The 45,364-nt window shown below is 69.4% G+C and carries 39 protein-coding genes and 3 tRNA genes (1 of these 42 cut by a window edge); 23 read left to right on the top strand and 19 right to left on the bottom strand.

Translation table 11 applies throughout. The features are described 5' to 3' along the window. Positions 1-655: 655 nt before the first annotated feature. The gene (locus ACZ6NZ_RS05320) at positions 656-907 is read right to left on the bottom strand and encodes an SCO4848 family membrane protein (protein ID WP_465855869.1); all 252 of its coding nucleotides are present in this window, start codon (positions 905-907) and stop codon (positions 656-658) included. A gap of 227 nt (positions 908-1,134) precedes the next feature. On the opposite strand from ACZ6NZ_RS05320, the gene ACZ6NZ_RS05315 reads away from it, so the two are divergent. The 6 genes from ACZ6NZ_RS05315 (at position 1,135) to ACZ6NZ_RS05290 (ending at position 6,510) form a co-directional block, all read left to right on the top strand. Then, positions 1,135-1,605 (top strand): PRC-barrel domain-containing protein, encoded by a 471-nt coding sequence (locus ACZ6NZ_RS05315; RefSeq protein ID WP_465855867.1) that lies wholly within the window; start codon positions 1,135-1,137, stop codon positions 1,603-1,605. Positions 1,606-1,874: 269 nt separating this feature from the next. Continuing rightward, positions 1,875-2,933: a tryptophan--tRNA ligase gene (gene trpS, locus ACZ6NZ_RS05310; RefSeq protein ID WP_465855865.1), complete on the top strand. Its 1,059-nt coding sequence runs from the start codon at positions 1,875-1,877 to the stop codon at positions 2,931-2,933. Between the two features lie 80 nt (positions 2,934-3,013). Continuing rightward, positions 3,014-4,210 carry a low temperature requirement protein A gene (locus tag ACZ6NZ_RS05305; protein WP_465855863.1) on the top strand — a complete coding sequence of 399 codons (1,197 nt, stop codon included), beginning with the start codon at positions 3,014-3,016 and terminating at the stop codon, positions 4,208-4,210. A gap of 86 nt (positions 4,211-4,296) precedes the next feature. Further along, positions 4,297-4,644, top strand: a complete 348-nt coding sequence (locus tag ACZ6NZ_RS05300) for a YciI family protein (RefSeq protein ID WP_465855958.1) — start codon at positions 4,297-4,299, stop codon at positions 4,642-4,644. A 2-nt stretch (positions 4,645-4,646) separates the two neighbouring features. Beyond that, complete coding sequence (locus tag ACZ6NZ_RS05295; protein WP_465855956.1) at positions 4,647-5,903, top strand: RNA polymerase sigma factor; 1,257 nt, start codon at positions 4,647-4,649, stop codon at positions 5,901-5,903. A gap of 16 nt (positions 5,904-5,919) precedes the next feature. Further along, entirely contained in the window at positions 5,920-6,510 is a 591-nt protein-coding gene (locus ACZ6NZ_RS05290) for an HAD family hydrolase (RefSeq protein ID WP_465855861.1), read from the top strand. A 4-nt stretch (positions 6,511-6,514) separates the two neighbouring features. Here the strand turns inward: ACZ6NZ_RS05290 and ACZ6NZ_RS05285 are convergent, their stop codons facing one another. From ACZ6NZ_RS05285 to ACZ6NZ_RS05270, 4 genes are all read right to left on the bottom strand, one after another. Continuing rightward, on the bottom strand, positions 6,515-7,486 hold the full coding sequence (locus ACZ6NZ_RS05285; protein WP_465855859.1) for a quinone oxidoreductase family protein: 972 nt from the start codon (positions 7,484-7,486) through the stop codon (positions 6,515-6,517). A 166-nt stretch (positions 7,487-7,652) separates the two neighbouring features. After that, the gene (locus ACZ6NZ_RS05280; RefSeq protein WP_465855857.1) at positions 7,653-8,720 is read right to left on the bottom strand and encodes a WxL protein peptidoglycan domain-containing protein; all 1,068 of its coding nucleotides are present in this window, start codon (positions 8,718-8,720) and stop codon (positions 7,653-7,655) included. Between the two features lie 88 nt (positions 8,721-8,808). Further along, positions 8,809-10,788 (bottom strand): purple acid phosphatase family protein, encoded by a 1,980-nt coding sequence (locus tag ACZ6NZ_RS05275; protein WP_465855855.1) that lies wholly within the window; start codon positions 10,786-10,788, stop codon positions 8,809-8,811. Between the two features lie 144 nt (positions 10,789-10,932). Beyond that, positions 10,933-12,201, bottom strand: coding sequence for a HupE/UreJ family protein (locus tag ACZ6NZ_RS05270; protein ID WP_465855853.1), 1,269 nt, complete (start codon positions 12,199-12,201; stop codon positions 10,933-10,935). 130 nt (positions 12,202-12,331) lie between these two features. Here ACZ6NZ_RS05270 and ACZ6NZ_RS05265 point away from each other — a divergent pair, with 130 nt between their 5' ends. Further along, positions 12,332-12,994: a type 1 periplasmic-binding domain-containing protein gene (locus ACZ6NZ_RS05265; RefSeq protein WP_465855851.1), complete on the top strand. Its 663-nt coding sequence runs from the start codon at positions 12,332-12,334 to the stop codon at positions 12,992-12,994. 293 nt (positions 12,995-13,287) lie between these two features. After that, positions 13,288-13,770 carry a class I SAM-dependent methyltransferase gene (locus ACZ6NZ_RS05260; protein ID WP_465855849.1) on the top strand — a complete coding sequence of 161 codons (483 nt, stop codon included), beginning with the start codon at positions 13,288-13,290 and terminating at the stop codon, positions 13,768-13,770. 94 nt (positions 13,771-13,864) lie between these two features. Here the strand turns inward: ACZ6NZ_RS05260 and ACZ6NZ_RS05255 are convergent, their stop codons facing one another. Both ACZ6NZ_RS05255 and ACZ6NZ_RS05250 read right to left on the bottom strand, forming a co-directional pair. Beyond that, positions 13,865-15,409, bottom strand: a complete 1,545-nt coding sequence (locus tag ACZ6NZ_RS05255) for a non-reducing end alpha-L-arabinofuranosidase family hydrolase (RefSeq protein WP_465855847.1) — start codon at positions 15,407-15,409, stop codon at positions 13,865-13,867. 516 nt (positions 15,410-15,925) lie between these two features. After that, entirely contained in the window at positions 15,926-17,542 is a 1,617-nt protein-coding gene (locus ACZ6NZ_RS05250; RefSeq protein WP_465855845.1) for a serine/threonine protein kinase, read from the bottom strand. A gap of 246 nt (positions 17,543-17,788) precedes the next feature. On the opposite strand from ACZ6NZ_RS05250, the gene ACZ6NZ_RS05245 reads away from it, so the two are divergent. After that, on the top strand, positions 17,789-18,949 hold the full coding sequence (locus tag ACZ6NZ_RS05245) for a low temperature requirement protein A (RefSeq protein ID WP_465855843.1): 1,161 nt from the start codon (positions 17,789-17,791) through the stop codon (positions 18,947-18,949). Between the two features lie 56 nt (positions 18,950-19,005). Here the strand turns inward: ACZ6NZ_RS05245 and ACZ6NZ_RS05240 are convergent, their stop codons facing one another. Then, positions 19,006-20,121, bottom strand: coding sequence for a ricin-type beta-trefoil lectin domain protein (locus ACZ6NZ_RS05240; RefSeq protein ID WP_465855841.1), 1,116 nt, complete (start codon positions 20,119-20,121; stop codon positions 19,006-19,008). A 541-nt stretch (positions 20,122-20,662) separates the two neighbouring features. On the opposite strand from ACZ6NZ_RS05240, the gene ACZ6NZ_RS05235 reads away from it, so the two are divergent. Next, positions 20,663-22,225, top strand: coding sequence for a hypothetical protein (locus ACZ6NZ_RS05235; RefSeq protein WP_465855839.1), 1,563 nt, complete (start codon positions 20,663-20,665; stop codon positions 22,223-22,225). Between the two features lie 168 nt (positions 22,226-22,393). Here ACZ6NZ_RS05235 and ACZ6NZ_RS05230 read toward each other — a convergent pair whose 3' ends face one another. Together ACZ6NZ_RS05230 and ACZ6NZ_RS05225 are read right to left on the bottom strand one after the other, a co-directional pair. Further along, a complete protein-coding gene (locus tag ACZ6NZ_RS05230; protein WP_465855837.1) occupies positions 22,394-22,675 on the bottom strand; it encodes an SCO0607 family lipoprotein in 282 nt (93 codons plus the stop codon). Positions 22,676-22,793: 118 nt separating this feature from the next. Next, the gene (locus tag ACZ6NZ_RS05225; RefSeq protein WP_465855835.1) at positions 22,794-23,678 is read right to left on the bottom strand and encodes a class I SAM-dependent methyltransferase; all 885 of its coding nucleotides are present in this window, start codon (positions 23,676-23,678) and stop codon (positions 22,794-22,796) included. 514 nt (positions 23,679-24,192) lie between these two features. Between ACZ6NZ_RS05225 and ACZ6NZ_RS05220 the strand changes: the two genes are divergently transcribed. Further along, entirely contained in the window at positions 24,193-24,720 is a 528-nt protein-coding gene (locus ACZ6NZ_RS05220) for an RICIN domain-containing protein (protein WP_465855833.1), read from the top strand. A 227-nt stretch (positions 24,721-24,947) separates the two neighbouring features. Then, on the top strand, positions 24,948-25,538 hold the full coding sequence (locus ACZ6NZ_RS05215; protein ID WP_366610222.1) for an RICIN domain-containing protein: 591 nt from the start codon (positions 24,948-24,950) through the stop codon (positions 25,536-25,538). A gap of 282 nt (positions 25,539-25,820) precedes the next feature. Here the strand turns inward: ACZ6NZ_RS05215 and ACZ6NZ_RS05210 are convergent. Both ACZ6NZ_RS05210 and ACZ6NZ_RS05205 read right to left on the bottom strand, forming a co-directional pair. Next, positions 25,821-25,893, bottom strand: a tRNA-Arg gene (locus tag ACZ6NZ_RS05210). Between the two features lie 35 nt (positions 25,894-25,928). Beyond that, a tRNA-Ser gene (locus ACZ6NZ_RS05205) sits at positions 25,929-26,019 on the bottom strand. A gap of 239 nt (positions 26,020-26,258) precedes the next feature. Between ACZ6NZ_RS05205 and ACZ6NZ_RS05200 the strand changes: the two genes are divergently transcribed. Next, entirely contained in the window at positions 26,259-27,689 is a 1,431-nt protein-coding gene (locus ACZ6NZ_RS05200; protein ID WP_465855830.1) for a hypothetical protein, read from the top strand. A gap of 4 nt (positions 27,690-27,693) precedes the next feature. Here ACZ6NZ_RS05200 and ACZ6NZ_RS05195 read toward each other — a convergent pair whose 3' ends face one another. Next, complete coding sequence (locus tag ACZ6NZ_RS05195; RefSeq protein ID WP_465855823.1) at positions 27,694-28,464, bottom strand: CPBP family intramembrane glutamic endopeptidase; 771 nt, start codon at positions 28,462-28,464, stop codon at positions 27,694-27,696. 144 nt (positions 28,465-28,608) lie between these two features. Between ACZ6NZ_RS05195 and ACZ6NZ_RS05190 the strand changes: the two genes are divergently transcribed. Next, positions 28,609-29,724: a globin domain-containing protein gene (locus tag ACZ6NZ_RS05190; protein WP_366610218.1), complete on the top strand. Its 1,116-nt coding sequence runs from the start codon at positions 28,609-28,611 to the stop codon at positions 29,722-29,724. Between the two features lie 68 nt (positions 29,725-29,792). Here the strand turns inward: ACZ6NZ_RS05190 and ACZ6NZ_RS05185 are convergent, their stop codons facing one another. Continuing rightward, positions 29,793-31,322, bottom strand: a complete 1,530-nt coding sequence (locus ACZ6NZ_RS05185) for a peptide deformylase (RefSeq protein ID WP_465855820.1) — start codon at positions 31,320-31,322, stop codon at positions 29,793-29,795. Between the two features lie 326 nt (positions 31,323-31,648). Here ACZ6NZ_RS05185 and ACZ6NZ_RS05180 point away from each other — a divergent pair, with 326 nt between their 5' ends. Further along, on the top strand, positions 31,649-32,425 hold the full coding sequence (locus ACZ6NZ_RS05180; protein ID WP_465855818.1) for a hypothetical protein: 777 nt from the start codon (positions 31,649-31,651) through the stop codon (positions 32,423-32,425). A gap of 17 nt (positions 32,426-32,442) precedes the next feature. On the opposite strand, the gene ACZ6NZ_RS05175 is transcribed toward ACZ6NZ_RS05180, so the two are convergent. Then, positions 32,443-34,278: a DUF6311 domain-containing protein gene (locus tag ACZ6NZ_RS05175; RefSeq protein ID WP_465855816.1), complete on the bottom strand. Its 1,836-nt coding sequence runs from the start codon at positions 34,276-34,278 to the stop codon at positions 32,443-32,445. A 212-nt stretch (positions 34,279-34,490) separates the two neighbouring features. Between ACZ6NZ_RS05175 and ACZ6NZ_RS05170 the strand changes: the two genes are divergently transcribed. Then, a complete protein-coding gene (locus tag ACZ6NZ_RS05170) occupies positions 34,491-35,201 on the top strand; it encodes a class I SAM-dependent methyltransferase (RefSeq protein WP_366610213.1) in 711 nt (236 codons plus the stop codon). Positions 35,202-35,363: 162 nt separating this feature from the next. On the opposite strand, the gene ACZ6NZ_RS05165 is transcribed toward ACZ6NZ_RS05170, so the two are convergent. Then, positions 35,364-35,906, bottom strand: a complete 543-nt coding sequence (locus ACZ6NZ_RS05165; protein ID WP_465855813.1) for a YbhB/YbcL family Raf kinase inhibitor-like protein — start codon at positions 35,904-35,906, stop codon at positions 35,364-35,366. A gap of 143 nt (positions 35,907-36,049) precedes the next feature. Between ACZ6NZ_RS05165 and ACZ6NZ_RS05160 the strand changes: the two genes are divergently transcribed. Next, a complete protein-coding gene (locus tag ACZ6NZ_RS05160; RefSeq protein WP_465855811.1) occupies positions 36,050-36,205 on the top strand; it encodes a hypothetical protein in 156 nt (51 codons plus the stop codon). A 51-nt stretch (positions 36,206-36,256) separates the two neighbouring features. Next, complete coding sequence (locus tag ACZ6NZ_RS05155; RefSeq protein WP_465855809.1) at positions 36,257-37,441, top strand: low temperature requirement protein A; 1,185 nt, start codon at positions 36,257-36,259, stop codon at positions 37,439-37,441. Positions 37,442-37,531: 90 nt separating this feature from the next. Here the strand turns inward: ACZ6NZ_RS05155 and ACZ6NZ_RS05150 are convergent. Next, positions 37,532-37,621: transfer RNA gene (locus ACZ6NZ_RS05150), tRNA-Ser, on the bottom strand. 161 nt (positions 37,622-37,782) lie between these two features. Between ACZ6NZ_RS05150 and ACZ6NZ_RS05145 the strand changes: the two genes are divergently transcribed. Next, the gene (locus tag ACZ6NZ_RS05145; protein WP_465855807.1) at positions 37,783-38,781 is read left to right on the top strand and encodes an NAD(P)H-quinone oxidoreductase; all 999 of its coding nucleotides are present in this window, start codon (positions 37,783-37,785) and stop codon (positions 38,779-38,781) included. Between the two features lie 79 nt (positions 38,782-38,860). Here the strand turns inward: ACZ6NZ_RS05145 and soxR are convergent, their stop codons facing one another. Further along, positions 38,861-39,334: a redox-sensitive transcriptional activator SoxR gene (gene soxR, locus ACZ6NZ_RS05140; RefSeq protein WP_366610206.1), complete on the bottom strand. Its 474-nt coding sequence runs from the start codon at positions 39,332-39,334 to the stop codon at positions 38,861-38,863. A gap of 47 nt (positions 39,335-39,381) precedes the next feature. Here soxR and ACZ6NZ_RS05135 point away from each other — a divergent pair, with 47 nt between their 5' ends. Together ACZ6NZ_RS05135 and ACZ6NZ_RS05130 are read left to right on the top strand one after the other, a co-directional pair. Next, positions 39,382-40,077: a transketolase gene (locus tag ACZ6NZ_RS05135; protein WP_465855805.1), complete on the top strand. Its 696-nt coding sequence runs from the start codon at positions 39,382-39,384 to the stop codon at positions 40,075-40,077. A gap of 5 nt (positions 40,078-40,082) precedes the next feature. After that, positions 40,083-40,976, top strand: a complete 894-nt coding sequence (locus ACZ6NZ_RS05130; protein ID WP_465855954.1) for a transketolase family protein — start codon at positions 40,083-40,085, stop codon at positions 40,974-40,976. Here ACZ6NZ_RS05130 and ACZ6NZ_RS05125 read toward each other — a convergent pair. Then, complete coding sequence (locus ACZ6NZ_RS05125; protein WP_091397575.1) at positions 40,962-41,669, bottom strand: glycosyltransferase family 2 protein; 708 nt, start codon at positions 41,667-41,669, stop codon at positions 40,962-40,964. The genes ACZ6NZ_RS05130 and ACZ6NZ_RS05125 overlap by 15 nt on opposite strands. Positions 41,670-41,861: 192 nt before the next feature. Between ACZ6NZ_RS05125 and ACZ6NZ_RS05120 the strand changes: the two genes are divergently transcribed. Continuing rightward, positions 41,862-44,012, top strand: a complete 2,151-nt coding sequence (locus tag ACZ6NZ_RS05120) for a phospholipid carrier-dependent glycosyltransferase (protein ID WP_465855802.1) — start codon at positions 41,862-41,864, stop codon at positions 44,010-44,012. A gap of 146 nt (positions 44,013-44,158) precedes the next feature. Then, positions 44,159-45,364 carry the 5' portion of a ricin-type beta-trefoil lectin domain protein gene (locus tag ACZ6NZ_RS05115; protein ID WP_465855800.1) on the top strand. It continues 396 nt past the right edge of the window, so only the first 1,206 of its 1,602 coding nucleotides appear in the window; the start codon lies at positions 44,159-44,161; the stop codon falls past the right edge of the window.

Genomic DNA, 45,364 nt, shown 5'->3' with positions numbered 1-45,364 from the left:
TAAATCATAATTGGCACTGGCTTTACAAGCACCCTGTTGAGTTCTCAAAGAACAACCACACACCGATCAAAGCACCACACTCAATGGCACCCATCTCGGGGCTTTTCGTACCGCGTCCCCGTCGCTCTCGCGCCGGGCACTTTTACTACGTTACCTCACCGTCTGCGCTGTGTCAAACCGTGTGTCCCGGTCTGTCATGCTTCGTACGGGTCAGCGCCGCCGCTCTCACGCAGCAGCGAACCGCTGCGTCAGGTCGTCGGATTCGGCAGACCGGCCGCTGCGGTTTCCCGCAGTCTCGCCCGGTGCCCTGCCGGTCGTAAACCTTACCCGGTCGGCTTCGCCGCACCAAATCCGCCTCGCGGCCGATCCGGCGAGCCCCGCCCGGACCGTGTCTCCCAGGAGCGAACCCCTGCTTGACCCGGTTGCCATCCCGTTTCGGTGCTCTAGGACTTTCGTCCCGTTTGCCCCGTTCCGCGCTGGCAGAGAGAAAGTTACGCGTCTGCGGGTTTGATCGTCAAATCCACGGGTAGCGGCGCGCGTCACATTCGCTCGTCTGAGCAGTTTCCCCAGTTCAGAGGCGTTCCGTCAGCAGAAGGGCTCGGCGACCGTGCGTAGTGGCAGCGTCGAGCGGCCCGATCCGCAAGAGCAGCGGCGATCAGGACGGCCGCCGCCGGGCGGCGAGCCAGGCCCGGACGCCGAGAACGCCGGCGGTGGTGCCGATTGCCAGAGACGCGGCGATCAGCAGCGCGTGCACCCACAGGAAGCTGGTGGCCGCGCCGTCGGCCACCGTGCCAGACGCCCACGACCGCGGGTCCTGCCAGATGGCCACCGCGAACCTCGGCCAGATCACCCAGGTCCAGACGCCGACTCCGACCAGGAAGAGACTCCACCCTCGCGACAGCACCATGGCAGCCGAGTATGCCAGCGCACCTGCTGCTCACGAGGCTGGCGGCGACCGGGACGGACGGCGACCTCGGCGCGCAGCCGGGCCACCGGCGGGCCGGTTCTTCGCGGCGAACGCCCCGCCGCGCCTGGGCAGGAGCACCGCCGCGTCGAGCGCCGGGCTGTTTCCGGCGTCAGCGGGATGGGCACTGCGAAGGGGGACAGCTGAGGACCGTCCTTTGGAGGTGCCCCATGCAAACCTCGATCTTCAACCCCTGGGCCTGGCGTGATCCGTCCGCCCTGGCCGGCGGATACAGGCAGACCACCCCCTCGGTCACTCCTGCGGAGGGCCATGATGGTGGACACGACGGCCCGGACGCCCCCGGCCCGGGTACGCCCGTCGACCTGGTGGGTTATCAGGTGCAGGCGAGCGACGGCCGCATCGGCACCATCGACGAGACGAGCGACGAGGCGGACGCCGGGCACCTGGTGGTGGACACCGGGCCGTGGATCTTCGGCCAGAAGGTGTTGCTGCCGGCCGGGACGGTCGACCGGGTGGATCACCAGGAGCGCGTCGTGCACGTCGACCGGACCCGCCAGCAGATCAAGGACGCGCCGCCGTTCGATCCGGCAGCGGCCGACCCGGAGTACCGCGACCGCGTCGGCGCCTACTACGCCGACAGCTACCTCCCGCCTCCCGGCGCCATTCCGCGGGTAATCTGAGGCCGTGGTCCGGAGGGGCAACTGCGCAGCCGAGGCGGTCGACCTGGTCGACGGCCGCTCCCTCGGTGCGGTGTCCGAGATTCCGACCGGCTCCGGCGACGGCCGTGAGCAACTTCTGAACGTCCTCCGTGCCGGTGGTCTGCGGTTTCGCGCCGGCGCGCGATGGCGGGCGACTCGCTGAGTCGATCCCGCTGACCGAGCAGGGCTGAGCCAGCCCTGCTCGGCGCGCGCCCACGCGTCACCCACCTTCGGATACGAGAGGCACCACCATGTCCGTCGCACGAATGCTCACCGGTGACCGGCCCACCGGCCGCCTGCACCTCGGCCACTACGTCGGCAGCATCGCCAACCGGGTACGGCTGCACCGACGCTACGAGAGTTTCTTCATCATCGCCGACCTGCACATGCTCACCACCCGCAACCGCCGTGAGGACATCGACCAGGTCGCCGGCAACGCCCGCGAGATGGTGACCGACATCCTCGCCGCCGGCGTCGACCCGGACCGGGCCACCTTCTACCTCCAGTCGGCGATCCCCGAGGTCGGCGACCTCAACACTCTCCTCCAGAACCTGGTGACGGTCCCCCGGCTGGAACGGGTGCCCTCGCTCAAGGACATGGCCCGCGACGCCGGCACGCAGGAGATGCCGTACGGGCTGCTGGGTTATCCGGTGCTCCAGGCCGCGGACATCCTCTGCGTGAAGGGGGAGGTGGTCCCGGTCGGCCGGGACAACGCCGCGCACGTCGAGGTGACCAGGGAGATCGCCCGGCGGTTCAACCACCTGTACGGGCCTGTCTTCCCGGTGCCCGAGTTGATCGCTGCGGACACACCCAGCCTGGTGGGGACCGATGGCGCCGTCAAGATGAGCAAGAGCCGGGGCAACTCGATCGCGCTCTCCGACGACGCGGCGACGGTGCGTCGCAAGGTGCTCGGCATGTATACCGACCCGAACCGGGTGCGGGCCGACGTGCCGGGCACGGTGGAGGGGAACCCGGTCTTCGCGTACCACGAGGTTTTCAATCCGGACCGCGACGAGGTGGCCGACCTGGCCCGGCGTTACCGGGCCGGGCGGGTGGGCGACGTGGAGGTCAAGGAACGGCTGATCGTCGCGCTGGAGGGGTTCCTGGCGCCGATCCGGCAGCGGCGGGCCGAGATCGAAGCCGACCGGGGCCTGGTCGACCGACTGATCGTCGAGGGTACGGAACGGACCCGCCAGGAGGTACGCGAGACAGTGGTCCAGGTCCGTCGGGCGATGGGGCTGACCGGCGCGTACCAGCAGGTGCGACGGCGGGCCGAGCGGAGCCGACGCCGGACGCAGACCTCGCCCTGAGGTCGGGCGTCCGGTGCTCGGCGGAGGGACCGGGTGAGCGGCCCGCCGGCTCACCCGGCCCCGTGACGCACAATGCGGAGATGAGGGGGATTTCGGGCATTCGACCGGTACCGGCTGCGGCAACGCACCGGACCACGATGTTCGAGATCTTCTTCGATCTGGTCTTCGTCTTCGCCCTCACCCGGGTCATCACGTTCATGGCCGGGTCACCGACCGCGCTCACCCTTGCTCAGGGGCTGCTCCTGCTCCTGTTGCTGCTCTACTCCTGGGGGCCGTACACCTGGGTGGGAAACCTGGTGCGCGCGGACGTCGGCCTGGTCCGCGCGGCCACCCTGGTGGCGATGGCGGCCATCTTCGTGGTCGCTCTGGTGCTGCCGGACGCGTGGACGCAGGGCCGGGGGCTCGTCGACGCGCCGCTCGCCCTCGCCCTGGCCTACGTGGTCGGCCGGGCGGTCCAGCTCGTGATCCTGTTCTGGGTGAGCACGACGGACGAGCCACTCCGTTCGACGCTGCGCTTCTTCACCGCGCCGGTGGTGCTGGCGTGGTTTCCGCTGATCGGTGGAGCGTTGCTGGGTGGCGCGGCCCAGACCGTGCTCTGGACGGTCGCGCTGCTGGTGGACATCGGTGGCGCCCGGGTCGCGTCCGCCTTCCGGCCGTGGCAGGTGCGCAGCGTCGGCCACTTCACCGAGCGGTTCGGTCTGGTGCTCATCATCGCTCTGGGTGAGTCGTTGATCTCAGCCGGTGCGGGGCCGCGGACGATGGCACCGGTCAGCGCGGCGGTGGCCGCCGCGCTGCTCGGTCTCGCCAGCACCGTGTGCCTGTGGTGGCTCTACTTCGACCGGTTGGCGCCCGCCGCTCGGGAGGCCGTCAACAACGTGCCGGGCGAGCGGCGCGGCGACGTCGCCGGTGACGCGTACGGACTCGGGCACTCTCCGCTGATCATCGGGGCGATCTACGTCGCGCTCGGCATCGAGGAGGTGATCGCCCAGCTCACCGAGGAGTCGGGGCACCCCGGCCGGCTCGGCTGGTCGGCCGCGACCGCGCTCTACGGTGGTGCCGCCCTCTACCTGCTCAGCAGGTTGGTCTTCCGCCGGCTGACCGTTGGCGTGGTGCACCCGCCGCAGGTCGTCGCGGCACTGCTGCCGCTGGCCCTGCTGCCGGTCGGCCGGTCCCTGCCGCCGCTGGTGGCGCTCACTCTGCTGACCGCTCTCCTGATCGGGGTGACCTGGTTCGAGCGACGGATGGACCGACGCGACGAACGCCCACGAAAAAGCTGATGCGCCGTGTCGATATCCCCGGCCCGCGTTCGTCGTCATGCTGTACGGCGACCCGCCGCACCGAGAGGAGCCGAAACGTGAAGTACATGCTGCTGTTCATGAGCCCCATGGTCGACGGGGAGGTCGTCGACAACGGGTGCAGCTTCGAGGACTGGATCCGCTACGACCGGGAGATGAAGGACGCCGGGGTCTGGGTCTCCGGGCATCCCCTGCAGGACCTGACCACCTGCACCACTGTGCAGGTCAACCCGGACGGCGAGCGCACGATCACCGACGGGCCGTTCGCCGAGACCCGGGAACTGCTCGGCGGGTACGACGTCATCGACGTGCCGGACCTCGACGCCGCGCTGGAGTGGGCGGCCCGCAGTCCCGGAGCCATCGGCACCGGCTCGGTCCAGGTCCGTCCGATCTTCGAGATCGACATGCACGAGTGACAGTGCCGGGTGAGGGGGCAGCCGTCGGGTCGTCGGTGGAGGCGGTGTTCCGGGAGGAACGCGGCCGGCTGCTCGCCTCGCTCGTGCGCCGCTTCGGTGACCTCGACCTGGCCGAGGAGGTCACCTCCGAGGCCATCGAGGCGGCGCTGACGCACTGGCCAACCGACGGCGTCCCCAGCCGGCCGGGCGCCTGGCTGCTCACCACGGCCCGGCGTCGGGCGGTGGACCGGCTGCGGCGCGACCGGGTGCTGGCGACCCGGCTAGCCGTACTGCAGGCGGAGGCCGAGCGGGCCGATCCCGCGCCGCCCGCCGACGCGGACCGCGACCTGCCCGACGACCGGTTGGCGCTCTTCTTCACCTGTGCGCATCCGGCGCTGGCGGCGCAGGATCGCGGCGCGCTCACGCTGCGGTTCCTGGCCGGCCTCACGACCACCGAGGTCGCGCGGGCCTTCCTGGTGCCGCCCGCCACCATGGCCCAACGGCTCGTCCGCGCCAAGCGGAAGATCCGCGACGCGCGTATCCCGTTCCGGGTGCCGGGACCCGACGAGCTGCCCGGTCGTCTGCCCACGGTGCTCCAGGCCGTCTACTCGGTCTTCACCGAGGGGTACGCGGCCAGCTCCGGCCCGGATCTGCAACGAATCGACCTGGCCGAGGAAGCCATCCGGCTGGGCCGGATCCTGCGTCGGTTGCTACCGGCCGAGCGGGAGGTCGCCGGGCTGCTCGGTCTGATGCTGCTGGTCCACGCCCGCCGGGACGCGCGTACCGGACCGGACGGCACCATGATCCTTCTCGACGACCAGGACCGTGGACGCTGGGACGGTCAGATGATCGAGGAGGGGCGGGGCCTGGTGGTGGTCGCGCTGACCGGCCGAGCGCCCGGCCCGTACGGCGTTCAGGCCGCCATCGCCGCGCTGCACGACGAGGCCGCCGACGTGGCCAGCACCGACTGGCCGCAGGTGGTGGCCCTCTACGACGTGTTGCTCGGCCTGGTGCCCTCACCGATCGTGGCGCTCAACCGGGCTGGCGCGGTCGCCATGCGGGACGGGCCGGCGGCGGGGCTCGCGCTGCTCGACGAGTTGGCCGACGAGCCTCGGCTGCGCGGCCACCACCCCTATCCGGCGGCGCGGGCCGATCTGCTGCGCCGGCTCGGCCGGTACGACGAGGCCGCGGCCGCGTACCGCACCGCGTTGGCGCTGGTCGGCACCGAACCGGAGCGCGCGTACCTGCTCAGTCAGCTGAGAGCCGTCGAGAGCGGGTGAGCTGTACCCTTCCCGGGTGAGTCTGCCGCTGCCTCCCGGGCCGTTCGCCGCGTACCTGTTCGACTGCGACGGCACCATCGTCGACTCGATGCCGCTGCACTACCTGGCCTGGCAGCGGGCCCTTGAGGAGTGGGGCTGCGAGTTCCCCGAGGACCTCTTCTACGCCTGGGGTGGGCGGCCCACCGCCGACATCATCGTCGCCCTGAACGAGCAGCAGGGTCTCACCATGCCGGTGGAGGCCGTCGTCGAGCGCCGGGAGAGCTACTACCAGGAGTTGCTGCCGCAGCTCGCCGCCGTGCCGGAGGTGCTGGCGCACATCCACGACGCGCACCGGCGGGTCCCGTTCGCCGTCGTCTCCGGCAGCACCCGCGCGTCGGTCACCGCGTCTCTGGACGCGCTCGGTCTGCTGGACCGGTTCGACGTGCTGGTCTGCGCCGACGACTACACCCGGGCCAAGCCCGACCCGGAGGCGTTCCTGCTGGCGGCGCAGCAACTCGGCGTACCCCCGGAGTCCTGCCTGGTCTTCGAGGACACCGACCTGGGCATCCAGGCAGCGACGGCGGCCGGCATGGCTTCGGTACGCGTGCCGCAACAGCGCACGCCCTGACGTCTCAGGCCACCGTCAGCAGGAGCTTGCCGGCGTACGACGTCTGTAGGCGCTGGTGTGCGTCGCGCACCTTGCCCAGCGGGAACTTCTCCGCGACGTGCACCACGAACGGCCCCGCCTCGATGAGTTCGTTGAGGCGCTGCAACTGACGAGGGCTCGATTCGCCGTCGTACGCGCGGACCGTGACGCCCGGTCGTTCCTGCGGTTCCGGCTGCACCCCGTGGGCGAACGCGACCACCCCACCGTCGGCCAGCGCCTCGGTGAGCTGGTCCAGCGTCGCGCCGCCGGCCATCGCCAGGATGGCGTTCACCCCGCCCGGCGCGGCGTCCCGGACCCGGGCCAGCACGTCGGTCATGTCGCCGTGGCCGTCGAGGGACACGTCGGCGCCGAGCCGGGTCACCAGCGCGACGCCGTCCGCCCCGGACGCCACGGCGATCACGTTCAGCCCCTGCCGCTTCGCCAACTGCACGGCCAGGTGGCCCTGACCGCCGCTCGCACCGAAGATCAGCAGCCAGGCACCGGCCGACAGGCTGATCGTGTCGAGCCCGGCCAGCGCGGTCAGCGCGTCGGTGGGCATGGCGCCCGCGTGCTCGGCGGGGACACCGTCGGGCACCTTCGCCACGTACTCCGCCCTGACCGACGCGTACTCGGCGTAGAGGCCGCCCTTCGGCCGCGTGCTGGCGGAGACGTAGACCAGGTCGCCGGCGGCCAGACCGGTGACCTTGCTGCCGGCCGCGACGACGGTTCCGGCACCGTCGGAGCCGGGCACGATCGGGAGCGCCGAGCCCTCCGGCACCAACATGCCCTGCCGCTCGTACGCGTCCCACACCCCGACACCGGCGCTCAACACCTTGATCAGCACCTCGTCGTCGGCGACCTGCGGGATCGGCAGCTTCCGCAGGGTGATCACCTCCGGCCCGCCGAACTCGTCGAAGGCCGCTGCCTGCATCCGCTCTGGCAGATCCCCGTCAACCATGTGGATTCCCTCTCCGTGCCGGCGTCACCGTCGCAGCATGCCGGCTGGAAAACAGGCGTGGTCCGGAGCTGAGCGTCGTTCACCCACAAGGACGAACGCCCACGCCCTGCCCCGGCGGGCGAGAACCGCCGCCGGCCGGAGCCAGCCGGGGTGACCGGTGCCGTGATCAGGAGGTCCGCGGCTCCGGGCCCCGGAGCGCCTGCTCGACGGCGTCGCGTACGCGGGCGTCCTCGCGCGCCCTGCTCCGCGACCGGCTGCGGCGTCGGTACAGGTACGCCCCGACGAGCACGGCGATCAGCACGACGAGCACCAGCAACAGCATCCAGGGCAGGGCCCAGCCGTGCGCGGTGACCTGGACCGGCTTGAGCGAGGTGGTGGAGCCCGAGGCGTCGGTGAGCAGGGGCGTCAGGGTCGCTGTCGCGGCCAGCGAGATGGCGGGAGCCACCCCGTGCACGGGTACCGACACGTCCCAGCTCTCGCCCGGAAGCAGCTCCGGCGGCGCGGCGACATCCTCGGCCCGCACCCGCAGCAGGCCGAACGGGCCCGAGACGGTCACCGCCTGCTTGCCGGACAGGGCCGCGTTGCCGACGTTGTGGACCTGGTAGGTGATGGTGGCGTCACCCTTGCTGAACGGGTTGGTCGGGCCGGCGTACGTGACGTGGAGGTTCTCGATCGCGAGGTTCGGCTTCAGCTCGCCGCCCACCCGCAACTTGATCCGGATACCGAGGCGGCGGTCGACGTTGATCCCCTCAGCCTGGTCGGCCTGGGTCAACGTGGTGAGGATGCCACCGACGTAGTCCCCGGGCGTGGCGTTCCGCGGAACGTCGACCGTGAAGGGGACCTGGGCGGTCTTTCCGGGCTGGATCACGACGCTGCCGGCGTTCGGCTTCACCCAGGCGCCGATCGCGATCGACTTCTTGTCCCTGGTGAGCAGGTCGAGCTGGCCGGCGTCGGTGGTGAAGCCGTCGGCCGCGTACACGGTGAGGGTGAGCGGTGCCGGGCCGCGGTTGGCCACGACCATGGCGTCCTCGACGGCACCGCCCGGGTTGACGTTGTAGCTGTAGCTGGACCTGGCCTCGCCGTAGCCGTTGGAGGCCGTCCGGACGGTCCAGGCGACGTTGCCGTCCGCCGCCAGGGCGGGACCGGCACCGACACCGACGGCCGCGACGACGGCGAGCAGGGACAGGGCTGTCGTACGGAGGCGTGTCTTCCAGCGCGTTACGGACGGGTACATGTCAGTTCCTTGAGGTGATCTTGGAGGGGCGCAATGGGTGGCGGGGTAGGCCCCGAAGGTGCCTACCCCGCCGCTTGGATCTGTTCGGTCAGCTGCTCAGCGCAGTGATCGTGAGGGTGGTGCGGTAGCTGCCCTTCGTGATGCTGTCCGGGATCTTCAGATCCAGGTCAGCGCCGAGCTTGGCACCGCCACGCGGGTGACCCTGCGCGGCCGCGGCGAGCGCGCTGGAGACCGAGAGGCCCTTGCCCTGGTCGTCGAGCGACGACAGGACCGGGGCACCGGCCTCGGCACCCGCGCCGGCGTCGAGCACGTACGGGTTCCAGCCGAGGTAGGAGCCGGAGAAGGTCTTGTCGGCGTCGGCGAAGTCGCCGACGTTGGCCGAGATCGACCACGGGGCGAGCGACCGGCGGCTGTCCGACACGAGGATCGGGTTGATCTTGCCGTTGGCCTGGAAGTAGGTGCCGTTGCGCTCCTGCGCGGTGCCCAGGTCGACCAGACCGTTGTAGCCGTCGATCGTCCAGCCGAACTCGCCCGGAGCCGGGTTCGGCACGTTGACCTGGATGGCCTGACCGTCACCGTGGAACGGGTGCACCGTCACGTTGTCGACGATCGAGCCGACCGGCTGCCCCTCGGGGGTGTTGACGCAGGAGGAGCCGTTCTCGACCGACGCGTTCGGTGCCGCGCAGGTGCCACTGCGCACGTTCGCCAGGACCAGCTTGTCGCCGCGCACCTGCACCTTGACGTAGCTGCGGACGTGCTCCTGGTTCTGCACCGAGTTGTACCAGTACTTGTTCGGGTCCAGCGGGTCCGGGCCGTTGCCCTTGATGCCGGTGCCGGTGGCGTCCGGCTTCTTGATGTCGTAGTACTTCGAGCCGGAGGCCGAGTTGGCGGTCACGTAGATGACGCCGCCCGGGCCGGGGAAGACGTCGGCGGCACCCGGCTTCTCGGCCGGGTTCTCCTTCTGGCCGTTCTTGATGGAGTAGCTGCGCGAGTAGCTGTGGTCGTGACCCTGCAGCACCATGTCGATGCCGAGGTTCGAGAAGGCCGTGGTGAAGTCCTCCCGGCGCTGCTTGTTGTCGGTGTCGGTCGCGTGGCTGGCCGGCGAGTAGATGGAGTGGTGGTAGACCAGCACCTTCCACTTGGCCTCGGAGCCGTGCTTGTTCACCACGTCGGTGATGTACGCGACGTGCGCGGCGTCGCCGGCGTTGCTGCCGTCGGTCGGCAGCTTGTAGCTGTTGCTGTTGATGTCGATGAACAGCACGTCCTTGTAGACGAACCAGTAGTCACCACCGGACTTGGTGCCCGCCGGGTTCCCGTTGTCGTAGTACGGGGCCGTGCGGTCGGTGTTCGGGGTGAAGTGGTGCTGCTCGTAGGACTTGCCGCCGACGTCGTGGTTACCGATGGTGGCGACCACGGGGTACTGACGCAGCTGGTCGGGGGCCATGAACGAGGTCCACTGACCCTCGTCGTTGGCGGACTCGACGTGGTCGCCGCCGGAGACCAGCAGCTCCGCGTTCGGGTTGGCCGCGGTGGCGACCTTTAGGGTGTCCTCCCAGCCGGCCTGGTCCTTGAGCCGGTCGCCGGACGAGCCGATCTGCGGGTCGCCGAAGAACAGGAAGTCGTAGTCGCCCTCGAAGTCCTGCGTCTTGAAGGCGTACGTCGGCGACCAGCTGCCCTCGGCGCCGACCCGGTACGAGTACGCCATGTTCTCGCGCAGGTTGCTGATCGTGGCGTGCCGGTTGAACCCGGTGGTGGAGGTGTTCGCCGCGCCGACGGCGTCGAAGCTGACCGCGCCGGCCGGAAACTCGCCGTTGACGATCTCGGCGGTCGGGGCGAGCTGGATCTTCTGCGCGGTGTCGGCCGAGGAGTACCAGGTCACGATGCGCTGGGTCTCGTTGGCGCCGACGCCGAGGATCACGCTGCTGATCGTGGTGGACTCGGCCGCGCTCGCGGTGGCCGTCAGGCCGCTGCCGAGGGCCGCGCCCAGACCGAGGAACCCGGCTGCGACCCCGGCGACCAGGCGCCGCCGCACGAGCGCGCTGGCCCGTGTCGAGGTGCTCAATGTCATCGACATTGTTCCCTTTTCAAATAGAGAAATGGATTGTGCCTTCACCCGACGCTGGGGAAGCAATTCCACGCTTTCGCCGTCCGATGAACCGACCATGAACGTGATCTTGCGAAAGACTGCACTTCACGAACTACTTAGCCCTGCTCATGATCCAGAAACGCGCTGCACAAACCAGACCAACCCCATAATGGACACGCCCGCAGAAACGACTCCGGTCGCCCAGAGGCCGGCTTTCGGCGCACGACGGCGCAGCACGAACAGCAGCGGGCAGACGACAGCGATAATTGTCAACTGAACGACCTCGATGCCGACGTTGAACACCACCAGCGACCACAGCAGGGTCCACGACCACGCCTCGTCGATACCCAGGGCGCCCGCAAAGCCGAGGCCGTGCACGAGGCCGAAGCAGAACACCACGCCGAGGCGGATCCAGCCGGCCCGATCCAGGCTGAAGTGGCCTTGCCCGGCCGTCTCCAGGTCAGCCGCGTGCTCGCCACGCCGCCAGATCCCCCACAGGTGCCAACCGGCGACGACGGCGATCGACAGCGCGATGATCGGCTCCACGATCAGCGCCGGCACCTCGACCAGACCGAGCGCGGCGAGCATGAACGTCACCGAGTGCGCCAGCGTGAAGCTGGTGGCCGCGAGCACGATCTCCCGCAGCCGCCGGGACCCGGCGATGAGCGCCAACAGGAACAGGATGTGGTCGATCCCGGTCAGCAGATGCTCGGCGCCCAGAAGGAAGAACTCGCCGAACCGCTGGTACCAGGTTTGCGCCGTCGAGAAGGACGAATTGGCCGCGTCGAGCGCCGCGCTGCCCGAGCGGCCGTCGATCTCGTACGTGACGATCGTCTTGGTGCCCTTGACGTAACCCTCACCATCCGGGAAGAGCCCGCTGCGCACCACGTGCTCGTCGGCCCGCTCCGGGCAGGTCCAGTCGAGCAGCAGGTCCGCGTACGGCACGCCCTCACGCTCGCCGATCGTCGCGTCACCCACCTGGGCCGGTCGGCAGGCCGCACCCCGCGAACTCACCGCGAACCGGTCGGAGACGTACCGGAGAACCGCCGACGCGTGCCCCTTCAGCGCGGCGGCCTGGGCGGCGGTGTCGCCCGTCTCGAACGCGGCGGTTCCCGCCTGGAAGAGCGGGTCGTCGTCGCCGGCATCCGCTGCGGACACGACGAGGAGGTCGTATTCGAGCTCCACACCGGTCCGAATGTGACCCTCATCTCCCGGTGCGATTTTCGCGTACACAGTCGACGAGAAGCCGTGGGCGGACGCCGGTTCGGCGCCCAGAAACGGAACCACCGCTGCGGCGAATCCGACAGCGGCGACGATAACGGTACGGCGGATGCGGCCTGACATTCGACTCCCTCGGTTGGCCAGTGCACGTTGCATGTCGTGGGTGAACGCCAACCCGCGCCCCGACGAACCGCCGGATAACAACTTCCCCGAACGCCCGCCCACCGATTACCGGTCGACGGAATTGAGATAGGAATACGAAGAAGTACGCGCACTTTCCGCCACCACCCGGAGGACGATCACCTTGCGCCCCCCGCTTCGGGCCGTCGCCATGCTGGCCGCGACCGCCGCGCTGGTTTCCGCCTGCACCTCCAGCGGCGACTGGTCCGAGCCACGTCCGGCGCCCAGCGCCCTCGGCACTCTCGGCCCGGGGTTCGTCGACCCCTCCACCAGGCCCGCGCCGGAGGCGACGATCACCCCACGGCCCGGCTCGTGGGCCGACGTCCACCCGCCGAAGGACTACCGGGTCGTCCTGTTGACCAGCGGTACGGACAACCCGACGAAGGCCCTCGTGACGGCGGTCGAGGAGTGGGCCGACGACGAGCACGTCGACCTGAGGACCATCGTCGTCGGCAGTGCGCACGACACCGTTCCCAGCATCGCCAAGGCGATGGAGATGGGCCCGGACCTCATCGTCAGCGCGGGCAACGACCTCGTCGACGGGCTCGCGCTGGTCACCCCGAGCCACCTGGACGAGAAGTTCCTCGTGGTCGGCGCGGAACTCGCCGAACCCACCCACAACGTCACGGCTGTCGACTGGGACGGCGCGTCGTTCCGGGGCGAGGGGCTCGGGATGTCCTCGACGTACGACCCGAACTCGTTCACCGCGGACCGGTGCGCGTCGGCCATCCGGGCGGGCGTGGCCGCGGTCCTCAACGACCTGACCGGGATCGTGGTCTGGCTCTGACGGCCGGACTGGCCCGGCCACGCACCCTCCCCCTGAGTCCGCGCAGACGGGTTCAGCTCGGAGCGGGGCCGCGGTCCAGGAACTCGTACGTGAGCGGTGACCGAGGACACGGTGCACCGACTCCGCTGACAGGGTGGAATCAGAGGTGTGAGCAGAAGGCGCCGGCGAGTGACCTCGTGAGGTCCCCTCCTTCGACCCGCGATCCGGGTTCGTCCAGCGGTGACACGACGCCCGCGGCGGACGAACCGAGTCGGGTGACGCCGGCCCATCGGCAGCGCTGGGCGGTGCAGACGATGGCTGTCACGCCCGACGACCAGGTGCTGGAGATCGGCTGCGGTCGGGGAGCAGCCGTCTCCCTGGTCGCCGGTCGCCTCACCACCGGCCGGATCGTCGCCATCGACCGCGCCGCGACGATGGTGCGGCTCGCGACCGAACGGAACCTGGGCCACATCGAGGCTGGCAGAGCCGAGATCCGGCGAGCAGGGTTCGAGGTGGCCGACCTACCGACCGGCCACTTCACCAAGATCTTCGCGGTGAACGTCAGCCTCTTCTGGTTGGGCGAAGCAGCGCAGCAGATCGCCCGCATGCGCAGCCTGCTGGCGCCGGGAGGACGGCTCTACGTCTTCGGCGAGCGACCCACCGAAGCGCACGCCACCGCGAACCTCACCGCGACCGAGGCACTGCTCCGAACCCATGGTTTCGCCACGACCACAACGAGCGCGACCCGTGGTCGGGGTCAGGTGCTTACCTGTGTCACCGGCACACCGATCCGATGAGCCCGAGCTGATCGCAGCGTTGACATGAGCCGGGCGGGCTCGGCGTGACGCCGAGCCCGCCCGTTCCGGGTCGGTCGAGCTTGATCGAACAGGGTCAGCGCTGCAGGGTCAGCAGACCCGGCCGGTACGGCAGGAGGCCGTAGTCGACGCCGTCGGAGCTGGGGGAACGACCCTGGTAGAGCAGTTGCAGGTTGCAGGCGTCAACGGTCATCGTCTGGTCGGCGTTGGTGCGCAGCAGCTCACCGTGGCTGATGTCGTTGGTCCAGGTGGCACCGCTATTGACCTTGCCGGCGAACGGGTTGCTCTGGGACGCGGCCTGCGGCGTCCACGTACCACCCAGGCTGGTGGCCGTGAACGAGCGGAAGTAGCGGCCCGTCGAGCCGATCGCCTCGACGATCATAAGGTACTTGTTCAGACCCTGGAGCTTGTAGACCTGCACGGCCTCGAACAGGTTGTTCGTGGTGTCGGTCATGATCGTCTGGTAGTTCGAGCCGAAGCTGCCCGGGAAGTTCCCGATCGGCATGCTGGCCCGGTAGATCCGGCCGTTGTCGCCGGCGAAGAACAGGTACATGTTCTGGTCGTCACCGATGACCGCCTGGTCGATCGGGCCGGTGCCGGAGTTGGAGATGCTGCCGCTGAACAGCGTCTGCGGCGCCGACCAGCCGTTCGGGTTGGTCGGGTTGGTCGAGGTCCGGTAGGAGAACGCCGGGCCGCCCCACTGGTAGGCGAGCACCCAGATGTTGCGCGGCGCGAAGTAGAACAACGACGGCGCGACAGTGCCGGAGTTCATCGCGTTCTGGGTGGCCGAACCCATCTGGTTGTAGTTCGAGAAGAGGCTGAAGTTCATCGAACCCCAGCTCGACCCGAAGTCGTGCGTGGTGGCGTAGACCAGCTGCTGGCCGTTGTAGGGGGCCACGGTGAAGTCCTTCAGCGACACCCAACCCGACCTCGGCTGCGCCAGCGCACCCGTCGACGACCAGCGGTAGGTCGACGGAAGGTCGCAGGTGCCGCCCGGCGGCGGGGTGGTCGGCGGCGGCGTGGTGGGGTCGGTCCCACCGCCAACGCGGACGAACTGCCACTGCTGGTTGGTCCCGTTCCAGTCGTCGTACTGCACGATGTTTCCACCGTCGGCGGTCGAGGCGCCCTGCACCTCCATCACCTTGTTGCTGTTGCGGTTGATCAACCGGACGTAGCCGCTGTCCGAGTCGGCCAGCCGGAACTGCTGGTTGGTGCTGTTGTTGTCGGTCCACTGCACGATGCTGCCGCCGTTGGCGGTCGAGAAGCCCGAGACGTCGAGCACCTTGTTGGACAGCCGCGACTTGACCCGGTAATAGCCACCACCGGAGTCGACGAACTGCCACTGTTGCTGGTTGCCGTTGTTGCGGGTCCACTGGGTGATCCGGGCCCCATCGTTCGTGGCCAGGTTGTAGACGTCCAGGGCCTTGCCGCTGTTGCGGTTGACCAGCACGTACCACGCGTTCGTGTCGACCGTCGCCGCGGCGGCGGGCGACGACACCACCGTTACGGCGGCACCACCGACCATCAACGCCGCCGCGCTGGCGGCGAGGATGCGGGGCAACCACCAACGTCGCCGCCGCGAAGGCATGGCGATCGATGGAGACCTATCAAGGGCAGACATGATCCTCCTCCAGTGACCAAGAGCCGAACGGACTGCCCGAGGGTGGGCGTACCGCGACGCGTGGCCGAGCACGCCGGCGTCAGAGAGTTAGCGTTAACAAGACACCGGTGAGCAATAGCGCACGCCTGATTCGAGGTCGACGAAGCAGGGCTTGCCCGGAAAGCCGAGGTGTCGTCGTCCTTAGGCATCGACTGTGAGCGATAACATGCCGTTCGTCAAGACGTAACGTGCTGGGAACATCTACCGCTGTCGACCTGCGGATCTTGAGGTGGAGCGACTTGAACCGCATTCCCGCAGGCATCGCCCCAGATCCCCACCCGGGACCACCGCCAGGCCCTTGAGAGGGCCCCGCGAGCGCGTTAACATCGACGACTGCCCATTGCCGGTGACTCGTTGGTGGGTGCCGGTGAGTTCAGGCTGACGACCGGCGGGAGCGACGGCGCGGCGACGGTCAGGATCGATCGCCGTGCGAGTCATGGCTGACCGGGCGGGCTGCGCCGCGGGGGCACCTCCGGGTCAGACCGCGCCTCGATCAACCAGGCTGAACGTGGTGTTCAGCGGCGCGTCACCGAGAAACTCGACGAAGATCTCTTTCTTGGTCGGGCTCCACTGCACCGGGCCGTGCTCGTCGTTCGTGACGGCGTAGGCGGGGCGCCCCTTGTCGTCCTCGCCATCGCGGTACAACGTGAACAACGTCGCCTTGCTCGGCCGGCAGTCGGCGCCGACCAGGGCCGCGTACCCCTCCGAATCGACCTTGACCCCGAGGCACGGCCGGTGGGCGATCTCCGGGTTGACCGACTTGATCATGTAGTCGACACCGACTGGTTCGAGGACGAAGAGCGCGTCCTTGCCGGTTCCGTTGCCGACCTCGACCTCGCCGTGAGACGGCAGCGACAGGTCACGGTCGATCTCCACCACGTGCAGCAGGACTCGCCGCTGACCGGCCAGCATGGCCTGTGAGGGGTCAACGCTCGCCGACGGTGAGGCGGACGGCTTGCCCGACGCGGGCGTGGACGCCGTAGCGGCCGGTCCGCTCGTCGCCGGGCCACCGCTCGGCGTCGAGCCGGCTCCGTCCTCTTTGGACTGCCCACTCAACAGGTGCGGACCGAACAGGAAAGCGGGCACCAGCACGGCGACCACGGCGGCGGTCGCCCCCAACGCGGTGAGCCAGCCACGCCGGGGTGAACCCGCGCGACCAGCCTTGGCCGGACCTGATGCCAGCGACGGCACGCCCTGGTCAGCACCGCTGGCAGCGGACGACACATGTGGCGGCGTCGCGCCCGGAAGGTGGGCCGGCCCGCCGACACCCACCGGCGACGCCGCGGTCAACAACCCGTCGAGCAACTCCCGGGACGTGGGCCGGGCAGCCGGGTCCTTCTCCAACGCGCGGGCGACCAGATCCCGCAACGGCCCACCGAGCCCGGTCAGGTCCGGTGGTTGGGTGAGGATCCGCATCGCGGTGGCGGTAGGGGAGTCGCCCCCGAACGGGGTGCGGCCGGTCGCGGCGTAGGCGACCAGGGCCCCCCAGGCGAAGATGTCAGCGGCCGGGCCCGCCGGACGGCCGGAAGCGGTGTCGAACCGCTCCGGAGCCATGTACGAGACGGTGCCGACCATCTGGTTGGTCCGGGTGTGCTGGCTCGTCGCCTCGAAGGCTCGGGCGATGCCGAAGTCAATGACCTTGATCCCGCCGGGTGCGACCAGGACGTTCGCCGGCTTGAGGTCACGGTGGATCACCCCGGCGCCGTGGATGGCGGTGAGCGCGGTGGCCACCCCGACCGCGATGCCGTGCAGGTGCGCCCCTCCCAGCGGGCCCTGCTCCCGGACCACCTGGGCCAGACTGGGGCCCTCGACGTACTCCACCACCAGGTAGGGCGGGTCATGGTCCGGGTCGGCGTCCAGAACCTCGGCCGTGCAGAACGGCGGGACCTGGCGGGCGCGAGTCACCTCACTACGGAACCGACCCCGGAACTCCTCGTCGTGCGAGAGGTCCGCACGGACGACCTTGACCGCCACCCGCCGCCCCTGCGGCGAGCGGGCCAGGAAGACACTGCCCATGCCCCCGTCGCCGAGCCGGTCGATCACCTCGTACCCACCGAGGTGGGCCGGGTCACCGGGACGGAGCCCGCCGCTCACGCCGGATGCCCGCAGACCGCGACCACCGCGCGAACCGATCCGCCCATCACCCGTCCCCCTAGGTCACTCCGACGCCGGCCGCAGCCTATCGTCCGCCCACCGAATCCGGTCGATGCCGTCCATCAGTCGGCCACGTCCGGGGCTGCCGACTCGTCCCGGCGGGCGGGCGGTCACCGGCGCCGGTAACTCCGAGTCAGCTCGCTCGTTGGTCGCCGTGTGTCGCAAGCCAGCGGGGACGGCTGATCGATGACGAGCACGGACCGAACCGGGCCACGACGCAACCCCGACTCGTCGGCTCGCGCGACGCTACTGGAGCTGTTCTTCGACGTCTTCTACGTCGCCATGTTCGCGCAACTCTCGATGCAGTTGGCCACGAAACCCACCTGGGGCGGACTGGGACAGAGCCTCATCCTGCTGCTGGCCGCGTGGTGGACCTGGGCGGGCACCGCCATCGACACCGAGTTCTACGACCCCCGCCTACCGGTGATCCGGGGCGTGGTCGTCAGCACGATATTCGGCGTGGTCCTGATGGCGGTCGCCGTACCGGCTGCCTACGGCGGGCGCGGTCTGCTCTTCGCCAGCGCGTACGTCGGCCTCCACCTGGCACGCGGGATCATGCTGGTCGTCGCGCTGCGCCGGCACAGGGCGCACGCCCGCGCCCAGCGGTTCGTCTTCTGGTTCGTGGTCTCCGGAATTCTCTGGCTCGTCGGCGGGCTCAGCGATCCGGCCTGGCGCACCGGCCTGTGGGCCGTCGCTCTCGTTGTCGACTACGTGGCATCCGCGCTGCGTTATCCGACGCCCGGACGAGGCCGGGTACCACTTGACCAGTACGCCCAGTTGAGCGTCCACTTCGGGGAGCGGTACCAGCAGATCGCCATTCTCGCTCTCGGGGAGCTGGCGCTGATGGCGACGCTGCAATTCGCCACGGCGGCGTACACGCCCGCTCGGACCGTCGCATTCCTCGCCGCGATCGTCACCGCGCTGCTGTTCTGGCAGGTCTACGCGTTGCAGAGCAACACACTCGTCGACCGGTCCGCACACCAGAGTCCACGGCAGGCGGTGCGTCTCGCGCCCTACGTGTACGCCGTTGTGATAACCGGAATCATCGCGACCTCGGCCGGGGTGGACCTCGTTCTCCACGAACCTCTCGGCACCACCCCTGCGACCTGGCTCATCGTCATCGTCGGCGGGCCGGTGCTGTTCGTGCTCGGACGGATGGGCTCCGAATACGTGCTGCTCGGCCAACTTCCACCGTCACGACTGGCCTGGCTGGCACTGCTGATCGGCGCCACGCCCGTGTTGACCATGCTGGCCCCGGTCCTCGTCGTACTCGTCACCGTCGGCGTCCTGGTCGGCATCACACTCACCGACACCTGGCGCCTGCGGCGGGCGACGGTGAGGGCGTAGCGCGGGCGACGGTGGTCGGATCACCGCGATCCGACCACCCGCCGCGACCGTACGAGCTATCGGCGACTCCACTGCTGGTTGGTCTGGCCGGTGCAGGTCCAGAGGACGAGCTTGGTGCCGTTGCCCGTACCCACGTTGTACGGGTCGAGGCAGAGGCCGGACTGCACGCCGGTGATGGTGCCGTTGGCGTTGACGTTCCACTGCTGGTTCGTTCCGCCGTGGCAGTCGTAGATGGTGACCAGGGTGCCCGGCGAGGTGCCGTAGCCGGCGGCGTCGAGGCACTTGTTGCCGTACACGGTCAGCGTCCTGCTGCTCGTGTAGGTCCACTGCTGGTTGGTGCGGCCGTGACAGTCCCACAACTGCACCTGGGTGCCGTTGGTGGTGGAAGAGCCGGGGACGTCGACGCAGCGACCGGAGAGGGCACCAACGATCGCGGTGGTCTGCTGCCCGCCGCCGCTGCCCGGCTCGCCGATGCTGCCAGGCACCGACTGCAGGGCGCTGTACCAGCGGGCGGCCATCTTGTCGTAACCGCCGGCCGTTGGGTGGACGCCGTCGATCAGGTCGGCGGTGGTGAGTGCGCTGTGCATGTCGACCAGCCGTACCCGCTTGCCGGCGTTCACCTTGCTCTGCACGATGCCGGGGATCGCCGCGTTGAACGTGCGGGCGGCCGCGTTCTGGTTGCTGTTGGAGAGCGGGATGATCTGCGCGACGAACACCTCCGCGTTGGGAGCCGTGGTGGTGATTCGGTCGATCAGGGTGGAGAGCCGGTTCGGCGCGGTGCTCACGTTGTAGTTCTGCAGGATGTCGTTGGTGCCGATGTGCAGCAGAACGGTCTGCGGCCGTTGCGTGTTCAGCCAGCCGACGATGTTCGCGTCGATCTGGTCGATGCGCCATCCAGGATGCCCCTGGTGGTCGTGGTCACCCAGGCTGGCAGGCCCGTTGAACTGCGACCCGACGAAGTCCACCGTGTACCGCCCGCTGACCAGTCGCTGCCAGAGCCCGATGCGGTAGCCGCCCGGCACCTGCGTGCCCTCGGTGATGGAGTCACCGAGAGGCATCACCCGTACCCCGCCGTTGGATTCGGCGCTGGCCGGGCCGGTCGAGGTCAGCACCCCGGCGAGGACGACACCGAGCGCGGCGGTAGCCGCGAGCCATCTTGCCCTGGTTCGCATAGATTTCTCCCCTGCAGTGGTAGTGCTGACCGAGGGGTCACGCCGTCGCGACCGTCGCCGCACCGACATGACGATGCCGCCGCAGCACTGGGACGGATTGTTAACGCTAACAGCGATTCCTGTAAATTCTTGTCGCTGATCCGGCCCACGTCAAGCGCCGGCAACCCGGGCACCCCTGGCCGACGTGGCGGCGGCGTGTGTCCTGCGTCGCCGGCCGCCCCACGCTGTCGCGCCGCCTGCCGCCCGTGGTCGACCGATCGACTCCGCATCCATCAAGTCGGGGTGTCTGGGACGCACCGACTTCATGGAAGACGAGTGGGCCATGCCGGATGGGGCGGGAGGTGCTCGTGGGGCGCGGGTGACGCGTACACCGAATGTAGGCTTTTTTCGCATAAGCACCTATGACGTGAAGATCATTCGACTACCTTCGCCTTGGCGGCGACAACCGATTTGTCGCCCTCTGCACCTGATGCGGCGTGCGGAACCTGGTGTCCGGAGAAGGGCTAGGTAGCTCGATGTCCAACTATCCACACACCCGAAGATGAGCGACGTAGCGGCAGCTCAAGCCCCGTTGTCAAGGAGGCGGCGGGCGCGCTGGCTCGTCGCCGGAGTGGCCGGGTTGACCGGCGTGGTCGGTCTGGCCGCCTTCACCCCGGCGGGGGTGAGCGGAGCGGCCGGAAAGAACGCAGGCGCTCCCTCGAATGCCGGAAGTCAGGTCCTCGCCGACGGCAGCCGAGGCAGCGGCGACGACCGCGGCGGCCAGGACCGGGGCGGTCGTGACGGCAAGGACCAGGGTGGTCGTGACGGCAAGGACCACAAGAAGGACGACGACCATCGGGACGGCCGGGGCGACGACTTCCGGTCCGTACCCTGCAACTCCGACGAGCTGATCGCGGCGATCGTCCACGCGAACGCCAACTCCGGGGCGAAGCTCCGGCTCGCCGAGAAGTGCACCTACACGCTCAACAGGTCCGCGCCCCAGCCGCCGGTGCCCTACGGTGCGGTCGGCCTGCCGATCATCACCCAGCAGGTCGTGATCGACGGCAACGGATCCACGATCGTCCGCGCGGCCAACGCCACACCGTTCCGGATCCTGGAGGTCGGAACCGGCGGCGACCTGACGCTCCGCGACGCCACCATCAAGGGCGGCCTGGCCGACGGCGGGCTCGGGCAAGGCGGCGGCGGCATCCGGATCGACGTCGGCGGCCGGGCCACCATCGAGAACACCAACGTGGTCTACAACCACACGAACGGCCCGGGTGGTGGTATCGCCAACTTCGGCGTCACGAGAATCCTCGGCGGGAACAGCCACGACAAGGACCGGGACGGCGGCAAGGACCGGGACGGCAAGAGGGACGACGGCAGCGCCATCAGCAACAACAGCGCCGTGTTCGACGGCGGAGGCATCTTCAACAACGGCAACCTCACGGTGCAGAACACCCGGTTGAGTTACAACAACACGATCGGGGTCGTCAACATCCTGCCCATCGGTGGCGCCGGTGGCGGGCTGTCGAACAGCAGCACCGCAGTGCTCGAGAACGTCCATCTGGACAACAACACCGCCGGCTTCCGGGGCGGTGCCATCCGCGGCGGCATCAACTCCACCACCGAGGTCAAGAACGTCGAGGTCAACGACAACCGTGCCGGCAGCGAAGGCGGCGGAATCTTCTCCGACGGCGTCTTCCACCTCAGGCACGGCAAGGTCCACCACAACGAAGCCGGCCAACGGGGCGGCGGCGTCTTCAACCAGATCAACCAGTTCGTGGCCGAGGAAAGCTCCATCAGCGAGAACGTCGCCAGCACGAACAGCACCATCGAACGCGGCGGTGGCATCTACAACGGCAGCGGCACCGTCGTCCTGCGGCGCACGCACGTCGACCGGAACCGGGCCATCGGCTCCAGCTCCCAGGGCGGCGGCATCTACAACAACGCCACACTCACCCTCACCGAAAGCAAGGTCACCGACAACATCTCCACCCTGGCACCCGGCGGCATCTTCAACGACGGCGGCCAGGTCACCGTGGACCAGAAGACCGCCATCAGCGGCAACCGGCCCACGAACTGCACCCCCAGCTCACCGCCGGTGCCCAACTGCTTCGGCTGATCATCCGATCAGGCGGGTAGTGAGGTAGCACGAGACAGGCAATCCGGTCCCGCCCAGGTTCGATCAAGAAGATCGGGCCTGCGGCGGGACCGGCTGCTGTCCGCGGAACGACCACAGGGACCCGAACCGCCGCTCTCCTGCCGAACGACGATCCTCTGGGTGAGCGGCTCAGGTGTCGATGATTTTGTTGTTCTCGTCGATGCCGTGGGTACGCCAGTACACGTCCCACTCGTCGTCGACGTGCTGCGGGATCTTGCCCTCCGGGTAGCGGACGTACGGCGGGGTCGGCTCCTGCCCATCCGGGAAGCAGGCGCTGCCGCCCTGCCCGCCCACCGCGATCGCCGGATACTCACCACCAGCGCAGATGTCCTCCTGGAACGAGCAACCGGTGGTGGCCAAGAGCCCACCCAGGCCAACTGCGGCCAGAGCGATCATGATTCGCGTTCGCATGGAGGGAATTCTGGTCGCCGTAGCAGCGCCTGCCATCCGCACACGTACTCATCTCGCGCCGGGCGTGACGACACGCTACTCAAGAACGTAGTTCCACGCATCAGATGCGCGAGAGGGTCTATGCCTTCTCAAGAACGATCAGGCGGTACTCCAGCCAGCGTCGCGACAACCCATGTTGTAACGCCGATCCGCCAAGCATGTTGGCCCAGAACGGCATCTCCACAAGACGGTTGCGAAGCCGTGGAACCACAGACGTGGCGCCCACAACTAGATTGATCACGCGATCGCGAGGACGACCGAGGCGCAGGTACGACGTGAGATCCAAGTCCTCCACGATGCGGAGACCAGCTTTCTCCGACATGGCAGCCAGTTCAGCTATGGTGTGCAGACTGCCGATCCGCCAACCGGCGCGAAACTGATCCAAACAACGATCACGGGCGGCAAGGCCGTGATCTTTGTCGGTAATCCAGTCGTCGCACAGGATAAGTCGACCTCCAGGACGTAGCCTCTCCACCAGAGACGGGATCAGTTTCTCCAGAGATGGCGAGTGTACGACTGCCTCAACGGCGACCATGGCGTCGTAGTGCGGCTCTGCGGGCAGCTCAGCGAAGTCGGCACAGATCGCTTGACAGCGTTCGGTCAATCCTTCACGAGCGAACCGTTTTGCAGCAATCTCGGCCTGCACCCGACTGATGGTCACACCTGATATGGTTCCGTCCATCTCGCGGGCCAGACGAACCATGGTCGCCCCGACGCCGCAGCCAAGGTCCAGCAACCTTGCGCTTTCGGCAGGCACGTGCCCGCGCAATCGCTCGATTATCAGGCGGTTGACAGTATCCGCCGCCTCCGCCACAGTCGCGACACCAGGCATCCACACCCCGCGGTGGATAGCGTCGCTGCCTGGGCTTTCGGCAACCAACAGAAAGCGACGGGTGTTGTCGTCGTAGTAGTCGGCAACTCGGTCGACATGCCCAACCGCAGCGTCCTTGGATGTGGAACTCATCGAGGCACGTTATCACGCTGGCCCAACCATTCGGGTGTGCCGCGATGCCAGCGGAGGCGGCGTGCCACTCCCGACACTCCAGGTTGGATGCACTCTCTGTGTACGCCGGGTGTCGACCTAGTGACGTATCTTGCCGAGCCTGGCGGTTGCAATCAAGCCCCACGGCGAAGAGTTTGCGCCGAAGTGAGCTGGGGTGCCGGTGCGGCGGCGACCACTTTAAGACCGGCGCATCGGAGGCGTGCCCGGCGACGATCAGCAGGGAAAATGCTACCGATGCGCACCTGCGGTGAAGCCGGCGAGGCAGGCGAACGGCAGCCACTGCGCCACCGGATCCTCCATCTTGACGAACCAGCAAGCGTTCTGATGATCAGAACAACGCATCCATGAATGCCTATTGCGCCCCACGCAAGACATCTGACACTCTCGTCCTCAGCGATCGCTCGGGGCAACCGAGTGACTACGGGGAGGAGTGACTGTGCGTAACAGAGTAGTGAGGACGGCAGTTTCGGCGGCTGTGACCGCAGCGCTGGCGGTTGCCGTTAGCCCGGCAGCCGCCCATGCAGAGGCCGATGACCGGGCAGCGATACCGATTTCATCGGTCATGTCCCCGTCGAAGCCGCTGGCCGCAGTCCCGTTTGGGGTGAGAAACAAGAAGTCCTCCAAATTCCTGCAGGCCAGCAGCACCGCCAACAACGCCGCCGTCCGCCAGCAGAACGCCAGCAGCAGTTCTCTGCAGGGCTGGGTCCTGGTCAACGACTCCGGCTACGTCACCCTTCAGAATTACGGCGTCGTCCGGAACTTGGGAACCTCGGGTGCCAGCACCGCCTCCAATACGTCCGCGGTCATCGTCAACCCCTCCTCAAGCTTCGACCAAGACTGGGTCGTATCGCAAATCGACGACACGTTCTTCTATCTCAGGAACCGCAAGAACACCTCAATGTGTCTGGGAATCGACGGTGCCAGCACCGCCGCCGGCGCGAGGGCCGCCATTTATGCCTGCGGAAACGCCATCAACCAGACGTGGTCTTTCACCACCTTCTAGTTGAGCCCCGCTTGTCCGGTCCGGCTGAACAGGTTGGTTCTGTTTTGTCGAACCGTCGTCCAGCGCGGAGCGGCGTCGTCCACGACCCGCCCACGATCGCTCCTTGATCATGCTGGACGGAAATCAACGATCTCTTTGTCCTCCAAGACAGCCGGGCGTTACACGGTCTGGCAGTCTCGATCGGATCAATTACAGCAAGCTGAGTAGCGACACACGGGGAGAGAGCCATGCGTAGAAGTGTCAGTAAAGCTGCGATTGCTGCGACCATGACCGCAGCAACCGCAATCGCAACCGTAATCATGCCGGTCGCCGCCCATGCGGGACCCGACAGTGCTGGTTCAACGGCCGGCGTGGCACCATCGAGTGCGGACTTCACCGCCGCTGCCAACCCTTTCAAGCTGCAAAACAGGAAATCCCTCAAGATGCTGCAGCCGCAGAACGGCAGCTCTGCCGTCGGGACGAACGTCGTTCAGCAGTCCGACGCTGGCAGCGGCATACAGCGGTGGTACATCGTGAACGATGGTAGTTGGATCAGTCTGCAGAATTACTCTGCGGCCCCAACCCGGAACATGGGAATCAACGGGGGCAGCACTGCCTCCGGAGCGGCGGCGATCATCGCCGCCCCGGGCTCCGGTTACAACCAGGACTGGAAGGTTCTGTGGACCGACAGCACGCAGACCTGGTTCCGACTCCAGAACCGCGGAAGCGGACTGTGCTTGGGAATCTCGGGGGCAAGTACCGCTAACGGCGCGTTGGCTGCTCAGTTCGCGTGCGCCAGCCCGCCCGCTGCGAATCAGACCTGGCAATTCTTGGGCTGATCTCAAAGGCCTGTCCCAGCAGGACTTCCGCCGGCTCCGGAGTGTGACTCCGGAGCCGGCCGAAGTCGTCGGGCAGCTGCAGACCCTGCCGGTCGCGGACGACAGGGGCGAAGCCTTCTGAAGGATGGGCGTCATCGGTCAGGCGTGCTGCGACACGGCTCGACCACTCCTGGCAGCACCAACCTCACGGCACATCGAGATCACCGAACTGCGCGCCCGACTGCAGGCGCAAACGACAACAGGGAAGATAGCCAACTGGCTATCTTCCCTGTTGAACCGCTGTGCGCCCGAAGGGACTCGAACCCCTAACCTTCTGATCCGTAGTCAGATGCTCTATCCATTGAGCTACGGGCGCTCGTGCTCAGCCAGCATACACACCCGGCTTTCGCGCGGAGACTCCGGGATTCGAACCCGGGAGGGGCTTTAAGACCCCAACCGCATTAGCAGTGCGGCGCCATAGACCAGACTAGGCGAAGTCTCCCCGGTGATCCTCAGACCACCGCGCCCGAGGATACAGGTCACCACCCACCGGGAGCAAAACGACTTCCGGGGTACGCCCACCGAGGCCCGTCCGCCCCCGTGTTTCCCCGCTGTGCGCCGGCGTGATCGGGACTACGCTCCATCGATATGCAGGAGCAGCCGCCCAGCGAGTCGACCCGTCGAGAGCCTGCTGAACGAGCGCGTCGACGCTCTCCACGGGCCACCTTCACGCCGCCGGTCGTGGCCGAGGAACCCACCGAGACGGTGGAGCCCGAGTTGGCGGTGTCGCCGGCTGCGGCTCCCGCGAGCCAGCGTCCTCGACGGGCCAAGGCTGCCCCGGCGGTGCTCTTTCAACCACCCGAGCCGGATCGCCCCCTGCCTCGACAGCCTCGGCGCGCGCCGGCCGAACTGACCACCGACACCAGCGCGGAGCAGCCGGCGCACTCGGAGCAGCCGACCGGCGACCAACCGAGCCCAGCAACCGGCCTCGCACCGACACCGCCGAAGGCTCGGACCGCCCCTGTTCGCAGGGCTGACTATCGGCAGGCGGCCGACCCGGCCACCGAGGTGACCCCGGCCACACCGGCGTCCCGCAAGCGCGCCACAAAACCCACCAAGGCGGGGAGTAGCACCACGACCGCGAGCCCTACCAGGGCCGCGAGCACCGCCACGACCGCGAGCACCAAGGCTACGAGCCCGACCGAGGCCGCGAGCACCACTGAAGCGCAGCCCGCTACCGAACCGCAGCCCGCCAAGACCGCGAGCACCACCGAAGCGCAGACCGCTACCGAACCGCAGGCCACAGCCGCGAGTGCCACCGGCGAGGCGAGCGCCAGCACGCCAACGGCACCGGCCAGAGCCGCAAAGACCACCAGGCGCGCGGCCTCCCCACGAAAGAGCACTCCGCCGACCAAGAGCATCCCGCCGACGAAGCTCGCCCCCGAACCCGTGGTCAGGCCGCAGACGGCACTCGCCGAGCAGCAGCTGACCCCGGCGGAACCCGCCGAGCCGCAGGCTAAGCTGGCTCTGGCGCGTACCCCGGAATCGGAGCTGCGCGCGGTCGCCGCGCGCGTGCTCGACCACCCTGGCTTCGCACCGGAGCTGTTGGCTCTGGCCGCGGTACGGGCGCTCGGGCCTGGCGCGGCCGAATGGGCCGCGGGGTTGCGCGACAGGTATCCGGACGCCTCGGCGGACGGCCTGGCCCGGCTGGCGGTCCGGCGGTTCGTCCGCTCGGCGGGTGCGGGTGGGGCGACCGCAGCGCTGGCCGGCTTCTTCGCGCCGGTGGCCGAGTTGGCGGCGGTGCTGTGGACGCACTCGGAGCTGGTGCTGCACCTGGCCGCGGCGTACGGCAAGGATCCGACGCACCCGGACCGGGCCGTCGACCTGCTGGTGCTGACCCAGGTGCACCCGGATCGGGCGAGCGCGGCGGCGGCCCTGGCCGCCGCCGAGAGCGCGGGTGACCCGGTCGAGGGTGCCTGGCCGCGCGCGGCGGAGGCGGCCTGGCGGTTGGCCGCGCCGCTCACGGCGCAGGCCGGTGGTTGGGTGGCGTTGCGGCTGGTGGCCCGGTTGCTGCCGGGCGCGGCGGTGCTCGCGGCGGCCTTGGGTGACGCGGCTGCGGCCGACCGGCTCGCGGCCCGAGCGGTGGCCGTCTACCGACCGGGGCGGCGCTGACCGCTCAGAGCCAGTCGAACCACTCCCGGGGCAGCAGCGCGTAGCCGACGAAGGCGAACACGTCGAGCAGGGTGTGCGCGATGATCAGCGGCATCACCCGCCGGGTGCGCAGGTAGAAGAGGCTGAACACCACGCCCATGATCGCGTTGCCGACGAACGCTCCGAAGCCCTGGTAGAGGTGGTAGGAGCCGCGCAGCAGCGCGCTGGTCGCGATGATCGCGGCCAGCCGCCACTGGAGCTGACGCAGCCGGGTGACCAGGTAGCCGACCACGATCACCTCTTCCAGCACGGCGTTCTGCACAGCGGCGAGGATCAGCACCGGGACCGTCCACCAGAGGTCCGGCAGCGCGGCCGGCACCAGCGTGGCGTTGAGACCCAGGTGGGCCGCCACCCAGAACAGCGCCAACCCGGGTAGGCCGATGAGCGCCGCCAGGCCTGCGCCGCGCGCCACGTCCTGACCGGGCCGCCGGGCGTCCAGGCCGAGGGTCCGCGCCGGGTCGCCGGGGTCACGACTGAGCAGGTGTACGGCGAGCAGCACCGGCAGCAGCGCGAACACGATGCCGAGCAGCTGGTAGGTGAGGTCCAGCCAGGGGCGGGCCGACGCCGAGGTGTTCAGCGAGGCGGTCTGCTTGGAGAGCGGACCGTCGGCGGTCAGCTTCGCGATGATCGAGACCACCGCGTAGATCGCGGACTGGCCGAGGGAAAGGCCGAGGACCAGCAGCGTCTCGGTGCCCAGCAGTCGGCGGGACACCGGGCGGGTCAGCTCAACTGTCACCGCACCACTCTGCCCGACGTCCGGTGGGCTTGACATGGCCGACCGGCCACCATGAGCCGATCGCACATTCTGTGCGACCAGTAGACACTCTCCGTGGAGATTCTATGAGCGCCCGATCCGTTGCCGTCTGGAGAAGGAGCGTTCGTGGACAACCTCGCGCGGTTGCTGAAGGAGAGTTGGACCCTGGTCGAGGACGACCGGGTCCGGCTGACCGAACACTTCTACGCCCGAGTGTTCCTGCTCGACCCCGCCCTGCGGCAGCTCTTCCCGGTGCAGATGACCGGCCAGGGTGACCGCCTACTCGAAGCGATCATCGCGGCGATCCACACCGTCGACGACCCGGAGAGCTTCGACGAGTTCCTCCGGGCGTTGGGCCGCGACCACCGCAAGTACCACGTCGACGAGCAGCACTACGCCACGATGGGTGTCGCGTTGCTGGACGCGCTGCGCAGCACCGCGGGCGACGGCTGGAACCTGGAGTACGACCAGGCGTGGCGGGAGGCGTACGCGGCGATCGCCGCCCTGATGGTGGCCGGCGCGGCGGCCGACGACGACCCGCCGTTCTGGCACGCCGAGGTGCTGACCCACGAGCGGTACGGCCCGGACACCGCCGTGCTGACCTGCCGGGCGTTGCAGTACCCACTGCGGTGGCAGGCGGGGCAGTACGTGAGCCTCGAGGCGCCCCGCTACCACCCCCGGGTGTGGCGTAACTACTCGGTGGCGAACGCCCCGAACGACGACAACGTGCTGGAGTTCCATGTGCGGTCTCCGGGGGCCGGCTGGTTGTCCGGTGCCTTGGTGCGGCGGGTACGGCCGGGCGACCTGCTCCGGGTGGCGGCCCCGATGGGGTCGATGACCCTGGACCGCGCCTCGGAGCGGGACATCCTCTGCGTGGCCGGCGGCGTCGGGCTGGCGCCGATCAAGGCGCTGGTGGAGGAGTTGGCCACCTTCAACCGGACCCGGTGGGTGCACGTCTTCTACGGTGCCCGGCAGGCGGCCGACCTGTACGGGCTGGACGGGTTGCAGGAGTTGGTGGCCGCGCACCCGTGGTTGTCGGTCACCGCGGCGTGCAGTGAGGATCCGGACTTCGACGGCGAGCAGGGCGAGATCCCCGAGGTGGTGGCCCGGTACGGCCCGTGGACCACGCACGACTGCTTCGTCTCCGGTGCCGCCCGGATGGTCCGGTCCACTCTGCGGGTGCTGGCCGCCGACAACGTGCCGCCGCCGAACATCCGCTACGACACCTTCGGCGACCTCTAGACGTTCCTCCCCCCACACCGGGGCGCGTGCCCCTGCCCCCTGGGGCACGCGCCCCGGTCCCTTCCTGCTCAGTAGCGCCAGGGGTGCCCGGTCTCCCGGTACTCCTCCACCGGCACCAGGGGCACGCCGGGTGCCATCCGGTCGACGTAGAGCCGGCCCTCCAGGTGGTCGATCTCGTGTGCGACCAGCCGGGCCATGCCGAATTCGAACGACGTGATGATTCGGCTGCCGTCCCACTGGGCGTGTTCCACGTCCAGGCGTAGCGGCCGGGGCACCAGACCTCGGTGGTCGAAGAAGGAGAGGCAGCCCTCGTACTGCTCGTCGGTCTCCGGGTCGGCGTCGACCACCCGCGGGTTGAGCAGCACGACCGGCTCCGCCGACCGGTCGGGGGGCCGCACCACGGCCGCCGCGCGGCCGATGCCGAACTGCGGAGCGGCGACACCAACGCCCTTGCTGAACGGGTGCAGCTCGTCGAGCCGGGCCAGGGCCATGACGAGCCGGTCGACCACGTCCCGGGCGACATGGTCCTCCCCAGGCAGGTCGAACGGGCGGGCCCGTTGGCGGAGCAGGTCGTCTCCGCGTTGCACGATGCCGAGGCCGCGCATCCGGTCGCTGGGTCGGACCCGGGCGCCGCCGGGGCCGATGTCCGGTTCGGTGTCCGGGCGGGCACGGAACCGCCACTGCATCCGGTAGCGGGCGTTCAGCGGGGGGTCGTCGGTCTGCCAGTCGTAGATCACCCGATCGCCCTCGTCGCGACGGTGTGGTGCCGTCCGAAGCGGGCCCTCCTCCGCGCTGAGCGAGGTCTCCACGCCCCAGACCTGCGGGTCGAGGGCCGCGGGCAGATCCAGACGTACGGCGAGCTGGCGGGTGGGCAGTCGGACGGCCCGCTGGAACCAGGGGCCCCACTTCTCGTGCCCGACGCTGTACGCGTACTCGATGGTGGCCCGGTCTCCCGGGTAGAGGGGGAAGCGTCGCTCCCCGTTCTCGAAGAGCAGCCAGATCTCCTTGAACGCGTCCCGATCGTGCTTGGCTCGCCAGTGCATCGGCTCCGGGTCGCCGCCGCCGTCGTCTCGTCGGGCCTGTATCTGCAACTCGGCGAAGGTGAGGGGATGGTCCCGGTGGTGCCGGTTGGAGCGGCCCGGGTCGTTCGGGTAGCGGTCGACGGCGACCCGGACCAGGTAGCGGGTGACCGGCTCGGTGCCGGCGTTGTAGAGCTCACGGTGGATGACGCACCGGTAACCGTCGTCGGCGTGGCTGAGGGTGGCCAGCTCCCTTTCCACGACCAGCCCGGTGCCGGGTGGCAGCCACTGGCCGGGCAGGTACGGCTCGCGGTGCGGTTGACCTGTCCGGGCGTGCCGAAGGTCGTCGTACTCGCGGAAGCGCTGCCAGATCGCGCCGCTGGCCTCCAGGACGGCCTCCGCGCGGCGGGCGAAGTCCTCGGTCGGGCGGTGCCGACGCCCCTCGACGTGGCTCACGTAGGACGGGTCGAACCCCATCAGGACGGCCAGTTGCTTCTTGGACAGCCCGCGCCCGGTCCGTTGCCGGGCAAGTTCGGCCGCGAAGGAGTCGGCAGCCCGTTCGAGGGGTGAGGTAGTCATCAGCTTCCTCGTGGCCGGGGCTATAAGTTTCACGTTCCGTGCCTGGACACACACGCAAGTGGCATGTTTTCGACACACCGCTTGACAATTCACCGATGTCCATCGATTGTGCGGCGGCGTTTCCCAGCACGGACTCCGGGTAGTAGGCGAAGCACTACACCCGCTGAATGTGCGGTGACCTGGGCGTCCGGGATGCGACCAAGGTGAGGCTTCCCTTACGGCCACGGGCTTGGTTAGGCTAGCCTTAGCTCAGGACGGCACTGGTTCGTCCGCCGGGGCGTACTCCTCGGTCACAGAGACAGGGGACGACTCAGGTGACAGCGGTGATGCCACGGCGCGAGGCCGCCACCACGCCGCTCGCCCCCGTCACCGCTGCGCTCCGGGCCATGTTCGGCACCGACGACCTCCCCGGTCTCGCCCGGGGCCTGCTGGTCGAGGACGAGCTCGGCTGGGCGCCCGCCACCACCCTGATCGACGGCAGCCGACTGCCCGAGCTGCTGAACGGCGCGGCCGTCCGCTGGGGCGGCACCCCGCACGCCTGCGCGGCGCTGGCCTGGAAGTCCTACAGCTACTGGACGGCCCTGCCGGTCGTGCTCGGCTGGGCCTCCGCCCGGCGGGTGCCACTGCTCGACCCGGCCGACCTGCTGATCCATTTCGAGGACCATCGGCAGCTGCTCACCATGGGCCTGCGCCGGGGCACCACGGTGGCGGTGCTGCCGAACGACCCGCTGGCGCTGACCGGCCTGCCGGAGGTGCGGGTCGTCGCCGACGAGGCGGAGCTGCTGGCCGCGCTGCGCGCGTCCCTGCTCGACGCCCACCTGGCACCGCTCATCGCCGCGATCCAGTCCGAGGTCCGGGTGGGCACCCGGACGCTGCTCGGCTCGGTCGCCTCCGGCATCGCGCACGGCATCCTGCGGGCGGCGGACGCCCTGCCCGGCTCCACCGTGCAGAGCATCGACACCCTGCTCAGCGCACTCGACCTGGCCGACCTGATCGAGCTGGTGCCGGGGCCGACCGGTGAGCCGACAGTGCAGCGCCGCACCTGCTGCCTCGCCTTCACCCTGCCCCGCCCGAAGGTCTGCCAGGGCTGCTGCGTCCGCTGAACCAGACCAGGCCGGTATCAGTCGGTCAACGACCGGACATCCCACACCCACACGCCTCCGGTGAAGACCGGTTGGATCCCGGTCAGCTCGGTCATGCCCCGGCGCAGCGCGGCCTCGTACTCGTGTGGCCCGAGGATGACCACCCCGGCCCGCCAGTAGCGCAGGTCGTCGACCGCTCGGACCCGGCTCTGCGGCGTGATCGGCGGCACCGCACCGGTGCGCCGGATGGTGCTGAAGAAACTGCTGGTCGGTCGGGGAGTCGCACCGAACAACGCGACCTTCGGCGGTTCGGCGTTCGGGCGCGTGTCCGGGCCGAGGAAGTAGCCACGGGCCAACGGCATGTCCAGCCGGGTCGCCGCGGACCAGCGCAGCGGCTCGGCGTAGGTGGTGTCCGGCAGCGGCAGGGTCACCACGCTGCGCCCACCGGCCACGTACGGCCGCCACGCACCACTGGTCACGAAGCTGGGGACCGGGTCGGGGCGGGCCACGGGCAGCGGGGTGGGAACGATCGGCAACAGGGCCATCGTGAGCACGGTGGCGGTGACGAAGCGGACCTGCCCCCTCGCGGCCGGGTGCGCGGCGGCCAACTCGCGGGCACGTTCGGCGCCGTAGGCCAGCAGCAGCCCGATGATCGGGGTGATCGCCAACGCCCAGCGTGTCGGCACCACCGAGTGCAGGATGGGCAGGTTCTCCAGCGCTGCCCAGGGGCCCGGCACACCCGTACCCCGGTTGTCGAAGCGGACCTCCCGCCCCAGCGACAGCACCGCGAAGAGCAACCCGAGCGCGGCCAGCGCGAGCACCACGATCGACCGGCGCAGCCACCAGACCAGGGCGATCACCAGCACCACCAGGGCCCACCCGAAGAAGCTGTTCTCCTCGGTCGGGTTCTTGGCCAGGCCCGCGGCGGTGCGCGCGCTACCGGCCAACGACTCCCGGGAGTACGCGACGAACGAGGCCACGTCGCTGGAGTAGCCGCGGATCAGGCGGGACAGCCCGGAGTACGCGCCCGGTCCGAAGAACTGGACGTACAGGGGGTACGCGAGCAGGAGCCCGGCGATCCCGGCGGCGACGGCCAGCCCGGCGAGGAAGGGCCGAGCCCGCGACCGTAGATCCGCGCGGCCGAGGGCGAGCACGCCGACCACCACGCCGAGCCCGATCGCGGTCATCAGCAGGATTTCCAGGTTGAGGAACGCCTGCCAGACGATGACCAGCGCGAGCAGGATCCCGTTGCGCAGCCAGCGGCCCGGTTCACCGAGTCGGAGCGTGCGCCAAATGATCAACGGGACGACGAACTGCGACACGATGTTCGGGTGCCCATTGGCGTGCGACACCATGGCCGGCGCGAACGCGCAGAAGCCGGCCGCCAGCCACGCCGGCCCCCGGCTGCCGATCAGAACCCGGGAGAGCAGGAAATACCAGGCCGTGGCGGTGGCAATCATGCCGGCGGTGAGAAAGATCAGAAATGACGTTCGCGGCCCGAAGAGCAGGGTGATCGGCGTCATTGGCAATGAAATGGATAATACGGACGTATTGGCCATCAGATTGACGCCATCGGGCACGTTCATCTGATTGGAATGGAACGGATACGCAAAGTGCGTGACTACTCGCGCACCGTGGGCCATCATCCATTCGAACTGCGACTGATCGGACTGGTTGTCCCGCACATCGCTGCCTGGGTCCAGCCAGAGTCGACAGGTGACCCAGAAGCCGAGCACCACGAAGCTCAGCACGGCGGTCAGATCGGCCCGCATCCCCCTACGGGAAGGCCGATCGGCACCCGAAGCCGCCTCCGCCGACGGCGCGGCGGCCGGGCCGCGGTTGCCGCTGGGCACGTCCGGTTCAGGAGTAGTCATGACAATTCATAGGGTAGTCAGCGTATGGCACCGCCGTGACATGTTTCGGGGTACTGCCGTACTATGTGCCGGGTTCGCCGACCGCCGATCACGAACCCACCCCCCGACCACAATTCGGCCACCCCGATGCCTCGATTCTTTCGCCGTCCCAGCGGATGATTGACTCTGTCAGTCCAGGCACGGGTCGAGTTCATATCGTGAGGAATCGACGCATGGCAGAAATCACTGGGGATCAGCGCGTGCAGTCCGAGGTGCTGGAAGGCCTGGCAACCGCTGTCAACCACCGGCGCTGGTTCATCGAACTGGCCGTGCCCTACCTCGGCGACGACCCGATCGAGATCGGCAGCGGTCTCGGTGACTACGCGCTGGAATGGTCCGAGCGGCTGCCACGGTTCACCGCCACCGAGGCCGACCCGGACCGCCTGGTGCAGCTCAAGGAGCGCCTCGCCGACCGTCCGAACGTCGACGTCCGGCAGATGCTGCTGCCGCACAACGACCGGGGCGACTACAGCGCGGCCGTCTCGTACAACGTCCTGGAGCACATCGAGGACCACGTGGGCGCGCTACAGAGCATGCGCGACCTGGTCCGACCCGGCGGCGCCGTGATCATCATCGTGCCCGCGTTCCAGTTCGCGATGGGCCCGGCCGACATCGCCACCGGACACGTCCGCCGCTACACGAAGAAGACGCTCGGGGCGGCCATGACCGCGGCCGGTCTGACGATCGAGAAGATGCACTACGCCAACGCGCTCGGGCTCATCGGCTACTTCATGGCCACCAAGGTCTTCCGGCTGATGCCGAAGGAGGGCCCGATGGTCAAGGTGTACGACACCCTCGTCCTGCCCGCCACCAAGGCCGCCGAACAGCTCGTCCTGCCGCCGTTCGGCCAGTCCGTCTTCGCCGTAGCCCGCGTCCCAGCCTGACCCAGAACCCCCGCCGCACCCCACACCCCGCCCCGCCCGCCCGCCCGGCCCGCCCCGCCCCGCCCCGCGATCTTGCACTTTCTGTCGTCGTCATGCCTGGTGTGTCAGGAATGCCGGGACAGAAAGTGCAAGATCGCGGGAGTTGAGAGGGGCCCGGGTGGGTCAGTCCTTGATTTGGTATGTGGGGCGGATTACTGCTCGGGCGAGGGTGTGGAACGTGAGGTTGAAGCCGACGTAGGCGGGGGTGGCGTCGGGGGTGAGGTCCAGGCGGTCGACGTCGAGGGCGTGCACCGCGAAGACGTACCGGTGCGGGCGGTCGCCGGCCGGCGGAGCCGCCCCGCCGTACCCCTGCTCGCCGTAGTCGTTGCGGACCGAGAACGCCCCACCGAGGTCGGTGCCGGCCGCGCCACCCGCCCCGGTGGGCAACTGGGTGACGTTGACCGGCACGTTCACCAGCACCCAGTGCCAGAAACCGCTGCCCGTCGGCGCGTCCGGGTCGTAGCAGGTCACCGCGAAGCTCTTCGTCTCGGCGGGAAAGTCCGACCAGGCCAGCTGCGGCGAGACGTTGTCACCCCCGGTGCTGCCATGCGCGTGCCGGGCATCCATCGGCTCGCCGTTCTGCACGTCGTCGCTGGTCAGCGTGAACGAGGGCAGCGTCGGCAGCAGCTCGTACGGGTCCGGGGCGATCGGTCGTTCCAGGGTCATGAGGACGCGTCCTTCCGATGTGCGGAGATACCAGCCCCTTCTTACCCCGCCGCGGCCCTCCCGACGACCGGAAGCACGCGCTGACCGACTGTGGTTTCGCAGAGCTACGGTTGAGTTCGGGCAACGTTCCGCAGGGGGACATCGTGGCCGGCATCTGGCGGGACTTCGCGGTAGCCGTCCTCACCGCGTTCCGCCGCCGGGACGAACGAGCCATCACCGACGACCGCCGGCGCGCGGTGGAGCGACTGGCCGAGGAGATGATCCGTCGGGAGCGACGAACCGTCGACCCGCCGGAGTGACCGCGAGGCCGGACGCCGGAACCCTCCGGAACGAACCGACAAGATGATCTGATGTGGCGGATCTTCCGGTCCCGGCCGGTGATCACCGCGGAGACTCACCGACCGACGCTGTTCGAGGTCTTCTTCGACCTGGTGCTCGTCTTCGGGCTCATCCGGGTCACCACGTTCATGAGCGAGCGCCCCTCGTCGGTGACCCTGGTGCAGGGCCTGCTCGTCCTCATGCTGCTGTGGAACTCCTGGCTCGTCTACGCCTGGCTGGGCAACTACGTTCGGCTCGACGTCGGGTTGATCCGGGCCGGCATCGCCGTGGCGATGGCAGCGGTCTTCCTCATCGCGTTGGTCCTCCCCGAAGCCTGGGACACCGGCAGGGGTACGAGGACACCCCGGCTGATCCTGGTGCTGGCGTACCTCGTGGTGCGGTCGACCCAGTTCGCTCTCTTCTACTGGGTGTCGGTGGACGACCCCCGGCGACTCAGAACCGTCCGGCTCTACGCCCTCAGCACAGCGTTGTCCTGGATCCCGCTCGTCCTCGGCGCGGTGTTCGGCGGCACCGCGCAGATCCTGCTCTGGGCGGCGGCGCTCATCATCGACATGGGCGGTGGGGTGCTCGCCCTGCTGGTGGGCGGGTGGCCGGTACGCAGCCCCGGCCACTTCGCGGAGCGGCACGGCCTGGTGGTGATCATCGCTCTCGGAGAGTCCCTGATCTCGGTGGGCGCCGGCGTCGGAACTCAGATGATCCACTGGCCGACCCTGCTGGCCGCGCTGCTCACGCTCACCGTCACCGGGTGCCTGTACTGGTTGTACATTCCCAGCGCGTCGAGCGCCGGGAACGCACTGACGACGGACTCCGGACTGCACCGGGGCTTCGTGGCCGGCAACGCCTACAGCGTCGCCCACCTCCCGCTGCTCGCCGGAACCGTCTACGTGGCGCTCGGGGTCGAAGAGGTGCTCGCCGGCATGGCGCACGGAAAGTCGCACGAAACCCTGCACTGGATCCCGGCTGTCGCGCTGTTCGGCGGAACCGCCCTGTACCTCGCGGGCCGGGCGACGTTCCTGGCACTCAGCGTCCGGTGCGTACGACCCGAGCAGTTTCTCGCCCCCGCTGTGGCGCTGCTGTTACTCCCCGTCGGCCGTTACCTGCCCGGCCTGGCCGCTCTGGGCCTGCTCACCGCGTTCCTGGTGATCCTGCTCAGCTACGAGGCGTGGACCAAGCGCAGTGCCGCCGGGATCGACTGACTCGCGCCAGATCCACTCGACATTCAGGAAATCGTGGCATTCGGGCCGACATAACACCCCGACTTTCTGGAAGTCGGGGTGGATCAAAAATGGCGGAGGGTGTGGGATTCGAACCCACGAAGACATCGCTGCCTTACCGGTTTTCAAGACCAGCGCCATCGGCCACTAGGCGAACCCTCCTTGGCCGTCACCCGTGGGCGTACGGCCACGCATAGTCTGCCACGGCTCGCTCCGGGCGGCCCGGCGTCCCTCCCCGGTGCGCCGGCCAGGCGGTCTGCCGCGTCCATTGTGGGCTGGACGGTGCGCCTGCGGCACCCGGGAAGATCGGGAAGACTGGGCCCATGCGAGCCATCACGATTCCGGAGCCCGGTGGACCTGACGCGCTGGTGTGGGCCGAGGTGCCCGACCCGGAGCCGGGCCCGGACGAGGTGATCGTGGACGTGCGGGCCAGCGGAGTGAACCGTGCTGACCTGCTGCAACGGCAGGGGCACTACCCGCCGCCGCCGGGCGTGCCCGCGTACCCCGGGTTGGAATGCTCTGGGGTGATCACGGAGGTTGGCGCGGACGTCGCCGGGTGGGCGGTCGGGCAGCAGGTCTGTGCGCTGCTGGCCGGCGGCGGGTACGCGGAGCGGGTCGCGGTCCCCGCCGGGCAGTTGCTGCCGGTGCCGGCCTGCGACCCGGTCGACGCGGCGGCGCTGCCCGAGGTGGCCTGCACGGTCTGGTCGAACCTGGTCCGGGTGGCGCGGCTCGGCGCGGGTGACACGCTGCTGGTGCACGGTGGCGGCAGCGGGATCGGCACCTTCGCCGTCCAGTTCGGGGCGGCCCTGGGCGTGACGGTGTTGACCACCGCGCGGGAGGCCAAGCATGCCCGGCTGCGTGAGCTGGGCGCGGCGCACGCCATCGACTACCGCGAGCAGGACTTCGTCGAGGAGGTTCGGCGGATCACCGACGGGCGCGGGGTCGACGTCGTCCTGGACATCATGGGTGGGTCCTACCTGGGGCGGAACGTCTCCGCGCTGGCCACCGGCGGTCGGCTCGTGGTGATCGGAATGCAGGGCGGGCGCAAGGCCGAGTTGGATCTCGGGGCGCTGCTGACCAAGCGGGCCAGCATCGCCGCGACGTCGCTACGGTCCCGTCCGCTCGCCGAGAAGGCGGAGATCGTCCAGGGCGTACGGGACGAGGTGTGGCCGTTGGTCGAGGCGGGCCGGATCCGGCCGATCGTGGACCGGCGGCTGCCGATGACCGAGGCGGCGCAGGCGCACCGGCTCGTCGAGTCGAACGACCACTTCGGCAAGGTGCTGCTCACCCGCCCCGCGGGCGGAGGGTCGGCCGCCAGTTGAGCGAGCCGGCCGGCCCGGCCGTCAGTTGAGCGAGCCGGCCAGGTCGGCCGCCAGCTGAGCGAGCCGTCCGGCCCGGCCGTCAGGTGAGCGAGCCGGCCGGCGTCGGGTCGACGGTCGGTCGGGGCAGCACCAGTCGGGCGCCCGGGCCCTCGCCGGCCAGCGCGTCCTCCGGGTTGTTCAGCGTGCAGCGCTGCAGGGACAGGCAGCCGCAGCCGATGCAGCCGTCCAGGTCGTCGCGGAGCCTGCTGAGCAGCCGGATCCGCTCGTCCAGCCGGCTGCGCCAACTCGCGGACAGCCGCGCCCAGTCCTGCGGGCTCGGCGTGCGGGCCTCCGGGAGCGAGTCGAGTGCCTCCCGGATCTCGTCGAGCGAGACGCCGACCTGCTGGGAGATCCGGATGAAGGCGACCCGCCGCAGCTCGGCGCGGGCGTACCGGCGCTGGTTGCCACCGGTGCGGTCGGCGCGGATCAGCCCGAGCCGCTCGTAGTAGCGCAGCGCCGACGGTGCCACCCCGGAGCGGGCGGACAGCTCACCGATCGTCAATGAATCCGGCATCCCCAGGTCCTTGAGTTGAAGTCCACTTCAACTAACAGAGTAGTGGCATGGCCACCACACTGACCACCGACAGCAGCGCCCGACTGCCGGGGCTGATCCGGCGACTGACCGGCGACGAGAAACACGCGCCGAGTGCGCACTCCACCGTCGACGTGCTCCAGGTGCTCTACGACCGGGTGCTGCGGGTCACCCCCGACAGCGCCGACGACCCGGAGCGGGACCGGTTCCTGCTCTCCAAGGGCCACGGACCGGCCGCCTACTATGCGGTCCTGGCCGCGCACGGCTTCATCCCGGAGGCCTGGCTCGACGACCTGGCCGGGCCGGAGAGCCGGCTCGGCCACCACCCGGACCGGCTCCTGGTGCCCGGGGTCGAGATCGGCTCCGGCTCTCTCGGGCACGGCCTCGGGCTGGCCGTCGGCACCGCGCTCGGCCTGCGAGCCCAGGGGCTGGGCAAACCCCGGGTGTACGTGCTGCTCGGCGACGCCGAACTGGACGAGGGATCCAACCACGAGGCGATCGCGTACGCCGGAGCGACCGGCCTGGACAGGCTCACCGCTGTCGTGGTCGACAACGCGTCGGCCAGCCACGGGTGGGCCGGTGGCATCGCCGGCCGGTTCACCGTCAACGGTTGGACCGCCGACACCGTCGACGGCCGGAATCACGAAGCCCTGTACGCGGCACTGACCGGGCACCGACCACGACACCCACACCTGGTGGTCGCCCGCATCGAGAGCAGGGGATGACCGACATGCGTACCGCCTTCATCGACACCGCCACCGCGCTCCTCGACGAGGATCCGCGTACCGCCCTGGTGCTGGCCGACATCTCGGCGAGCCAGTTCGCCTCCGCCGGTCACCGCCACCCGGACCGGGTGCTCAACGTCGGGATCCGGGAGCAACTGATGATCGGTGTGGCCGGCGGGCTCGCCCTGACCGGGCTGCGTCCGATCGCGCACTCGTACGCGACGTTCCTGGTGGACCGGGCGTACGAGCAGATCAAGTTGGATCTGGACCACCAGGGCGTGGGCGCCGTCCTGGTCAGCATCGGCGCGTCGTACGACGGGTCGGCTGAGGGTCGCACCCATCAGTCGCCCGGAGACGTGGCGCTCTTCGACTCCCTCGGTGACGGCTGGACCGTCCGGGTGCCCGGCCACCCGGACGAGGTGGGGCCGCTGCTGCGCAACGCCGCGACCACCGACGATCCGGTCTACCTGCGGCTCTGCGAGCAGCGCAACACCGAGGCGTACCCGGACGCCACCCGGCTACGGGTGCTTCGGCAGGGCTCGGGGGATGCGCCCCTCGTGGTGGCGGTCGGACCGATGCTCGACCCCACCCTGGCGGCGACCGAGGGAATGGACGTGACAGTGGCGTACACCCACACACCACGGCCGCTCGACACGCCGGGGCTGCGGGCGCTGGCCAACACCGACGTGGTGCTGGTCGAGCCGTACCTGGCGGGAACGTCGAGCGCGCTCGTCAGCCGGGCCCTGGCCGACGTGCCACACCGGCTGCTCGCCCTCGGGGTGGGTCAGACCGACCTGCGACGGTACGGAGATCCGGCCGACCATGCCCGGTGGCACGGGCTGGACGCCGACGGCCTGCGGCGGTCGATCAGCGCGTTCCTGGGGTCAGTTGGCGGCTGAGACGGCGGGGCGGCGGCGAGCGCGCTCGCGCCCGAGGATCCAGATCGCCTCGACGCCGTCCTTCCAGGTGATCTTCTTGCCCTCTTCGCGGCCGCGGGCCCGGTAGCTGATCGGCACCTCGTACGGCCGGATCCGGCGACGCAGCAGCTTGCCGGTCACCTCGGCCTCCATGCCGAAGCCGCGCGAGCGCACCCCGAGCGACCGGTAGAGCGCCACCGGCATCAGCTTGAAGCAGGTCTCCAGGTCGCCGATGTACGAGTTGAACAGCACGTTGGCCGCCATCGTGACGCCCTTGTTGCCCATCACGTACCAGAAGCTGTAGGCGCTGTGGCTGCCGAAGGTGCGATTGCCGTAGACCACAGTGGCCCGGCCGTCGAGCACCGGGTCGAGCAGCTTGGGGATGTCCTGCGGGTCGTACTCCAGGTCGGCGTCGAGGATGACCATGTAGTCACCCTCCGCGCTGTCGACCGCCGTCTTGATGGCGGCACCCTTGCCGGCGTTGCGCTGGTGGGTGATGACCCGAAGGCGCGCGTCGTCGGCGCGACCGAGGACCTCGCCGGTGCCGTCGCGGCTGCCGTCGTCGACGACGACCAACTCGATCTCACACGGATAGTCAACCGCCAATGCCTGCTTGAGGGCATCCGCGATGCGTTCTTCCTCGTTGTAGACCGGCATGAGGATCGAGAGCTTCACGGGGATCTCCACGGTGGCGGCAACACGTCGGCCATAGCCTAACCTGGTTGGTTTGTTAACCGCGTACCGCTACCGCTGGGCAGTCGACGCGGCGGCCTCAGATCAATGGTGTTTACTTCCGCCATGTCGGCTGCCGGCTCCCTGCTCGCGGTGGTTCCTGCCGCCGCGGTGCTTTTGCTCATCGTCGCGGCGATGCCACGAGAGGCTGGCGCGGTGGCACCGCTGCGGCTCGCCGTGGTGCGCGCCGTCCTGCTCAGCGGGGCGTACGCGGTGCTCGTCGTCGAGGTGCTCGGCGCGTCGCACGCGCTGACCCGAGGCGCGTTCACAGTCGCCTGGCTGCTTCTGCTGGTCGCCGCCGCGGTGGCGGCCGGTCTGCGCTGGCGACGGGCGACCCGCCCCGGGCAGCCGTCCGCCGCCACACCGGTGCCGGTCAGCGCTGCGCCGGCAGTCAGCACCGCACCGCAGCCGGTGGCGGTCGGCGCGGTGGTGCCCGGTGGCGGACCCGACGTGTCCGCCCCGGCCGCCGAGCGCGGTGAGCCCGACTCCACGCCGATCCGGGCCGCTCGGGGGTTCGCTGACCTTCGTGCCGCGGCGGTCGACGCGTGGCGTACGGCCCGGCCGGGTGAGCGGCTCCTCGCCGGCACGGTCGGCGGGCTGGTCCTGCTGGAGCTGCTGGTCGCGCTGCTGGCCGAGCCGAACAACTTCGACTCGCAGACGTACCACCTGCCGAAGGTGGAGCACTGGGTGGCCCAGGGTGACCTGGACTTCTGGCCCACCGCCATCCACCGGCAGGTGACCATTCCGCCCGGAGCCGAGTACCTGCTGCTGCACCTGCGCCTGCTCACCGGCGGGGACCACCTGCACAACCTGGTGCAGTGGGCGGCCGGCGTGGTCTGTCTCCTGGTGGCCGCACGGATCACCGCGCAGCTCGGCGGTGGCCGGCGGGCCCAGTTGCTCACCGCGTTCGTGCTGGCGACCACGCCGATGGTCGTGCTCCAGGCGACCAGCACGCAGACCGACCTGATCTGCGCGGCGTGGGTGGCCTGCGCGGCGACCCTGACGCTGGACGGGCTGAGTCGACGGACCGGCTGGGGCACGATGCTCGGGCTGGGGGCGGCCACCGGGTTGACCGCGGTGACCAAGACCAGCGGCCTGATCGCGGTCGGTCCGCTGCTGGTGCTCTGGGGGCTGGCCCAGTTGAGGTTGGCCTGGGCCGACCGATCGGCACCGGCCGGGCCGTCAGTGCCCGGCGGAGGTCGGCGGGCCTGGCCGGTCGGCGGGCTGGCCCGCACCGTCGGCGGTTCGGTGCTGATCCTGGTGGTCGCTGCCGTGGTGGTCGGCCCGTTCCTGGCCCGGGTGACCGCCGAGTTCGGGCACCCGCTGGGGCCGCCCCGGCTGCGCGAGTCCATCCCCATGGAGCGGCACGACCCGGCGTCGGTGGCGGTCAACGCGCTGCGGATCGGGCACACCGCGTTCGACACGCCGCTGGCACCGCTGCGGCGGGCCGGGGCCGAGGTGATCATCAGCGGCGCCGAGGCGATCGGGGTGGACCCGCAGGACCGCGCCATCACCTTCGGGCGGGAGCTGTTCCCGGAGCCGGCCTGGTATCCGGACGAGGACCGGGTGGCGTTCCCGCTGGCCGGGGCGTTGGCACTGATCGGTGCGGTGATCGCGCTCGCCCGACCACGGCGGATCACTCCCGAGCGGGCCGGGTCGCTGCGGGCGTACGCCGTGGTGGTGCTGACCGCCGTGCTGCTGCACACCGCGATGATCAAGTGGCAGCCGTGGGGCAACCGGCTGCTGCTCTACGCCGTCGTGCTCGCCACGCCCCTCGCCGGCCTCTGGCTGGACGCACTCCTGCGCAACCGCGCGGGTGGGCGTCGAACGATTGCCACCGTGGCGGCCGTCACCGTGCTGGCCACCTCGGCGCTGGCCGGAGTGCTCGCACTGTCGTACGGCTTCCCGCGTCGGCTGGTCGGTTCCGGCTCGGTGTTCACCACCTCGGACTGGGACACCCGGTTCCTGCGCCGCCCCCAGTGGGCCGACGAGTTCCGCTGGGCGGCGACAGCGGTCCAGGACAGTGGTGCGCGACGGATCGGGCTGGTGCAGCAGAACGACAACTGGGAGTACCCGTGGTGGCTGCTGCTGCGGCAGCCCGACGGCGGCTCACCGGACCTGGTGGCGTTGCAGTCGGTGTTGCCGGAACGACCGCCGGCCGATCCCGCCTCGGTCGACGCGATCGTCTGCACCGGCAACCAGGCGGCCTGCGCCAAACTCGTCCCGGCCGGCTGGCGGCTGGAGTTCCGCGGCTATGTCGGCTACGCCCTGCCGCCGGGCCGCTAGAGCCGCCGTGGGGGGCGGATAGTCCGATCCGGGCGGTTCTGCATTCCGCGCGCAAGGATCTGAGGCGCATTCACATCTGTTGATCCGCACGTTACCGTCTGGTAACTCAATCGACGTCCCGCGATTGAGCCGAAAGGAGTGCGTCGATGCCTGCAATCCCCGCCAGGCCCGAACGCGCGACCCGACGACGGGCCATCACCGTCGCCGTCGCCGTCGCCGCTCTCGTCCTACCGATGCTCGCCGGACCGGCCACCCCCGCCACCGCCGCCGACCGACCAACCGTCCAACCGCTGCCCGCCAACCTCGAAGCCATCCGGGCCGCCGAAGCGACCGCCCTCTACGGCAGCCCCGCGATCCGCCCGATCGAACAACGGCGTACCGCGCTGATCACCATGGGTGACAGCGAAATCTCCGGTGAGGGGGTCGGCAACTACGTCCCCGGCACCCACCAGGACGGCAACTGGTGCGACCGCTCGTACGACCAGGCGGTCTTCCGCACCGGCATCACGTCGGACGCGCAGTACAACATCGCCTGCTCCGGTGCCACCCCCTGGAACCTCATCGCCGGCGGCCCGACCCAGCACAACGAGCTGAACCAGGGCGACCACCTGGGCATCAAGGCGCGCAACACGCACGTGAAGCTGATCTGGGTGGTGGTCGGCGCGAACGGTGACGGCACCATCCAGTTCGGTCCGGTCGCCACCGACTGCGCAGTCCGCCGGGTCTTCTTCCAGGGCGCCTGCTACCCCACCTACACCGACCAGTGGACGATCCGCACCGACGGCAGCCGGCGGGCGGTGGAGTCGGCGCTGACCGACATCCGGCAGACCATGACCAACGCCGGCTACCTGCGGTCGGACTACGAACTGGTGCTGATGTCGTACCCGAGCCCCGGCAGCCCCGACGTGGAGGACAACCCCAACTTCCCCGGCTGGTACTCCGGCGGTTGTCTGCTCTACCTGGCCGACGCGGCGTTCGCCCGGAACAAGGCGGTGCCGATGTTCGAGTCGGCGCTGCGCTCGGCCGCCGCGAACACCGGAACCCGCTACCTCGACGCCAGCCGGCTCTTCCACGGGCACGAGGTGTGCACCGACAACACCTCGGTGCGCGGCCTCTTCATCGAGGTCGGCATCTGGAACGAGAACGCGGCCCGACAGTCGTTCCACCCCAACGCCCGTGGGCACGGCATGTTCGCCCAGTGCATCACCCAGTTCTGGAACTCCGGGCAGACCCGGGCGAGCTGCGTCGACCCGGCCAGCACCGGCGGTGGCGTGCTCTACCCGGGCCTGCTGGAGTTCAAGCAACTACGCAACCTGGCCACCGGCACCTGCGTCGACGGCAAGGGGTACGAC

This window comes from Micromonospora sp. NPDC047756 (assembly GCF_055587245.1).
Note: the sequence above shows the minus strand (reverse complement) of the source record. Positions and strands in the feature narration are given on the sequence as shown.

Coding starts and splice junctions, on each gene's coding strand:
- ACZ6NZ_RS05135 (WP_465855805.1), top strand. CDS start 39,382: ATGGCCACCACACTGACCACCGACAGCAGCGCCCGACTGCCGGGGCTG.
- ACZ6NZ_RS05255 (WP_465855847.1), bottom strand. CDS start 15,409: ATGTCTGCCCTTGATAGGTCTCCATCGATCGCCATGCCTTCGCGGCGG.
- ACZ6NZ_RS05170 (WP_366610213.1), top strand. CDS start 34,491: ATGGCAGAAATCACTGGGGATCAGCGCGTGCAGTCCGAGGTGCTGGAA.
- ACZ6NZ_RS05225 (WP_465855835.1), bottom strand. CDS start 23,678: ATGAGTTCCACATCCAAGGACGCTGCGGTTGGGCATGTCGACCGAGTT.
- ACZ6NZ_RS05155 (WP_465855809.1), top strand. CDS start 36,257: ATGTGGCGGATCTTCCGGTCCCGGCCGGTGATCACCGCGGAGACTCAC.
- ACZ6NZ_RS05175 (WP_465855816.1), bottom strand. CDS start 34,278: ATGACTACTCCTGAACCGGACGTGCCCAGCGGCAACCGCGGCCCGGCC.
- ACZ6NZ_RS05235 (WP_465855839.1), top strand. CDS start 20,663: ATGAGCGACGTAGCGGCAGCTCAAGCCCCGTTGTCAAGGAGGCGGCGG.
- ACZ6NZ_RS05185 (WP_465855820.1), bottom strand. CDS start 31,322: ATGACTACCTCACCCCTCGAACGGGCTGCCGACTCCTTCGCGGCCGAA.
- ACZ6NZ_RS05285 (WP_465855859.1), bottom strand. CDS start 7,486: ATGGTTGACGGGGATCTGCCAGAGCGGATGCAGGCAGCGGCCTTCGAC.
- ACZ6NZ_RS05245 (WP_465855843.1), top strand. CDS start 17,789: ATGACGAGCACGGACCGAACCGGGCCACGACGCAACCCCGACTCGTCG.
- ACZ6NZ_RS05300 (WP_465855958.1), top strand. CDS start 4,297: ATGCTGCTGTTCATGAGCCCCATGGTCGACGGGGAGGTCGTCGACAAC.
- ACZ6NZ_RS05240 (WP_465855841.1), bottom strand. CDS start 20,121: ATGCGAACCAGGGCAAGATGGCTCGCGGCTACCGCCGCGCTCGGTGTC.
- ACZ6NZ_RS05280 (WP_465855857.1), bottom strand. CDS start 8,720: ATGTACCCGTCCGTAACGCGCTGGAAGACACGCCTCCGTACGACAGCC.
- ACZ6NZ_RS05320 (WP_465855869.1), bottom strand. CDS start 907: ATGGTGCTGTCGCGAGGGTGGAGTCTCTTCCTGGTCGGAGTCGGCGTC.
- ACZ6NZ_RS05305 (WP_465855863.1), top strand. CDS start 3,014: ATGAGGGGGATTTCGGGCATTCGACCGGTACCGGCTGCGGCAACGCAC.
- ACZ6NZ_RS05130 (WP_465855954.1), top strand. CDS start 40,083: ATGCGTACCGCCTTCATCGACACCGCCACCGCGCTCCTCGACGAGGAT.
- trpS (WP_465855865.1), top strand. CDS start 1,875: ATGTCCGTCGCACGAATGCTCACCGGTGACCGGCCCACCGGCCGCCTG.
- ACZ6NZ_RS05180 (WP_465855818.1), top strand. CDS start 31,649: ATGCCACGGCGCGAGGCCGCCACCACGCCGCTCGCCCCCGTCACCGCT.
- ACZ6NZ_RS05315 (WP_465855867.1), top strand. CDS start 1,135: ATGCAAACCTCGATCTTCAACCCCTGGGCCTGGCGTGATCCGTCCGCC.
- ACZ6NZ_RS05215 (WP_366610222.1), top strand. CDS start 24,948: ATGCGTAGAAGTGTCAGTAAAGCTGCGATTGCTGCGACCATGACCGCA.
- ACZ6NZ_RS05260 (WP_465855849.1), top strand. CDS start 13,288: ATGGCTGTCACGCCCGACGACCAGGTGCTGGAGATCGGCTGCGGTCGG.
- ACZ6NZ_RS05120 (WP_465855802.1), top strand. CDS start 41,862: ATGCCACGAGAGGCTGGCGCGGTGGCACCGCTGCGGCTCGCCGTGGTG.
- ACZ6NZ_RS05275 (WP_465855855.1), bottom strand. CDS start 10,788: ATGACATTGAGCACCTCGACACGGGCCAGCGCGCTCGTGCGGCGGCGC.
- ACZ6NZ_RS05230 (WP_465855837.1), bottom strand. CDS start 22,675: ATGCGAACGCGAATCATGATCGCTCTGGCCGCAGTTGGCCTGGGTGGG.
- ACZ6NZ_RS05165 (WP_465855813.1), bottom strand. CDS start 35,906: ATGACCCTGGAACGACCGATCGCCCCGGACCCGTACGAGCTGCTGCCG.
- soxR (WP_366610206.1), bottom strand. CDS start 39,334: ATGCCGGATTCATTGACGATCGGTGAGCTGTCCGCCCGCTCCGGGGTG.
- ACZ6NZ_RS05145 (WP_465855807.1), top strand. CDS start 37,783: ATGCGAGCCATCACGATTCCGGAGCCCGGTGGACCTGACGCGCTGGTG.